We start from the raw sequence: 57671 nt of genomic DNA on the forward strand, positions 1-57671 counted from the left end.
GCTGCAAGAACAAAAGCTTCCTTTTATCACCCACGGTAGAACTCGATGCAATATCCAGCACGACTCTGTCGACTATGACCATCTGAAGTTTTTAAAACTGTGCTTTGCGCAGCTGAATACCAGTAGCAAGAATGTTGCTTTGGTTTGTCCTCCAACAGAGTTTACCTTTTCCTCAATCATGAATGAGGCGTTCCAATATATGTTATCTCAATATCCAGAGATTAACGGTAGCATTATTACTGAGATCAACGCTGAGTCGACGGTAGAGCAAATAAGTGATTGGGCGAGTCGTGAGTCTGGTAAGTATGACGCAATCATCAGTTACACCGACGCAATCATTAACGCATTGATCGCGGGAGCCGCGCCAAATAGTTCCATCCAATACATGACTCGTGTATTTGGGCGCAGCAAGTCGCACTTACCTGAAACTGTTTTTTTATTGCACCAAGACCTTTACCAAGATGGCTGGGAATTAGCAGATGCGTTAATTAATCAGCTAAAAGGCAGTCCGATAGCGTCTTATATTAGTTACCCGAAACGGTCCGACGAAATAACAATTTAATAACCTATTTGGTGGAGTGGTTTATGTCTCATAAAACGATTGAACAGCAGATTATCGAAGCTAAGCGAGACTTGCGCAGCCGTATTCCTGACTTGCCTGCTCGATTCGCTGCAGAGACTAAACGTTTAGAGGCGGAAATTGCGGCCGTTAAATCCGAGATGCAAACTGGCCATGCCATTGTTGATATTGAGTTCGCAGACATTCAAGCGGGCAAAATTAGTGATGAGGTAATTCAACGTATTCACCGTCGTGGTGTTGTGGTGGTGCGCAATGTGTTTGATAAAGAACGAGTATCCAATTGGAATGCAACGCTAAAAAGCTATGTAGCGGATAACGACTATTTAACCAAGCAGGCAAAAAAAGCGGGCTTGGATACCTACTTTGGTGAACTGGCGGCAAGTAAACCGCAGATCTACGGGGTTTATTGGTCGAAACCTCAAATGGAAGCACGTCAGTCAGAAGAGTTATCGACTTTACGTGGATGGTTAAATCGCCTTTGGTATCAGCCTAAAGATGGAAAACCAGAGTTTGACCCAAATCGCGAGTGCATGTACGCCGACCGAATTCGACAACGTGAGCCCCAAGACTCTTCTTTAGGTTTGAGTCCGCACATTGATGGTGGCTCTGTTGAACGTTGGCTCGACCCAAGTTTTCATAAGGTTTATCACGACGTTTTATTTGGCGATCCAGATTCTTATGAGCCGTTCAACGCGCAGTCACGCACCCAAACAAAAGAGATTCCGTCACCGGCGGTTTGTCAGATGTTTCGTACCTATCAAGGGTGGACTGCACTGACTCACCAAGGGCCAAATGATGGAACATTAAACCTTGTACCTATAGCTCGCGCCATGGCGTGGTTGTTATTACGAGCTTTGATGGACGACGTTGCAGACGACGATTTATGTAACCAAAAACCTGGCCGCGCTCTTGGTGTTTTTAAAGAGTTTCATGAATTGTTATTGCAAGCTTATGTGCCGATTCCAGAAGTTAACCCTGGCGATACAGTTTGGTGGCATCCTGACATTGTTCACGGTGTTGATAATGAACATCTCGGCAACGAAGATTCTAATGTTATGTATATCGGTGCTGCGCCCGATTGTGAAAAAAACCGTCGCTTTCTCGATATGCTTCGTCCAGCGTTTGAAGCAGGTAAGAGCAGCCCAGATTTTGCAGCTGAAGATTATGAAGTCGATTTCAAAAACCGATTTATGCCTGAAAATTTAAACGACATCGGTCGTAAACAACTGGGGTATGAATAACATGATTAGACACATCGTTCTGTTCAAAGTACGTCCTGAAGTGGCTGCTGAAGACTTCAATATTCTTATGCAGGAAATCGCAGAGTTAGAATCGTCTGTTTCAGGCTTTATTAGCTTCGAACACGGCCCTAACCAAACACCAGAAACTCGAGATCAAGGCTACACCTATGGTTTTATTGTAACGCTGGCTTCATGGGCCGATCTTGATGTTTACCAAAACAATCCAAGTCACCAAACAACTGGCGCTAAATTAGTCGCCGCTTGTCATTCAAATCACGATGGTCTTTTAGTGTTTGATATGGAGATTTGAAAAAAGAATCAAACGGTCAGCCGCGACCGATGATGCACTCCCTAGGCGGCTAAAATAATAAAAAGAGAGGAAAAAATGAAAATAAAAATAAATAAGAAAACTATATTAGCAAGCGCTCTATTAATGGCAACTGCAGCGGTACAAGCTGAAGATGTTGAAGTTCTTCATTGGTGGACTTCTGGTGGAGAAGCCGCAGCGTTAAGTGTACTTAAAAAAGATCTAGGTAATGACGGTGTGGGTTGGGTTGATATGCCTGTTGCTGGTGGTGGTGGTGGATCTGCTATGACAACGTTACGCGCGCGCGTCACTTCAGGCAATTCACCAACAGCTGTTCAGATGCTTGGTTATGACATTCAAGATTGGGCTGCAGAAGGTGAACTAGCGAACCTTAATGACATTGCCGCAGCTAATAATTGGGATGCGGTTATTCCTAAAGCGTTACAAAAATTCTCTAAATATGACGGTAATTGGATCGCTGCGCCAGTCAACATGCATTCAACTAACTGGGTCTGGGCAAACAAAAAAGTATTAGATGATTTGGGTCTTCCACAGCCTCATAGTTGGGATGACTTTGTTGCTGCTATGCAGGCCGCAAAAGACGCCGGCAAAATTGGTTTAGCCCATGGTGGTCAACCTTGGCAAGAAGCAACCATGTTTGATGGTGTTGTGCTTTCTGTTGGTGGTGCCGATTTCTATAACAAAGCGTTTGTAGAGCTTGATGAAGATGCTTTAACTGGCCCGCAAATGGTTGAAGCATTTAAACGCATGGAAACACTTCGTTCATTCGTTGATGATAACTTCTCTGGTCGTGATTGGAACCTTGCATCTTCAATGGTTATTAATGGTGATGCGGCGTTCCAAATTATGGGTGATTGGGCGAAAGGTGAGTTTATTAATGCAGGCAAGGTGCCAAACGAAGACTTCCTATGTTTCCGTGTTCCTGGCTCTCAAGGAACCATGGCGTTCAACGCTGACCAATTTGCTATGTTTAAAGTAGATTCGGCGAGTGCGCAAGAAGCACAAGGTAAAATGGCCGCAGCCATTGTTGCGCCTACATTCCAAATTGCTTTCAACCAAGTGAAGGGTTCTGTTCCTTCTCGTACCGATATTGACCCTATGCAGTTTGATGCTTGCGGTCAGAAAGGTATTGCTGATCTGCAATACGCCAACGCAACCGGTGGTCTAGTGGGTTCAATGGCGCATGGTCATGCTCAACCAGCAGCCATTAAAAATGCGGTATTTGATGTTGTTACCAACCACTTTAACGGCGAATTCGGTGCCGAAGAAGCAGTGGAAGAACTTCTAAATGCGATTGATGCTGCAAAATAAATTGTCATAAATACCTAAAAAGGGGCGTTATTCAACGCCCCTTTTGTCAGGTTCGTTTTCGGTATAACTACCGAACCTGCGACTAAATAAAACTTTTCTTTCAAGGAATAGGGGGATTTATGGCTAATAATGTCGGACAAGACGATTTTCAAACTAAGCTCCAGAATTGGTTACCGAAAATTGTGTTGTCTCCATCTATAGCAGCAATGGTCGTATTTGTTTACGGTTTTATTGCCTTTACGGTTTATATGAGTTTCTCAGATTCAAAGATGCTGCCGAGTTATGATTGGATCGGTCTAGCTAACTACACCAAGCTTTGGAAACTAAGTCATTGGTGGGTATCTATCACCAATCTGGCTGTATTTGCGCTGCTCTATATTGGTATTTGTACTTTTTTAGGCTTGTCTTTAGCCATCTTGTTAGATCAAAAAATTCGTGGCGAAGGCATGTTGCGTCCGATTTATCTTTATCCAATGGCGCTGAGTTTTATCGTCACTGGAACCGCCTGGAAGTGGATTCTTGATCCCGGTATCGGTCTTGAAAATACAATGCACCAGTGGGGTTGGGAGAGTTTTCACTTCGATTGGATTAAAGACCGTAATATGGCGATATACACGGTTGTTATTGCGGCGGTTTGGCAAACATCTGGCTTTGTTATGGCGATGTTTTTGGCAGGGCTTCGTGGTGTTGACAATGAAATATTGAAAGCAGCACAAATTGATGGGGCTTCAAACTGGCGTCTTTATCGTCGAATAGTCATCCCTATGTTACGGCCAGCGTTTCTTTCTGCGTTTGTCATATTGGCGCACTTGTCGGTTAAATCGTACGACTTAATTATCGCGCTAACAGGCGGTGGCCCAGGTCGAGCAACGGAAGTGCCGGCGACCTTTATGTATTCGTATACCTTCACCCGTAATTCGATGGGAATTGGTGCCGCGAGTGCTGTCATTATGTTGATGACAATCGCTGCCATTATTACTCCTTATCTTTATGCAGAATTGAAGGAGAAGAAATAATGTCTAACGTTACTCAAGACACAGCTGTTCGTACGAGTACGGTTACTCGTATATTTATATATGGCTTGCTGATTTTATTTGCCGCTTATTACCTTATGCCTCTGTTTGTCATGATTGTGAATTCATTGAAGCCGCTATCTGAAATTACCAGTGGCAACATGATGGCTTTGCCAGAGGTTTGGACTCTAGAACCTTGGCGTCAAGCTTGGTCAAAAGCACAGATTGGTATTGAGCCAACTGGTTTAAAACCTTACTTCTTAAACTCCATACTAATTGTGGTACCTGCGGTATTTATTTCTACTATTGTTGGTGCAATGAATGGTTATGTATTAACTAAGTGGCGCTTTCGAGGGGATACTCTGGTATTTGGCGCGTTGCTTTTTTCATGCTTTATACCCTTTCAAATTGTACTAATCCCTATGGCGGTGGTGCTTGGTAAAATGGGCATTGCGGGTTCAATTCCCGGTTTGGTGTTAGTGCATGTGGTGTACGGTATTGGTTTTACCACGCTTTATTATCGCAATTATTACGCTGTATTTCCGACCGAACTCGTTCGTGCGGCACAGATTGATGGCGCTGGTTTTTTCCGTATTTTTTGGCGAATTATGCTTCCCATTTCTGGTCCGATCACGGTTGTCTCTGTTATATGGCAGTTCACAAATATTTGGAATGACTTTTTATTCGGTGCTTCGTTTGCCGGACAGCAACAGCCAATGACAGTGGCGCTTAATAATCTCGTGCAGTCTTCAACAGGCGTTAAAGAATATAACGTGCATTTCGCAGGCGCTATTTTAGCGGCGCTTCCAACTTTATTAGTTTACATCGTTGCGGGTCGTTACTTCGTCCGTGGATTGATGGCAGGATCGGTAAAAGGATAACAAAATGGGCTTTTTAAATATAAAAAACGCGACAAAAGCGTATGGCGACGTTGAAGTACTTCACAATATAGATATTTCTGTTGAAGAAGGTGAATTTCTCGTCTTAGTCGGTCCATCAGGTTGTGGTAAATCGACGCTTTTAAATATGATCGCAGGTCTTGAAGAGATTTCATCGGGTGAAATATCCATTAAAGGTAAAACGATGAATGGTGTACACCCATCCAAGCGTAATATCGCCATGGTGTTTCAAAGCTATGCTTTGTATCCGAACATGAGTGTTGCAAAGAACATTACCTTTGGTCTGGAAATGCATAACGTTGAGAAGTCTGTCTGTAAAGCTGCATTGGCCGATGTTGCTAAGCTATTACAAATTGAACCTCTTTTAGATCGCAGGCCGGGGCAGTTATCAGGCGGGCAACGACAACGTGTTGCCATGGGGCGGGCGTTAGTGCGCAACCCAGATGTATTCCTCTTTGATGAACCTCTTTCTAACTTAGACGCTAAGTTGCGCGTGGATATGCGTACTGAAATTAAGCGACTTCATGAGAAACTGAAAACCACAATGGTGTATGTGACTCACGATCAAATTGAGGCAATGACACTTTCAACACGCATCGCAGTGATGTTTGAAGGCTATGTTCAGCAGTTAGGGACGCCTAAACAAATTTATGACACGCCAAGTAATCTCTATGTTGCGACCTTTATGGGGTCACCTTCAATGAACTTATTACCTGTTGATGTTATGGATGGTGCTGATGGAAGTCAATTTGAACTGAGAATAGGTGATCAGGTTACTAAAACAGTTCAGTTAAACGGGCAAAGGCTGCCAGCTGGGCGATACACATTAGGGTTACGCCCCGAACACATTACTGATCCAGAATCGGCTGACTTAGAGAGTGGCAAGTATTTGATGATTGAATCAGTGGTGGAAGTTGTTGAACCTGCTGGTGCCGACACATTTGTTACGACAAAACTACAAGACATTGCAGTGAATACTCGGATGCGTGGTGATATTGAAGTGGCAACAGGAGAGGTGACAGAGTTTGCTTTGGATCTTCGTCGCCTTCATTTCTTCGACCCTAAAACTGAGTTACGTGTTGAATTGGAAGCGGTTGGTAGTTAGGAACTACGATGAGCAATAAGACGATTGATTTCCAAAAAGGCAAAGTCTCAGGAAAAGTGTCTTTGTTAGGCGCAATGGTTGGACCGGTTGAGTTTCTTTTATCTAACAATAAAGTGGTTCAACCGTTTTCGACAGCGCCTTGGGCTAATGAAGAAAAAAGCGTAAACGAAGAAAAAAACTTAATAGATAATCTCCCCCCTATACTTAAAAATATTGGAGGGGAGTGGCCCTGTGTACCTTTTGGTATGCCAAACGCAAAACGAAACTTGCCGTTAGAGTGGTTGCACAAGATTGATTGTATCGAGCCAATTGATGAGTCATTTATGCATGGTTTTAGTGCTAATCACGAGTGGCAAGACATATCAAATTCGTTACAAGAAGCTGAACTTAAAATAGAGTATCCGCTTAATCACCCTGTTAAAAGGTTAAGTAGGAAAATTTCAGTTACGGATAATAACCAGCTTGAGTTTGAGTTATTAGTAGAGACTGAAAAGCCGGTTGAGCTGCCTATTGGTTTACACGGAACGTTTAAATTGCCAAATAAACCCGGTAAGGCAAAGCTGATCATCGACTCCTTTAAGAGTGCTTATACCTACCCTGTCATTGTTGAACCTAATATCTCCATATTAGAGCCGAATCAAAAAATAGATGACTTAGAGCAGGTTCTTAGATCGGATGGTTGTTTCGAAGATATGACGACCTTACCTTTAGAAAACTCTACAGAAGAGCTTATTTTATTGGATCTAAGCGTTGGCAGAATACAGCTGCAAAATCATGATGAGTGTTATGAAGTTGTTTTTGAGTGGGACATTGAGCAGTTTCCTAGTTGCTTGTTATGGTATTCAAACAAAGGAAGAGATTACTATCCTTGGAACAAACGATTTCAAGCAATCGGCATCGAACCTATTGCTTCGGCCTTTGATTTAGGGGTGATTCACAGTAGGAATACATTCTCACCACTTCAAAAAGCAGGTATAAAAACAGGCTTTACATTAGATGGTACAGATCGCTTTTCATATAAAATTTCTGTGAATACCATTTAGTCGTTACCATTAGATGAGCGTGGTAGATTTGTTAGTAGATTAAGTGGAGAGTGTTTTGAGTGATGGTGATGTAAAACGACTTTCGCGGTTAGCGGCGATTACGACGCAATTACAGGCGAAATCTTTGGTCACGGCGACGGAGTTAGCGGCTCGTTTTTCGGTCAGTGTCAGGACGATTTATCGAGACATTCGAGCACTGGAAAGCTCGGGTATTCCGATTTATACGGAAGAAGGGAAAGGCTATCGCTTGATGGAAGGTTATCGTTTGCCTCCGATTATGTTTACCGAAAGTGAGGCGAATGCCTTGGTGATGGTTGAGCAGTTGGTACTCAATAATAAAGATTCCTCGTTGGTAAAGGATTACTCAGATGCCATCGACAAAATTAAGTCGTCGCTCAATAGTGAACACAAGGCTAGAGTAAATCTTCTTTCCGACCGAACGCAATTCAGTAAAATGAAGGAGCAGGAAAAAAACAGCGATCATTTATCGACGCTACAATACGCGCTAACGAATTTTTTTCTCATCGATATTGGTTATACGGATGAAGCTAATCGATTAACGCAAAGACGCATTGAACCCTTCGCTTTATTTAGTACGAGAAACAGCTGGATATTGGTTGCTTGGTGCCGCTTACGAGAAGGTTTTAGAAACTTCCGTTTAGACAGAATACAAACCCTCGATCTACTCTTAGAAACATTTACTCCTCACGACATGACGTTAGAAGATTATTTTCGTCAGTACGGTTAATTATCACCGTTATTATGAATGATTAGTTTGTTTACTAGATTTAATAGTCACCCCTGACATAGGGCTGTCACTAGGTCGTCATAGAATGTATTGAAACATTCATTCAAAAGCCTTTATTAAGAGGAGTACATTCTAATGCTAAAAGCAAAAGCTCAGTGTTTATGTGGTGCGGTGGTCATAATGGCCAATCAGATTAATCCTAAGTTTACCGTTTGCCATTGCGATTCGTGTCGTGGGTGGGGTGGTGCACCTTTCTTTGCCGTGCGGTGTGGCTCTGATGTGGTGATTGAGGGGCAAGATAATATCAAAGAATATGATTCTTCAGCTTGGGCGACTCGGGGCTTTTGTTCAGAATGCGGCACACATTTGTTTTATAAGCTTAAGGGAACGGGTGCTTATAACATGCCTGTAGGGATTTTTTCAGACCTTGATGGCATTGAAATGGATATGCAGTATTTCAGTGATCAGCGACCGGATTATTATTGTTTCTCGAACCAAACCAAGGAAATGACTAGAGCCGAAATAATGGACTATTTTGCCTCTGCAGTGGAGACGGCTTCGTCTTCTTCTAATACAAACTCTACTTCTGAAGGTGCCTTAAAATGAAAATGAATTACTTCGTGCTTGGCACCAACAACATGCCTTCAGCGGTTCGATTTTACGATGCTCTTTTTGAGCAAACGGGGTTCATACAAACCTTTGCGACAGACAGAATGACTTATTGGCAAAATGACGAAATGGCTTTTGCGTTGGCTATTCCTTTTGATGAAGAAGAGGCTACGAATGGTAACGGCACCATGCTGGGTTTTGGTGTTGATTCAGTAGAAGAGGTAAAGCGCTTGCATAAAAAAGCGATTGAATTAGGCGGTCGCTGTGAAGGTGAACCCAACGCACGTGGGCCGTTTTTCTCGGCTTATGTAAGAGATTTGGACAACAACAAATTGTGTTTTGGTTGTGCCGTTTCTAGTTAATCTAAAGAGCTTCATTTCTGGAGTTCTTATCCACAAAATGATACCTACATGGAGGTAGGCTATTAGAGCAGGGTTTGAATTGACTTTAAAAATTGAATAAACCAGACGTGTTCTGGTTTTTTATCTTGTACACGGCTCCAATACATTCCCACTGAAAATTTAGGCATAACGATAGGACATGGAAGTGTCTGTATGTTGAATTTTTCGCTTAGGTCGCCGACTACTTTTTCGCTAACGGTACACAACAGATCTGTTTTTTCGACCATCAAGGCCGCGTTATAAAAATTACTCACTGTGTGTGCGATGACCCGATTTTTAGATTGGCTCTTTAGTGCGGCATCTACCAGTCCATGTCTGTCCCCGGAAAAAGACACAAGAATGTGTTTCTCTTTTAAAAACAATCTCTCAGAAAGTTCCTTATTAATCCTCGAATGATGACTGGACGCTATGGTGACAAATTGATCCTGAAAAAGATCAATGCTGTTAAAAGCTTTGGGTGTTTCTATCATTCGGGAGATTAAAAAATCGACTTCGTTATTTAGCAAAGCTTCGGATAGGGAAGCCAATGAATCTTTATCCCCCAATAAGCGAATATCCAATTCTATATTAGGTGCTGCTTTAGCCAGCGATTGTAAAAGTGTGGGAACGACGGTTTGCATTCCGTAATCGGTTAATGCAATGACAAAGCGATGGTTTGATGTTTCGGGAATAAAGGCGGTCGGAGGACTGAATAGCTGTTCGATTTTATCGATTAATAATTCGGCTTCTTTTGCTGCATGGATGGCACGTTCAGTAGGGATCATGGCATTACCTGAACGGATGAGGATAGGATCTTCCATTGCCGTTCGTAATCGAGCCAAGGCATTGCTGGCTGCGGGTTGACTCAGGTGCAATTTTTCGGCGGCACGTGTCACGTTGGATGTAGAGACTAAAGCGGTTAAGGCCTTTAAGAGGTTGTAGTCCATAGCGTTACCTTGATGTCACCTTGATGAATCACTCATAAGTCAGGTTATTAGTTTAGCTAATTATTGAAATAAAGGTAATCCATTTCATTAATAGTTATTTGGTCGTTAATTTAGATGTCTCAACAGTTTAATGACATGAATAAGAGAGACTAATATGGTTCGTAAAAACATCGAATATCGACTCAATGCCTTTGGTGATTCGTCGCAAATTTTCCCCATCAAAACAGAACTTGCTGAACCTGCCAAAGGAGAAGTTCAATTACGCATGGTGGCTATGGGATTGTCTATGGCGGATGTTTTGATTCGGCGTGGGTTTTATCCCGATGTGAAAAATCCCAATGTTGTTATGGGCTACGAAGGTATTGGCGTTATCGAAGCGTTGGGGAGTGACGTGTCTGAGACGTTTCCAGCATTAACCAAAGGCTTACAGGTTGCGGTTATGTCTATCACCGGAAATAACACGCACTTTAGGAATATTGACGCAAAGGACGTGGTGCCGCTTCCTAACTCAGTATCCGACGCTGACATTCCAAGTGTTGCCGCCTTGATGCTGAACTATGTGACGGCGTATCAAATGATTCACCGTCAATCGCTTTGTTTTGATGACAATACACCCACCAAACGAGTGCTTGTCCACAGTGCCTCTGGTGGGGTTGGTATGGCGATTGTTCAGTTGTTGGCGTCCCTCAATGTTGATGTGTACGGTACCGCGTCTGCAAAAAACCATCAGCGGTTACGTCATTATGGTGTGACGCCGATTGATTACACTCATGACGATGTTGCCAGTGTTTGTCAAAAAGCAGGAGGAATGGACATTGTTTTTGATGGTATAGGAGGCAGTCACTTAAACCTTTCCAACAAGTGTCTCGCTAAAAAAGGAAGCCTTGTTTGCTATGGCATGACGGAGCTAGTTAAAGGTAAGCCAGAGTCTCGTCTTACTTTCGTGAAATTTTTAGCGACCAGCGTTCGCTATTTAATAAAAACAAAAATATCGTCTCGATATTCCTTTTACTCGGTAACAAATATGAGATCTAAACAACCTAAATGGTTTATAGAAGATTTTCATCATGTCTTTAAACTGTTTAAAGCAGGGGAGTTACAACCTGATCTCGCTCCCGTGTTACCGCTTTCGCAGTTAGTGAAAGCGCACAGTAATTTAGAGCAAGGTATAACAGTAGGGAAACAAGTGTTGGTTGTGGAGACTTATTCGCACCTTCCCTAGTTGTAACGACTCTTTTTTAACATTGTTCAGATGGATGGTAGAAACCATTATATGGTGAGGCTAACGGAGTATATTATTGTTTTCTTTTCTTACACGAGCTAACGCATTGCGGACGATAAGTATGTGGAATGGAAGAATAACTTTAAGATAAAGCTGACCTACCATGTTATTTGTATGAACCCATGTTGCTAAAAATACCTTTCCATTCTGCGATATGACAGACACTCTAAAATCTAAATGTTTGTCGTTAAATCCAGCAATGATTTCATCGTCACTTTCAGACTCAACTGGGAAAAAACCGACTTTATCTCCTGTTGTTGGCGCTTCTTTTAAAAGTCCCAAAGGGGCTGTGATTACATTTCTTATTCGAACCAAAAATTGTGCCCATGCAGGGAAATTCGTAATGATTTCTGCTGCATTACGGGTAGGTAGGTCGGATTCAATACAATAGCAGTCAATAAAGTCCATAGGCTTTATTCGATCATGAAGAGCGCTTTGTAATGGGAGTTTAGATGAAGTGACTCGTTGCATATTGTGTATCCTATCCATATGTTGCGGTTGATAAACCTTAATATCTGAGACGATTAAGGTTTATCAATTTTTTATGTCAAAAATAGGTTTTAAACCAAATGGAATTGGCTCTCCATACCTGAATCTCGTAATGGAATTATTGCTTGGTATGCGTCACTATTATACCAATTTTTCGCACTTTCTTTGTCTGGAAATTCGATAACGGCTTTCATTGGGTGAGTCGCTTCGCCGTGTAGTGTTTCGATTGCACCTTTAGCAATGAAATGTCCGTTAAAGGGTTTTAATGTTTCAGCTGCTAGAGCGCTGTATTCAGTTAATTTTGTTTTGTCTACTGGGGTTAGGTTAACGATGACTAAGGTTTTCATGGTGTCTCTCCGTGTTTGTTAGCGTTGACACAGCTTAATTTTGTGAAGGATAATAAACAATACTCATAAAATTAACGCGTTGTTTAAAAATATGAACGCTGTGAAATTGGCTCCTTTATTATTGATTTTTGTCGAAGTGGCAAATAAACGTTCTTTTACCGCGGCGGCTAAAAAATTAGGCATGAGTAAATCGGCCATTAGTCAGCAGATAAAACGCTTAGAAGAATCAACGGGTCATCAGTTGTTAATACGTAACACTCGAGGCGTTGTGCTGACTTCAGTTGGAGAGGCTTTGTTGGCTCGCAGCGAGTTATTAAGTGAGCAGCTAAGTATGACGTTAATGGAGCTTGATAGTGAAAAAGAGCAGCCCAGCGGTCACTTTAAAGTGTCGGTGCCGCCCTTTGTTGAAAAAGGAATCGTCGTCCCTGCATTGAAACAGCTGTGTTTAGAGTTTCCTAAGCTGACACCTGAGATTATGGTGACTGAGAAATGGCAAGATTTGATCGAGCATAATTTAGATGCCGCGATTTTTGGTGGCGATATAAAAGACTGTGATTATCGTGCGTTGTCTGTCGGTAAGGTTTCTGAAGTGTTTTGCGCCTCACCGCGTTATCTCAAACAATATGGCAATGTTGATAGTATTGAGCACTTGTCCAAGCACAAGTTTATTGCCACTGCTTGGCATCGCGAAAAATTGCAACTATTTGATAATGCTCATGCGAATGAACAATTAGTATCAATAACACACTGTGCAAAAGTAAGCACACTGAGTTCTGCGTTAGAGGTGGTTTTAAGTGATATGGGAATCGCGCTTCTGCCAGAATTCTTAGCGCAAACTCACCTTAATAAAAAAAGGTTGGTAAGGGTGCTGCCTGAGATAAGAGGAAGAGAATGGCACTTTTATTTTCTACACCAATATAAAGGTGAAAAGCCCATTCACGTTACTCGTTTTTATCAGTTGTATTGTCATTATTTCGCTAAATCTTGTGTATCAGTCGCTCACTGATTAAACGCTCAGCAGGATGAAAGTGATACCAAGGCTTTGCCTTTATTATTAAATGTTGCAGCGGATGCTTGTTGACCTTGAACATTCACATCTATTGAAGCGTTTTTAATTTCAGAACCAGACACGCGAATGTTACCGAGTTCACTTTGAGTCAACGTATCATCCACATCAATGGTAAAACTGACAGAATCGTTTGCGGCGATGCTTTCAATGACTAATGACAGTGTTGAATCTCCGTCTTTCACCTTTTCTGAAGAAGCTAGTTTCAAATTGCCTTTTCTGACTTCAAACGGTTGAAAAACCTCAACACCTGCACCTGTCGATGTCGTATCAAAAATAAGTTTTCCTACACTGCTGGATAAGTCGAGATTGACGGTTAAGTTTTTTAAGAGGCATTGGCTTGTATTAGTTAATACGAACCTGTCTTTGGGTGCGCTTTCGACAAAGATGACTTCAACATTCGCATAGGCAAACTGCCCTGCAAAGATAAGAGCAGAGGCTACGATAGGTAAACGAACATTGAACATAAGATTTTTTCCTTCGAAAGTATTTAATAGTGGTTAAATAACTAACGCAGGAAAAGGCAATCCAGATCACTTTTACATTTAGCCTAGATCAAAACGAGTTCCAAATAAATTCAGCTACTTTACCTTTCATTCTATTTTTCTTTTTTGCGATGTAAATAGTGATGAGGTCACCGTCTTCTAACCAATCTAGTTCAATCAGTTTTCCTGTTTCTAAGTCTTTCTGAACGAGCGGCATAGGCAGTCTTCCCCAGCCTAAACCATGTAATATGATGTCGTATTTAGAATGAGTATCAGATACTTTCCATTGTAATGAATCATTGTAAACACCGACTGAGTGATCATCTTCAGGAATAGTGCTTCGTTGTATTATTTGAGGGTATTTGTATAAGGCTTCAAAGGATTGTTCTGATTTAGGCAGTTCTAGGAATGGATGATTCGCTGCAATGCTTAATACGGCTTGAACTTCATCGATTTTTTTATAATCGAGGTCTTTTGTGTTTCTAATATTTTCAAAAATAGCCAAATCGACCATATCTGCATTGAGCATTCGCTCGCCACTTAGAATCTCTCGTTCTAATTGAATTTCTGTTTGTGGAAAGGTTTTCATCGCGTTGGCGATGACAGGACTCACCATGTCTATGCCATAGATGCCGGAAACGCTTAATCGAAAAAAAGATTCGATGTGAGATTCAATCTGGGAGCATTTTACTAATAGATTATCGTATTCCGTCAGTAATTTTTTTGAGCTTTCTAGAAAGTCTCGCCCTTTAGATGTCAATTTACTTTTATAGCCGCTTCGTTCAATCACGCTAAAACCAAGCTGCTCTTCCAACCGTTTGATCGAATAGATTATCGCGGACTTGGCTTTGCCTTGTTTTTCAGCAGCCATCGAAAAGCTGCCTGCATCAATAAGGGCTTTTAGACATTGTATTTGTTCAATCGTAATATGAATCATGGTCTAAATTTAGCACAAAAAAACAAAAAATAAGGACTTTTTTTATTTTTGGTGAGCTCTATTATTAAGTGATTAATTCAAACAGAAACAATTAAAACCAAGGAAAATAAAATGAGCACATTATTAAACAACAAAATCACAGTGATCACCGGAGGTAATAGCGGAATAGGTTTTGCTACTGCGAAGAAATTTAAAGAAGAGGGCGCAACCGTTGTCATTACAGGTCGCTCTACAGAGAGAGTAAAACAAGCTGCTGCCGAACTTGGCGTCGAAGGCATTGTTGCTGACGTACAAGATTTGTTATCTATTGACCGTCTGGTTGAGCAAGTAAAAAATACATATGGCGCAATAGATACTTTATTTGTTAACGCTGGTGTTTTTGTACCTTCGCCACTTGGCCATATTGAAGAAGAGTCTTATGACTATCAAATGAGTATTAACTTAAAAGGCGCTATATTTACTCTTGAGAAATTTTTACCTGTATTAAAAGACGGAGCAAGTGTCATTAACTTATCTTCTATTAATGCATACACAGGCATGCCAAATACGTCGATTTATGCGGCGTCTAAAGCGGCATTAAATGCATTTAGCAGAACGGCTGCAACTGAATTAGCACCAAGAAAAATCCGAGTTAATGTGGTAAATCCAGGTCCTATAGAAACGCCTATTTTCGGTAAAGCAGGATTATCGGAAGAGCAACTTCAAGGCATGGCTGGTGCTATGCAAGACCGTATTCCATTAAAACGCTATGGGAAACCTTCAGAGATAGCCAATATGGTTTGCTTCTTGGCTTCTGATCAAGCTTCTTTTATGACAGGAAGTGAAATAAATGTCGATGGTGGCACGAACATCAACCCTCTTTTAGGTTAATAGAAAATAGGTGAAAGGATATAAATCATGGGTAAGTTAGTTGACGGAAAGTGGCTAGAAGGCAGTGTGATTTCCAGTGATGATAAAGGCGCATTCGATCGAAAACCACGTACCTTTCGAGATGTTATTTCAAACGATCATGCGGTTTATACACCGGAGTCTGGCCGATACCATTTGTATGTCAGCTATGCTTGCCCATGGGCTCATCGAGCTTTGATTTATAGAGAGCTTAAAAACCTGACGGATCATATTTCAGTCAGTGTTGTTCATCCTGATATGTTGGAAAAAGGTTGGAGCTTTGCTAGGCATTTTGAAACAGCGATTGAAGGCACAACAAAAGACCACCTATTTGATAGCACACACCTTTATGAGGTTTACCAGAAAGCGCAGCCTGATATCTCAACCAGTGTTACTGTGCCAATTTTATGGGATAAAAAAACCAATACAATAGTGAATAATGAGTCGTCTGAAATTATCAGAATATTAAATATCGCTTTTAATGAACTCACTGGAAACCATGACGATTACTACCCAGAAGAACATCAGGCTGACATTGATACTTGGAACGAGGCAATATATGAGAGCTTAAATAATGGCGTATATCGTAGTGGATTCGCGAAGACACAAGCGGCCTATAATAGTGCAGTTGTACCACTTTTCGAGACGTTGGATGCGATAGAAGCTCATTTAGAAAATCGTGAGTTTTTGGTGGGGAATACTCTGACGGAAGCAGATATTAGGTTGATTCCAACCTTGTTGCGATTTGATTTGGTGTACTACATTCATTTCAAATGCAGTCAAAAAAGAATCGCCGATTATCCTAGGTTAAGTCGTTATACAAAAAAATTTTATAAGCTTGATGCTATCAAGAATACAACGAACTTTGAGCAGATAAAGCGTCACTATTACTTCTCTCATGAAGACATTAATCCTCATCGTATTATTCCGCTGATACCTTCTTTGAATGAAGAATATTAAGCAAACACTAATAAACGACATTATTAAAAAACCGGAAAAGGAAATTGAAATGAAAGTATGGCACATTGATTCCAGTTCTCGAGATGAGCAATCTCATAGCAGAAGAATAACGCAGCAATTTATTGAGAATTTATCGAAAAAAACGACAGTAGAAAGTAACCCGTTGAATGTAGCTGCTGGTTTGCCGTTTTTAACAGATATTATGATCGGGAGTTATTTTACGCCGGATGAACAAAGAACCACTGAGCAAAAGTCTGCCATAAGCGTATCGAATGACATTGTGAAGTCTGCAAAAAACGCAGACGTTTGGGTGATTGGCGTGCCTATTTATAACTTTTCTATGCCAGCGTCGTTTAAAGCATTTATCGACTTATTATGTCGTTCTAAAGAAACTTTTACGTATACTGAAACTGGCCCAATTGGCTTATTAGAAAATAAAAAGGTGTTTGTTGTTGTGACTTCTGGCGGAACAGAAATAGGCTCTGACATCGATTTTTTAACACCTTGGCTAAAGCATTGTTTAAGCTTTATTGGCGTACAGAATGTTCACTTCATACATGCCGATAAATACAGCCCAGAAAAAGATAATGTAATTACCCAGCAGATCGAAGAAATGACGTCCAATTTGGCTAAATAAGGAAACTCATTTATATGAGTCTATCGTGCTAAATAAACTTGAAGCGAGAACAGGTTAATAAAGAACTCTGATCTTAGATTGGAGTTTTTTATTGAAAAATATTTGTCATAGTCGTTTCAAACTCAGTATTATTTTTGCTCTAAAAACTGAAAGAATTATTTCTATGACAAGGAAAAGTTCATTGATAAAAATAGAAAAAATGGCGTCTCAGCATTTGGGTGAACTAATAACGCTTGGTTTGGATGAGAGCCAAGTTAAATTTGTTGGGACCATTGACGATATTTTAACCATGATCAATGCGCAAATTCGACCTTATGTTATCACTGTAGAAAACCAAGTCGTTGGCTTCTTCTTAATCGATACCGTCTATGAAAAAAACAATGATTTCGTTACTTCGAAAAGCCTTGGTCTACGAAAATTTTTTATAGACAATAAGCATCAAGGTAATGGTTATGCCAAACAAACGCTTAATCTCTTACCTGATTATCTAGCGGTTACTTATCCAAACCATACAGATGTTTATCTAACAGTAAACGTTAAAAATAATGTGGCTAAAAATCTTTATTTGAAAAACGGTTTTCAAGATACGGAGGAATTGTATCTTGGAGGGCCTTCAGGCCCGCAGCATGTTATGAAGCTGGCATATAAGGTCGCTTAAAGTATTATAGATAACAGCTGTTTATAGCGTATATAGTCGCCAACGAATTACTGAGAGCTATGTTATGTTTGAAAAAATTGTATTGCAGGGAAAGTACGTTCGTTTAGAGCCTTTATCTGAAAATCATAGGGAAGGCTTATGTCAGGCAGCATCAGATGGAAAACTGTGGGAACTATTTTTCACCTTCGTTCCACATCCAGATGACATAGATGAGTTTTTCAATAAAGCCTATGAAATACATAAAAATGGGGCAGGATTAACCTTTGTTACCATCGATGAAGCGACAGATAAGGTGATTGGATCTACTCGGTTTATGAACGCGAATTTAGCAAATAAAGCCGTTGAAATAGGGTCTACTTTTCTCGCTAAATCACATCAACAAACTAAAGCCAACACAGAAGCTAAGTTACTCATGTTAAATCATGCTTTTGAGGTGCTAAATTTAAACCGTGTTGAGTTCTTAACCGATTACTTAAATCATCGTTCACGTAATGCCATATTACGACTGGGTGCTAAGCAAGAAGGTGTGTTGCGTAGCCATAGAGTTATGCCAAATGGCAGAATTAGAGACACAGTAATTTTTAGCATTCTTTCCCATGAATGGGCAGGTGTGAAACAGCACTTGGAATATAAGCTTTGTTGAGATCATTAATTTTGGGCAACTGAACTTCCAGATATTGAACTTACGACGCGATTTCGACCTTGATGCTTCCCTTTATAAAGGGCAGCATCTGCTTCTCTGATGAGCTGTTCAGTGCCACTTATGGTTTGACCGTAAGCACTTGTTACACCTAAGGTTAGAGTTACTGGATCAGTGTTATTTGGCCCATAAGGGATATGTTGATTTAGAATGATTTTTCGTAGATTTTCTGCGATTTCTGTCGCCTTATCCATATTAGTATCAGGCAATATTAGAACGAACTCTTCTCCACCAAATCTTCCTACACTATCGGCTGCCCGTAAGCTGTAATCGCTTATTAACTTGGCTATCTCTTTAAGGCAAGTGTCTCCAGCTAAGTGCCCGTTACTATCATTGTATAATTTGAAAAAATCGACATCAGCCATTATGAGTGACAGCCAAGTGTTGGAACGCTTTGCTCTATCTATTTCTTGTAAAAGTTCAGTTTCAATTGCTCGACGGTTTAGTACACCCGTTAGATAATCTATATTTGATTGCTGTTCAAGTTGTACTAATAAAGTTCGTGAGATTGAAGAGAAACGTGATACTACCCAAGTTGATATTAGGCAAAGGCAGATGAGTACAATGTAACGACTCATCAAAAGCAGATCAGGGTCTACTGTGTTTTCAGGTATATGACCATTGAAGTCAAGAATAAAGATACCGATTAGAATTAAGCATACTAGCCCAAAGGTAATCCATGCAGCGCGCGTATTGATAAGTAACACGGTCATAATTGGAATGATTGGGGCGAATAAAACAACTGACGCGTCAACCCCTCCTGTATAAAAGCTGGAAAAGGCTAGGCCGAAGAGAGCTGTGATTATTAGTATTTTAGCGGCGACGTCTATTGAACCATTACGCCTAATATAAATTGCGTTAATTACTCCTGCAACTATGACAAAAAACGCCGGAATTGGTAGGGAGTTTAATCCCAAAATAACTATTTTTATGATGGCTAAACTAGCGACAAGAGATGTCACGACAAGGTTCGTCGCTTGAACCAAACCGCGTCGCCCTAGGGGCATTAAAGTGAAAGCACTCAAATTTTGTCCTTTACTACAAATTGCCTCTTATGGAAGTTGCTAATCATAAAGCTGTTATGGCTTACAAAAAGGCGTCGTTTTCTATACGAAACTCATTCCAAGTGTTTGGTGTAGATAATCCTGTTGTTTTAATAAACGAAACTGATCAAATTCTGAAGCAGTATTGATGATAGATGCTATTAAAAAACTAAACTCAAATAGTACTGAATTTCTAACTGATTATTCTATATAGCTTATCACGCCAAATGACCAGATGATATTTTCCTTATGTATACGTTAAATGACGTATCCGACTAGGGTGTTTCGCGCATACCTTTCTTACTGTGGTTTCTTGATACTGAACTTACTGATATGAGGCTGTAGATATTTCTACACGCGGTTTCTTATCTCGATTCATTATTATAAATCACAATAGGACGGCTCCAATTATGAAAATCAAAATGCTTACTTCTGCGATTCTGCTCTCTGGAGCAACGCTAATGACCTTGCCTTCATGGGCTGCTGACACAATCAAAGTCGGTGTATTGCATTCTTTGTCTGGCACTATGGCAATTTCTGAAACGACATTAAAAGACACTGTCTTGATGATGGTTGAAGAGCAAAACAAAAAAGGTGGTTTGCTTGGCAAACAACTAGAAGCCATTGTTGTTGATCCAGCCTCAAACTGGCCTTTGTTTGCAGAAAAAGGTCGTGAGTTATTAACTCAAGAAAAAGTAGATGTGATTTTTGGTAGCTGGACGTCGGTTTCTCGTAAATCTGTTTTGCCTGTATTAGAAGAGCTGAACGGCTTGATGTTTTACCCAGTACAGTATGAAGGCGAAGAGTCATCTAAAAATGTATTTTACACAGGCGCTGCGCCAAACCAGCAAGCCATTCCAGCTGTTGATTACTTAATGAATGATTTGGATGTAGAGCGTTTCGTTCTTGCTGGAACGGATTACGTTTACCCACGTACCACGAACAAGATTCTTGAGGCGTACCTAAAAGCAAAAGGTGTTGCAGCAAAAGACATCATGATCAACTACACACCTTTTGGCCATTCTGATTGGCAGTCTATTGTTTCTGACATCAAGAAGTTTGGTGGCGAAGGTAAGAAAACCGCAGTGGTTTCTACCATTAATGGTGATGCCAACATTCCTTTCTACAAAGAATTGGGTAACCAAGGTATCTCTTCAGAAGATATTCCAGTGGTAGCCTTCTCTGTTGGTGAAGAAGAATTGTCTGGCTTAGACACTAAACCATTAGTTGGTCATCTAGCGGCTTGGAACTATTTCCAAAGTGTGGAAAGCGATGCGAATGACGAGTTCATTGCAAAGTGGAAAGCCTTCACAAAAGATTCTAACCGCGTAACAAATGACCCAATGGAAGCGACTTACATCGGCTTCAAAATGTGGGCAAATGCAGTGACAGATGCCGGTACAACAGACGTAGATGCCGTTGAACAAGCGATGATAGGTCAAGAAACACCTAACCTAACAGGCGGTATTGCCGTGATGAACAAGAATCACCATTTAAGCAAGCCAGTACTGATTGGCGAAATCCAAGACGATGGTCAATTTGAAGTGGTTTGGGAAACTGACGGTGTGGTTGCTGGTGATGCATGGTCTGACTTTCTTCCAGGTTCAAAAGATTTGATTTCTGATTGGACTGCGCCTATCAAGTGCGGTAACTACAACACGAAAACGAAAACCTGTTCTGGTCAAGTTTACTAGGTCGTATGTTTCGGCTTTATGATCTTAGTTTAAAGAAATTCCTGTGTTGATAAATGCTCTCTGTCTCGTTGGAGATGGGGAGTATTTTTTAGTTATTTTTTAAGATTTTTTTGTAATTCCTCATCCGCTATTTGGAGTATCACCTTGAGACACTTAATTGCACTTTGTTGCTGTCTTTTTGGGCTCTTATCTTTTTCAGTATATGCCGCTGAATCCAGTCCACAAGACTCATTATTAACAGAGCTTGTTGGCGCAAAATTAAAAAACATGACACCGATTTTAGAGAAACTTGCCAATACACAAGGTGAAGCAATCTTGCCGCTTTTTCGCATTTTATTGGGTGGCGACCTTTATTATATTAAGGCAGATAAATCTCTAGTAGGGCAATTCGATGAACAAGGTAATACGGTTTATAAAGATGTATTTAGCCAAGTTGTTGTGCCAAACCTAAGTAAAAAAGACGTCAAAAAAATCCGTGTTAATAATACTCTGCGCGGTTATCTACGTAACGCTATTGCGCAGATTCAACTAACTGCAAAATCTCCTGAATTACGTCAATCAGCGGTTCGTGAACTGCTCTCAAAACTAGACAAGGACACGATTAATTTAATTGAAGCTTTATATCCGAATGAAGCAAACAAAAAAGTGAAAGAAGCGATGGGTTTGGCTTTATCCATGTATGCCGCGACTTCCATAGACTTGGTTCCTTCCAATCGTCTTGTTGCAATTGAGCGTCTTTCTACTAGTTTAGAAGGAGATGTACGAAATACCTTAACCAAGCTAATGAAAGACGAAAATCCAGCCATTGTGAAAGCAGCTTCTGAGGCTTTAGAAAACATCGCTCAGAGAGCAAATCGTTTTGCTTTTATTGATCAGCTATTCTTTGGTCTGAGTTTGGGTTCTGTGCTTTTATTAGCGTCAATAGGTTTGGCAATCACCTTTGGTGTAATGGGCGTCATTAATATGGCCCATGGCGAAATGATTATGTTGGGTGCTTACACCACCTATGTGGTTCAGTTGATCATGCCAAATTACATTGATTATTCCATTTGGGTCGCGATTCCAGCGGCTTTTCTGGTGTCGGGTTTGATGGGGGTTTTGATTGAACGTTTGGTCATTCGTCATTTGCATGGCCGTCCATTGGAAACCTTGCTGGCCACTTTCGGTATCAGCTTAATCCTTCAGCAATTGGTACGAACTATTTTCTCTCCATTGAACCGTCAAGTATCTACGCCAAGTTGGATGAGTGGCTCATGGGAAATTAATCCAGTGTTGTCTCTTACGTTAAACCGTTTGTACATCTTGGCGTTTGCCTTGTTAGTGTTTATTGCTTTAGTCATTATTTTGAAAAAAACCTCACTTGGTTTAAACGTTCGCGCGGTTTCACAAAATCGTAGTATGGCGAAGGCTATGGGCGTAAAAACCAACTGGGTAGATGCGATGACCTTTGGATTGGGTTCAGGCATAGCAGGCATAGCAGGCGTGGCATTGAGCCAATTAACCAATGTTGGGCCAAACTTAGGTCAAGCTTACATTATCGACTCTTTCATGGTCGTGGTGTTTGGTGGCGTTGGTAATTTATTAGGCACCTTGGTTGCTGCATTTTCTTTAGGGATTGCGACTAAGTTTTTGGAACCGACTACAGGAGCCGTACTCGCGGCTATTATCGTACTGGTGTTTATTATTCTCTTTATTCAAAAACGTCCTAAAGGACTCTTTCCACAAAAAGGGAGGGCGGCAGAATGACACGTCTTACAGAATGGTTTTCCGCTGGGCGTTCTTCTGGCAAACATACCTTGCCATTTGTGGTGATCCTTTTAACCATGACGCTATTGGCTTCCGCTGCAAATTTGTTTTTACCCGCTGATTCCGCACTGTATGTCAGCACCTATACGATTACCTTGTTAGGCAAGTATTTGTGCTACGCCATGCTGGCGTTGGCGGTGGATATTATTTGGGGTTATTGCGGAATTTTAAGTTTAGGGCATGGTGCTTTTTTCGCTTTGGGCGGTTACGCCATGGGTATGTATTTAATGCGTCAAATAGGTGACCGTGGTGTATATGGAAATCCACTATTACCAGACTTTATGGTGTTCTTGGATTGGAAAGAGTTGCCTTGGTTTTGGCTCGGTATGGATCACTTCTGGTTCGCTATGCTAATGGCGGTTGTTGTGCCTGGAATACTCGCATTCGTGTTTGGTTGGCTGGCGTTCCGTTCTCGCGTAACGGGTGTATATCTGTCGATTATGACCCAAGCATTAACTTACGCTTTGTTATTAGCTTTTTTCCGCAACGAAATGGGCTTCGGTGGTAACAATGGCTTAACCGATTTTAAAGAAATTCTAGGTTTTGACTTACAAGCAGACTCTACTCGCGTCAGTTTGTTTATGATCACGGCGTTGTTGTTGGCTGTGTTGTTTGTTGTCAGCCAACGTATTTTGTCTTCTCGTTTCGGAAAAGTGGTGTTGGCGATTCGTGATGCAGAATCTCGTTCTCGTTTTATTGGCTATCGTACTGATCGTTATAAAGTGTGGTTGTTCGTTTATTCGGCCGTTATTGCAGGCATTGCAGGCGCTTTATATGTTCCACAAGTAGGCATTATTAACCCTGGTGAGTTCTCACCGATTAATTCAATTGAAATGGTGATCTGGGTTGCTGTAGGTGGTCGTGGCACGTTAATTGGCGCGATTATTGGCGCGATTTTGGTGAATTATGCAAAAACTCGATTCACCGCGATTATGCCTGACGCTTGGCTGTTTGCTCTTGGTGCTATGTTTGTTTTAGTCACCTTGTATTTACCAAAAGGCTTGATGGGGTTATATGCGCAAATGATGGCTAAACGTCGTCCAGCTAAAACTCAGGAGTCTGAAGCATGAGTGCTAATGAAAATACGGTAGAAAGCTTTCGCGAGACTTTTCGTCGAGATCAGGTTTGGCCATTTCTTACGCCCGCTCAGACTAAGGTAAATGTCGATAATCAGATGATTCTATATGTGGAAGATTTGAATCTGAGTTTTGATGGCTTTAAGGCTTTAAATAATTTAAACCTGTATGTGAATGATGGCGAGTTACGTTGTTTGATCGGTGCTAATGGCGCAGGAAAAACTACTTTGATGGATGTGATCACAGGCAAAACACAATGTGATTCAGGGACGGTTTTTTTTGGTCAAACTCATAACTTATTAAACAAAGACGAAGCGGCAATTGCGCAATTAGGGATAGGGCGAAAGTTTCAAAAACCGACAGTTTTTGAAGAACAATCCGTGTTTGATAATTTGGAATTGTCGCTAAAAACCGACAAAGGCGTTTTACCAACTTTATTTTCACGTTTAACACCAACTCAAATTGATCGTATTGATGAAGTGTTGAAGATTGTTGGTTTGGCCAAGCACCGTTTTATGTTAGCAGGAGCTTTGTCTCATGGGCAAAAACAATGGTTAGAAATTGGTATGTTATTGGCTGCTGATCCAAGGTTGTTATTAATTGATGAACCTGTCGCGGGTATGACGCCACAAGAAACGGAAAAAACAGCAGAGTTACTTACATCGTTAGCGGGTGAACGTACCGTTATTGTAGTGGAACACGACATGGAGTTTGTTCGTAGCATCGCGCGTACCGTGACGGTATTGCATCAAGGTTCAGTCTTGGCGGAAGGTACAATGGATCAGATTCAAAGTAATCGAGATGTTATTGAAGTCTATCTAGGAGAAAGTGAAATAGCCGAAGGGGAAGAGGTATGATTTCAATTAATAAAGTCGATCAACTCTATGGCGGCACGCAAATTCTATGGGGCTTGGATCTGGAGATCGAACCAGGTTCTATCACCTGTATTATGGGGCGTAATGGCGTAGGGAAAACCACACTACTGAAAGCTATTATGGGATTGTTACCCATCAAAAGTGGTGAAATTACCATGCATGGTCAAGCGCTAAATAAACAAAGCGCCGAGAAACGTGCTTACTCTGGTATCGGTTATGTGCCACAAGGTCGAGATATTTTCCCTATGCTAACGGTAGAGGAAAATCTGCGTATTGGTTTACCTGTTCGTAGTAAACGAACCAAAGATTCACCGAAAGACATTCCAGAAAAAATATTTGAATTGTTTCCAGTCTTAAAAGATATGTTACATCGTCGCGGTGGTGATTTATCTGGTGGTCAGCAGCAGCAACTTGCTATTGGCCGAGCATTAGTTTTAGAACCTACGGTCTTGATTCTAGATGAGCCAAACGAAGGTATTCAGCCAAATATTGTTAAGCAAATAGGCGATGTTATTTTGAAGCTTAATGCGGAAGATGGTCTAACGGTTATCTTGGTCGAGCAAAAATTGGGCTTTGCTAGACGGGTCGGTAAAGAGTTCCGATTGATAGAAAAAGGCCGTGTTGTAGCATCAGATAAAATGGAAAATCTTGATGACAGCTTGATTAAACAGTACTTAGCAGTATAGCGTTAAGATTCAGCGGAACGTTTTTAGGAAATAAATGAAAACACATAACCTTGCCCTAAAAGAAGAGATAGGGGCAGAAAAATCGTCTCATTGGCATGCTTTTCTCACACTAGGTTTTAGCAAAACTGCTCGCGGTACTGTGTTAAAAACGTGCGACCATAAAGGGCCTTTGTATGTACAAAAGCCTTTTTATCCTGAAGGAAAAGATACTGCACACGTCTATTTATTGCACCCACCGGGTGGTTTAGTGTCTGGTGATCGCTTAACCATAACAGCCAATCTGGCTGAAAACACCCACGTGTTAATTACTACCCCAGGAGCAGGTCGAGTTTATCGTGCACGAGAAGACAAAAGCCTCCAGCATCAAATTACTCAATTAAACGTCGCTAAAAATAGTCTGATGGAATGGCTTCCTCAAGAAACGATTCTTTACCCTAATGCAAATACACGGCTCGAAAACTGCATAGAATTAGACGATAACGCTCAGTTTATCGGTTGGGAAATTACCTGTTTTGGGTTACCTGCTAATAAACAAGATTTTGGTGATGGTCATGCAGAGCAAGGCTTTCAAATTCGTCAGAATGGTCGATTAAAAGTTCGCGAACGTTTGGTTATAGACAATGCCAGCCGAAATATTTTCCACGGTAAGGCCGGATTGGATAGCAAACCTATTAATGGCTTAATGATTGCGGGACCGTTCCCGTCCAATGCTGACAGTGAAAAAGGCATTGATGAAAGCTGCCATGAGGAATTAATCAGCAAGCTTCGCTTGCACTGCCGTGACCACACGTCTTTAAGTGGAGCCAGTTTAGTCGGTGATTATATTATGGTGCGTAGTGTTCACAATGACTCAGAGCAGATGAAACAATTATTTATTCAATGCTGGACTGACATTCGACCTGCATTGATGAAAAAAACAGCCTGCGCGCCTAGAATTTGGGCGACCTAGCCCTGTTTTGAAGGTGATCAGTTAAAGGCGATCTGTTTAGAAAAATTATTTAAAGATGACTTTTTAAAGGTGACTATATGGAATTGCTTCCAAGAGAAAAAGACAAGTTATTGGTTTTCACTGCTGCGTTATTAGCTGAACGTCGCTTAAATCGTGGCCTTAAATTGAATTACCCAGAAGCAATGGCTTATATCACAATGGAAATCATCGAAGGTGCCCGTGACGGTAAAACGGTAGCGGAATTGATGAGCTATGGAAAAACCTTATTAAGTGCAGAGCAGGTGATGGACGGCGTTATTGATTTGATTCATGAAGTTCAAGTTGAAGCGACGTTTCCGGACGGAACTAAGTTGGTTACGGTTCATAATCCGATTAATTAACCTATTAACACATTGTAAGAGGAGAAACTTATGACTCCAGGTGAAATACAGGTTGCTGATGGCGATATTGAACTTAATGTAGGTCGTAAGACGGCAAGAATTCGTGTTGAAAATACCGGTGACCGACCAGTACAAATTGGCTCTCATTATCATTTTTATGAAGCGAATCCTGCCTTATCTTTTGATCGTGAATTGACCAAAGGTTTTCGCCTGAATATTGCTTCCGGTACAGCGGTTCGTTTTGAACCCGGTCAAGGTCGTGAGGTTGAGTTGGTTGAATATGCAGGCACCAAAACCATCTATGGTTTTCGTGGAGATGTTATGGGAACGCTTGGCAAATCGGAGAATGTATAATGAGTGCAAACGATAAGGCTAAAGCAGGCTCGATTAAAATGGATCGTACCAGCTACGCTCAAATGTTTGGTCCAACAACTGGTGACCGAGTTCGCTTAGGTGATACAGACATTTGGATTCAGGTAGAAAAAGATTTCACAACCTATGGCGATGAAGTGAAATTTGGTGGCGGTAAAGTGATTCGGGATGGCATGGGACAAAGCCAAGTTACCAATGAATTTGCCGTTGACTTGGTGATTACCAATGCGTTGGTTTTGGATCATTGGGGAATTGTGAAAGGCGATGTGGGTGTTAAAAATGGTCGCATTACGAAAGTAGGCAAGGCTGGTAATCCTGATGTGCAAGATAACGTCGACATCATCATTGGCCCAGGCACGGAAGTTATTGCAGGTGAGGGCTCGATTCTTACCGCTGGCGGCATAGATGCTCATATTCACTTTATCTGTCCTCAACAAGTTGAAGAAGCGCTCACATCTGGTGTGACAACTATGATTGGTGGTGGAACAGGGCCAGCAACAGGGACTAAGGCGACTACTTGTACGCCAGGGCCTTGGTATCTGGGAAAAATGTTGCAAGCGACTGACAACATGCCGATGAATTTAGGTTTCTTGGGGAAAGGGAATGCAAGTTTACCTGAAGCGTTAGAAGAGCAGCTTGAAGCAGGCGCTTGTGGTTTAAAATTGCATGAAGATTGGGGTACCACACCAGCCAGCATTGATTGCTGTTTGTCGGTTGCTGAAAAGTACGATGTTCAAGTGGCAATCCATACCGACACTCTCAACGAATCTGGTTTTGTGGACAGCACTTTAGCGGCATTTAAAAATCGTGTTATTCATACTTATCACACCGAAGGCGCTGGTGGCGGACATGCTCCAGATATTATTCGCGCCGCTGGCTTTTCGAATGTTTTGCCTTCTTCTACGAACCCAACGCGACCTTATACTCACAACACAGTGGATGAGCATTTAGACATGCTCATGGTGTGTCATCACCTTGATAGCAATATTGCTGAAGATGTGGCGTTTGCTGATTCTCGTATTCGTAAAGAAACCATTGCAGCGGAAGATATTTTCCATGATCGCGGTGCGTTTTCGATGATTTCGTCTGATTCTCAAGCTATGGGTCGAGTGGGTGAAGTCGTTACTCGCACGTGGCAAACCGCACATAAAATGAAGCAACAATTTGGTTTGTTACCAGAAGACAAAGAGCTCGGTGCGGATAACTTCCGAGCGAAGCGTTATATCGCTAAATACACGATTAATCCAGCAATTACACATGGCGTTAGTCATGAAGTAGGCTCTATTGAACCGGGGAAATTAGCAGATTTAGTATTGTGGCGACCTGCATTTTTCGCGGTGAAACCTTCTTTGATTATTAAAGGTGGCATGATCGCCAGTGCGCCAATGGGTGACCCAAATGCATCGATCCCTACACCACAGCCAGTGCATTATCGTCCAATGTTTGGCTCTTTTGGGAAGGCATCCGCAGCGACTTCTGTGACATTTGTTTCTAAAGCCGCATTGAATAACGGCCTTAAAGAAAGTTTAGGGTTAGATCGAATTTTGGTGGCGTGTAAAAATACGAGAAACTTAACCAAGCAAGACATGATTCATAATGATTGGATGCCAGAGATTACCGTTGATCCACAAACGTACGAAGTACGAGCAGATGGTGAAACATTAACCTGTGAACCAGCGGAATCTTTGCCGTTGGCACAGCTTTATAATTTGTTTTAAAACGTGTTGAACAACACGGGTAAGGAAAATTATGTTAGATATTTATACTCGCCTCGGAACCCATTGTCATGATGAAGTTTACACCACAGTAACCTTGAGTCATGAACAGCGTGAACGTGGACGTTTAAAGCTAGAAGGTGCTAATGGAGAAGAAGTACGTGTTTTTTTAGAACGTGGTAAGCCTTTGCTAGTAGGAGAATTCTTACGTTCCGAGTGCAATAAAATCATTCAGATCCTAGGAGCTGTCGAAACTGTCGCTCATGCAAGCTGTGAAGATTGGTTAGCCTTTTCTAAAGCATGTTATCACCTTGGGAACCGACATACTAAAGTTGAAGTTGGCGACCGTTGGTTACGCATCAAAGCCGATCATGTCCTTGAAGATATGTTGCACCTTCTCGGTCTTATTGTGACATACGAAGAAGCTGTTTTTAATCCAGAATCAGGGGCTTATAGCGGTCATCATGGAAACGGCCATCACAACCATGAATAGCACGGAAACGGTCATCATAACTACGGATAGTAGTCTTCTACGGTTATTGCAGTTGAGTAGCGTAAGTTTACCCGTTGGCGGCTATGCTTTTTCACAAGGTATGGAATACGCTATTGACGAAGGTTGGTTAAAAAACAAAATCGATGTTGCTCAATGGGTCGGGTTGCAAATACAACAATCTGTCGCGCGTGTAGATCTACCTGTGTTACGCCTTTGTATGGCTGCGGCTGAACAGCAGGATAATGAGCGTTTGTTTGAACTAAATGATTTGGCGTTAGCCTGCCGTGAAACTAAAGAGTTGCGGCTCAATGATACTGCGATGGGTGAAGCTTTATCTCGACTAATGGGTAGCTTAGAAATCGAAACGCCGTTTGAACGGTTTGAAGACATTAGCTTTGTCGTTTTGTTTGCCATTGCTGCAAGTCATTGGAAGATAGGTTTCGATTTGGCAGCATTAGGCTTTAGTTGGTCTTGGTTAGAAAACCAAATAGCAGCGGCGACAAAATTAGTGCCACTAGGTCAAACACAATCACAAGAATTATTGGGCGAGCTCCAAGGAGATATCAATCAAGCAATTTCCTTGTCACTGACTATTGAAGAAGATCGTATCGGTGCCGGTTTACCGACGATTGCTATTGCTAGCGCTCAACATGAAACACAATATTCGAGATTATTTCGCTCGTAACAGCACGAAAGACCTCTGAAACATTATTTAAAAATATAAGACTAAAGGAAAATATAATGAGTAAAAAACAAACCTTACGAATTGGTGTTGGCGGCCCTGTTGGATCAGGTAAAACGGCTTTGTTGCGCTCTTTATGTTCTGCTATGCGTGATTATTATAATATTGCAGTAGTAACAAACGATATTTATACCAAAGAAGATGCGAAGTTTTTAACCGATCATCAGGCCTTGGATGCTGATCGTATTGTGGGCGTGGAAACAGGTGGCTGTCCGCATACGGCGATCCGTGAAGACGCGTCGATGAATTTGGCTGCGATTGACCAGTTGTTAGCGCGTCATGGTGCATTAGATGTGATATTCGTTGAGTCAGGTGGTGATAATTTGAGCGCAACCTTCAGCCCAGAATTATCAGATTTTACGATTTATGTCATCGATGTTTCAGCAGGCGATAAGATTCCTCGTAAAGGCGGTCCTGGTATTACCAAATCGGATCTATTAATCATCAATAAAACGGATTTAGCACCTCTGGTTGGCGCTTCTTTAGAGGTAATGGATCGTGATGCCAAAATGATGCGTGGTGATCGACCTTTTGTTTTTTCTAACCTTAAAAAGGCAGAAGGTTTGAATGACATTATTAAGCTTATTGTGTCGGAAGGCATGCTAGAAGCCAAAGAATTACCTTCTGCAAAAGCGGTAGTTTAATGTAATTTAAACCTAAGTAACGGGATAGAATGAAGGCCACACAAAAGATCTTTAAAGTGCGACGCCATTATAATAAGTGGGTTGTTGACCAAACGATGGAGGATTACGCCTTACGCTATACCTCTAAACAAGGTCATACCATGAGTATCGACCGTGTTGGCCATACAGCACTTGGTGCAGCGGCGTTCTTGGCACTAGAAGGTTTGGCTGCAGTTATCACGCTCAGTTATGGTTTTACCAACGCAATCGCTGCGATTTTGACTGTATTAGCGGTGTTTTTTGTGACAGGTTTCCCCATTGCTTATTATTCTGCGAAACATGGTTTAGACATAGATTTACTCACTCGTGGTGCGGGTTTTGGCTATCTCGGATCGACTATTACGTCACTTATTTATGCTACTTTTACTTTTATCTTCTTTGCTATCGAGGCTGCCATACTAGCCTCGGCCATGGAGGTTTTACTCGGTATTCCTCTACAGATTGGTTATGCATTGTCGGCTTTTTTTGTAATTCCGATCGTGACGCATGGCATTCGGGCGATCAGTCGATTTCAGAATTCGACACAATGGATTTGGCTGGTGTTACAATTTGCGGCCGTTGGGGTTGTACTCTCTCAAGTTATTCAAGAATATCAAGCGTTTGAAGGCTGGACAGAATACACACCAGCTCATTTGACAGCGGGTATTGGCTTTGACTGGGTACTGTTTGGCTCAGCCGCTTCTGTGTTATTTGCTCTGATGGCGCAAATTGGCGAGCAAGTCGATTATCTCCGATTTTTACCTGAGAAAACCAAAAAAAACCGCAAGCGTTGGTGGTTCTGGCTTATTTTAGCAGGTCCCGGTTGGGTTTTTATTGGCGCAATTAAGATGTTACTCGGATCATTCTTAGCGTATTTGGCCATTTCTGATGGTGCCACAGTGATACAAGCGACGGATCCTACTTACTTATATCAACGAGTCTTTTTCTTTTTAACGAGTTCTCCTACTGCTGCTTTAATACTGGCAGCGGTGTTTGTTTTTATCTGTCAAATGAAGATAAATCTAACCAATGCTTACGCTGGGTCTATTGCTTGGTCAAACTTTTTTTCTCGATTGACCCATTCTCACCCCGGAAGGGTCGTGTGGTTGGTCTTTAATGTGACTATTGCTTTATTGCTCATGGAGCTGGGAATTTACCAAGCGCTTGGGGCTGTATTAAGCGTGTTTGCGATCAGTGCGGTGAGCTGGTTAGGAAGTCTTTCTGCTGATTTATTGATTAATAAGCCTCTAGGCTTGAGTCCGAATTATGTAGAGTTTAAACGAGCACACCTTTACGACATTAATCCTGTGGGAACAGGTTCTATGTTGATAGCGACCATTCTTGGTTTAGTGAGTTATTTGGGGGTGTTTGGCGAAGTGGCAAAAAGTATGTGCCACTTTATTTCTTTAGGAAGTTGTTTTGTATTTGTCCCTTTGATTGCTTGGTTGACTAAAGGCAAGTATTACATTGCTCGTCAAAGTCCTGAACTAGTCCCGATGATAGAACTGGCACAGGAAGGTAATCCTGTTTATGTCACGTTGACGTGCGGTATTTGTGAGAACGAATTCGAAACGGAAGACATGAGTTTTTGTTCGGCGTATATGCAGCCGATTTGTTCGCTCTGTTGCTCGTTAGATGTACGGTGTTTGGACAGTTGTAAGCCGCAGGCGAGTATTAACCAGCAGAGCGATTACTTCTTTAAATTATTCTTACCCATGCGTTTTGTTAAAGCTCTGAAATCTCGATTTGGACGGTTCTTGTCTCTTTTAATTGGCATTAATGTGATTAATGCTGCCTTGATGATGTTGATTTATAAGCAGATGGCACCCAACTCGATTGATGCGGGAACCTTGTTACAAGATGCTATGTTTGCTTTGTTTTTCACTCTATTAATCGTGTCTGGAGTATTGTCTTGGTTGTTTTTACTTGCACATGAAAGTCGTGTTGTTGCTCAGAAAGAGTCTAACCGACAAACTCGAAAATTGATTAGTGAAGTCGACGCTCATCAAGAAACCGACCTCGCATTGCAAGTTGCAAAGGAACAAGCTGAACGTGCAAATGAAGCCAAGAGCCGTTACTTAACAGGTATTAGTCATGAGTTACGTACACCTCTGCAGTCTATTATTGGCTATGCACAATTATTATCTGAAAAAGAAAATACGCCCTCAGGTCACCAAAACGGTTTAGATATTATTCAGCGTAGTGGTCTGTATTTGGCGGATTTAATAGAAGGCTTACTAGATATCTCAAAAATAGAAGCGGGCCGATTTGATTTGTATCGTAATACAGTCGATTTGCCTAAGCTGATTGATCAGTTGAATAGTATGTTTGCCATGCAAGCTAGGGCGAAAGGCATTCAATTCCAAGCAAAAATAATCGCGCCTCTACCGCAACATGTAGTGACAGATGAAAAGCGCTTACGGCAGATATTGATTAATCTATTGTCAAATGCAGTGAAATATACGCCTCAAGGTTCGATTTTGTTCGAAGTGAATTATCGTAATCAGGTAGCGGAATTTGTGATTCGTGATACGGGCCTTGGCATCAAGGAAGAGCATTTACAGCGTATTTTTGATCCTTTTGAACGAGTTCGAGACATCAGTACAGGCAATTTGCCCGGAACGGGTTTAGGGCTGACAATAGTTAAGTTGCTCACCGATATTATGGGAGGAGATTTACAAGCTAAGTCAGTTGTTGGCCAAGGTAGTGAGTTTCGAGTCAGTTTGATGTTACCGTGGATTAGCCAAGGCGATGTTTCAAAAAATGAGTATAAGCGAATTGTAAGTTATCGAGGCTACCAACGTACTTTAATGGTGGTGGATGATGATCCTGTAGTGCGTGGCTTATTGTCAGATATTTTAGCACCGCTCGGGTTCAATGTAGTAGAGGCTAATGATGCTCAAGTTTGTTTTGATCAGCTAGAATCTTGCTCTCCGGATCTGTTCGTTCTAGATGTTTCTATGCCTGGCATGGATGGATTAACGCTTGCCAAAACACTTCGTGATCGTGGTTTAAATACACCTATTGTTATGTTGTCGGCGGATGCTCAAGAGAGTCAGCGTAAGCCTGATGAGCAAGCTGCATTTAATCAATATTTAGTAAAACCTGTGAATAACAGTATTTTATTGGAAACAGTGCAGCATTTACTTAACCTTGAGTGGGACTATCAAGAAATAGGTTCGAGCGTACTTCCTTTGAACGTGCAGTCGTTTATTGTCGAAGAGCGTGACGGGAATAAAATACCCAATGAAGACTCTGTTAACAAAGATATTAGTTGTGAGATTCCAGATATTCCTGATCACGAAAGTGTCCGAGAACTTATAGCCTTTGCTGAAATGGGTTATAAAAAAGGCGTGCGTGGTGTACTAGATCAGTTAATTAAAACAGAGGTTGTTGCTTTGCCTCATAGGGAGCAATTAGAAATTTTGTACCAAAGTTTTCAGTTCGATGGTATTGCCCAATATTTAAAACAACACTCTTCGTAATGTACTTTATAAATTGGAAAGCGTCATGATGAAGCCCAGTAATAAAAGTGACATTGTATTGGTCGTTGATGATTCGCCAGATGCGCTGAGCCTGATTCACGACACTTTGGAAGCGGCCAATATGGACGTACTCGTTGCCCTAGAAGGAAGGCAGGCCTTAACTATTGCGAAACGAATTCGTCCTGACATTATCTTGCTAGATGCTCTTATGCCAAACATGGACGGTTTCGAGACTTGTCAAAAATTGAAGGCAGACCCTGATTTGGCGTCTATCCCTGTTATTTTCATGACAGGTTTGAGTGAAACAGATGACATAGTTCGAGGATTAGAAGCGGGTGGTGTGGATTATCTTACTAAGCCAATTCAACCAAATGAATTGATTGCCCGAATGCGCGTCCATTTATCTAATGCGCGCTTGAGTAATAATGCTCAGTCAGCTCTCGATAGTATGGGCCAGCATTTAATGACAACCACCTATGCAGGTGCAATTGCTTGGGCAACGCCGCAAACTTATGCTTTGCTCGCTAAAGCGCGAGTGAGTCCTGAGTGGCAAAGTGTTGAGTTAGCGTTACAGATTCGTCTTTGGTTAGTTCATGAACCAGAAGCTGGAAATGTACTGAAATTAAAAGGATTAGATTATCCTTTATCACTCAAAATGATAGGACTGACAGAGCAAAAAGAAATTTTACTGAAGCTTGAAGATGGGGAAAAACCTACTGGATCTGCACGATTAAAAATTGAACTGGATTTAACAGATCGAGAGTCTGAAGTATTACACTGGATTGCAAATGGCAAAACGAATCGAGAAGTGGCTGAAATTCTAGAAATGAGTCCTCGTACTGTTAATAAGCATCTAGAACAGATTTTCCCGAAACTTGGTGTGGAAAATCGTACGTCCGCTGCTGGCGTTGCGTTGAGAATACTTGCAGTTACTTTGTAGGAATTTCTGTTGTCACAAAAAAGATAAATTAGATACAAGAAAGCCTGACAGCTTATAAACTATCAGGCTTTTTATTAAGCTTTTATAAACTGTATTAGTTTATCCGTTTATCATCAAAAAGGTGTGATAAGCCAATGGGATTATTATCACGAAGTGCTTCTGGTAAAAGTGCTTGAGGTAGGTTTTGGTAACACACTGTACGTAAGAAGCGGTGTATTGCCGAACTACCAACAGAGGTGCTACGAGAATCAGACGTCGCTGGAAATTGACCACCATGAACCATGGTATGACACACTTCAGTTGTCCATCCATTCACAATGACACACTTCAGTTGTCCATCCATTCACCATGACACGCCCAGCCTTTTCTTCTAGTGTGGGTAATAGATTTTTTGCAACGTTAATATCTGCATCATCCATTTGTAATGTCACGGTTAACTGACCTTCAAGTTGTTTAACTACTTGATGCATTTTTATAGTACGGTATTAAGCTTATTAAGAAAGAGCATCAAGGAAGGTGTTACTATTACTCGTAATTTATCGCTATTACATACTGAATCAAGATTAGAGTTAGTACAAAGAGAGCATAATGAAATTATGATGGCTATTAAAGAAAGTAATTCTCAGGCGGATCGAGAAGCTATGAAAAAACATTTGGTTAGTGCGCGTAACTGAATGTTTGAAGGTGCGCCAAACTAATTACATGTAATATGTTGGCTGATTTATTTATGAGCATTTTTAAGTCATTTAGGAAGTAAGAATATGAAATATCCGATTGAAGGTTCTTGCCAGTGCGGACAGGTCACTTATCAGCTGCATAAAGCGCCTAAAAAAGTGTTGGCGTGTCATTGCACTGAGTGTCAAAAATTAGCAACAGGGCCTTTTAGTGTTACTGCCATCGTATCGGCCAGAGATATTGAATTTCAAGGAGAGCTAAAAGAATGGAGTCGAGTTGCAGAAAGTGGAAATAAGAACAGTGCTAAATTTTGCCCAACCTGTGGGAATAGGATTTACCATTATAATCCGAATGATGCTGACACGATAAAACTCAAGTTAAAGCCAGTCAATATGGAAGACGATAACATTTTTGCACCAACCGAACATGTTTGGATTGAAGACAAACTGAGCTGGTACAAAACCTCTTAAGTTAAGGCTTTTGGTAATGTATAAATCATAGTTAGAGTCGCGTTTGGCCTCTTCTGAAATACGATCAAATAAGCAGTGATTCATAAAAACTAATAGGCTCTTATGAATCACTGCTTAGTTACTTCTATCGCTACTAGGCGGAGTATCAAAGAAGCTGCGGTAGCTTTTACTAAATAAAGACGTACTAGAAAAACCACAAGAAATTCCTACATTGGTAATCGACATGTTGGTCTGGGTTAATAAGCGACGAGCTTTATTAAGTCGAATTTTCAGATAATAACGAGATGGAGAATCTTGGAGGTGTTTGTTGAATAGGCGCTCTAGCTGACGGCGTGAAGTATTAATGTATTCAGCAATTGAGTCTAGGTCGATCAATTCTTCTGTATTCGCTTCCATGATACTAATGGCATTAATTAAGGACTCATGGCTGTTGCCCAAAGATGCTTTTAAAGGGATTTTCTGTCTTTCATCTTCACCGCGCATACGCTCTGTTAAAAACACTTCACAGATTTGATTACTTATATCTCTACTAAAGTCTTTATAAACAATGTTCATTATTAGGTCGAGTGCCGCTGTCCCACCTGCGCAAGTCAGGCGTTGGTTGTCAGCAACAAAAAGTGAGCTTTCGACTTCTAATGATGGGAAGGCTTCGCAGAACATTTCCATATGATCCCATGAAATTGTACAGCGCGTATTCTTCAGCAAATCTGCTTGAGCTAATAGGTAGGAGCCAGTACATAATGATCCAAGAGTAAGCTCTGGCTGCTTGCTTAGTCGCGTTAAGAACTGCAAAAGTTTTGTATTGCTTTGCTTATCAACATTGATGCCAGCACAGACAAAAATCGTATCAAATTGACTGAAGTCAGCATTGAAATCTAAATCTGCATGGATACGTAAACCATCACTGGCTTTTATAGGTTGTCCATCATGAGTAATGATTGACCAAGAGTAGGCCGTAAGTCCCAATAGTTGGTTCGCCATTCGCATAGCTTCAATAGCAGACGTCATAGGAAGCAAAGAAAAATCTTCTACTAAAACAAAACCATAGTTATGTGTTTTCGTTAGATGATTGGTTGTCATGATGAACTTGCCTGCATGAATGGTGTGTTTAAAAGCGGATAGGCTGAATATAAAATTTTATATCAAATAAGATTTCTATTCACGAATAAAGCAAATAAGAGTCTTAAATATTTGATTAGCTCAATGTATAGGTGAAGACATTATGAGTGAAGTAATACCATATATTCGGTTTTTATCGATGTCTTTTAAGTCTTGGGCGAAGTATACAAATGAAAGCAATGTATTGGAAAATAGCAAGTCTCTTTTGATCGCTTGGTAGCATATTAGGTGAAAACTTTAGAAACTCTGTTCTTGTCCTTATTTTTTGAATATTTAATTAATAAAAGATTAAAAGAGATAATAATGTCAATAGATGTTTGTATCTATTGTTTTATAGATGTTTTGTTTTTAAAGTTACTCAGCATTTTTAGCGACGTAAAAATAATATTTAGTTTTTATTTTTAAGTTTTATAATTAAGGTTTTTATGATTTAAGGTTTTATAATGGATACAGTTTCTTTGCCGCGAGAAAGGCTCGAGTGGAGCTTGTTTGGGTTGCGTTTAGGTGTGTTTATAGTTCTAGTTATGTGGACATTAGATAAGTTTTTTAATCCAGGGCATACCGCTGCTGTCTTTAAGGTTTTCTATTCTGTAGAGGGTTTAAGCTCAACAATTGCATACGTTTTAGGTGCTCTTCAACTCACTTTGGTTCTTAGCTTCTTAATTGGTTTTAAAAAGAGATGGGTTACTTTGGTTATATTAATCATGCATTTAGCTTCTACTCTTGTTTCGTTTGGGCGATATGTAGATCCTTGGTCAGGCTCTAATTTGTTGTTCTTTGCTGCATGGCCAATGCTAGCTGCTGTTGTTGCTTTGTACCTTTTTCGTGAATATGATAATAAATTTTCAATCGGAAATTAATATTATTAGAATATTTTAAATTTAGAATTAAAAAGGGTGTGTCAATATATAGACACACCCTTTTTTATAATCTTTATATCAGTCATTATGTTATATTTTGAAAGATATTCATAATATATTTAAGGCACGAGAAAGAGTAAAGCTTAAAATTAAGCTTTACTCTTTCGGGTTTTGTTTTTTTGTGCGAATTAAATTAATTCGCCACGAGCTGGGTAGTTCTTATTAACTACAAACTCAATTGCTCCAAGTACTTCTTTAAAGTGCGGGCGAGCAAACGGCATTGTACTGATATTACTCCAATACAAGGTACCATCAGCACGAATTAGGAATAACCCTGGTTCAGTAAACTCAGTTGGTTCTTCAATCCCTATACTGGTTAAACCATTGCCTGCGCTACGGTGCAATCCCCATGCTTGAGATTGCTCAACGGTAAGGCCGTAGCCCATAGTCAAATTTTCAATTTCCCACTCAGTAGAAGCTTGCTGTGCTCTTTCTTGTGTATCTGTGCTCAATGTAATAACACTCACGCCTTTCGCTGTGAAATCATCAGCTAAACGACTTAATTCTTTCAAGTAATTTTTACATATAGGGCAATGTAATCCGCGATAAACTACAACCATAGTAAAGTTATTTGGTACTTGTTTTGCCAAAGACCAAGTACCTTTTAATGTATTAAGAGATAATTCAGGTGTTTTAGCTCTAGGTTTTAATACGACCATTTTTATGTCCTTTTGTTTCATTGGTTTCTACGATAAAAGCATAATAGTGATTTTTTTGATACGATTGGTGTTTATTAATGTTTAATATGTTGCAGATCGTATTTTTTGAGGCTGAATAAATAATGGATCGACTGTCTTCTGTGCTGAGTGCGTTTCGTCCCAAGGCCACTTCAGTGAGCAACTGCCTTTTTTTAGAGTTTACGTCACACTTGTCCCTTTCTTCTGATTCTAGTTATTGGCTGTATATGATTGAAGGGGAATTGATATTAAACCCTAAAGGGAGCACAAAAACTGATTTAACGAGAGGTGACGGTGTTTGGCTTGCATCTGGATTGAATTTAGAAGTGTTACTACCTAAGCCGTCTTCACACAATAAAAAGAAGGTAGAAGCAAAGCTATTTATTTGTGAATTTGATTTTGGCTCCAAAGCATTAAACCCATTGTTGGATCTAGCATGGCAGTGTGTAAAAGTAGAGCAGGGTGATGAGATTTCACAGGCCTTGGCACCTCTGAATGCATTACTGCTTTCAGAAAGTCTACATCCTCGTTGTGGTTCTCAAGTAGTCGTTGAACGATTAGCAGAAGCATATCTGGTGCAATTACTTAGATTATTTATGCAAACTAAAAAAATACAATTTGGTTTACTTGCGGGGTTGAGTAACGCCAAATTGGCGCGTGCCATTGTTGCTATTCATGAACACCCGAATCAAGCTTGGCAAGTGGCTAGTCTTGCAGAGCAGGCAGGCATGTCACGTTCTGCTTTTAGTGGGTTGTTTAAAATTACTATGGGGATGACGCCAATGGCGTATTTAGCTTCATGGAGAATGCGCATTGCAGCACAACGCATTAAACAAGGTGATAAAAGCCTTGCAATTATAAGTGATGAGCTAGGTTATCAAAGTGAAGCTGCGTTCCGACGAACTTTTAAAAAAATAATGGGTGTTGCCCCGGGAGCAATAAATCGTCAGACATAAAGCATGAGTTGCCTGTATAAATGATCGAGTAAAACCGAATAAATGGTGTTTTTTATCTTTAGATTGAATTTAAGCAACAAAATTGTCATCTCTGCCTTGGCATAGAGAGATCATATAGCTATAATGCGAATCGTTTTTAGGGCCTGTAGCTCAGTTGGTTAGAGCATCCGACTCATAATCGGCAGGTCGAGTGTTCAAGTCACTCCAGGCCCACCATATAAGATAAGCCTCTAGATAGTTAGTTAACGCTAACTTCTAGGGGTTTTTTTATTTCTGCTGTATTTACTCTAAACCATTACTTTTTAGTCTTTCAAATTACTTACTTAATTTCCACTTAATTTTTTATTGGTTTCATGATGTGAGTGTTTTTTATGATATTAATATCGTAGTTCATCTTTCTGTAAAGGCTAATAGCCGCTATTTATAGGTATTCGATAGTAAAGATGAAATTATTTGTTCGGCGTCTACTGCAATCTATGCGCCTTTATTGAAGTGAAGAGTCTACAGGTAAAATTTTGACATGTTTTTGAAAAATAATTTCAAACTGTTTTTGTTCTTAATCGTTTTTACTTTTTCAGCCGTTTTTTTGTATCGTTTTGGCTATTTTGATACTTCCCTTTCTATTCCTGTTAATGACCCGAATACCGTATTTTCTATTACCTCTGAGGACGTCACTGATTCGTTAGTAGATGAAAATTCTGATTTTAAAATTCAATGTAGTCTTGATGCTGTAGAAAAATTTAATTTTTGTGGTGTTGGTATCAAGCTAAGTAATTCCATGGAAACGGGTATTGATATTACTCGTTTTGATAGATTGGAACTGGAGTTATCCTATAGTGCACCAGTGGATCGACCTAGAGTCAAAGTGTCTTTTAGGAATTATAATCCTGTTTACTCCACACCGACTGATTTCACCTCTCTTAAGTTCAATACTATTACATTTGATGCGTCAAAATATGATCACTCCTTTATAGTTTCATTGGATTTTTTTCAGGTAGAGAGTTGGTGGATTGATCAATACAATATTGATTTTAAAGACAGTCAAACTGATTTTTCAAATATCTCTCGTTTGGATTTTTTGACATATAACATGCCTGTCACAGGTGTATATGAATTAAATGTCAAAAAAGTCATATTAAGAGGAGAGAGAATTTCTGAGTACGATTTATTTAAACTGATTTTTACCGCCTGGCTTGTTATTGGTTTTGTTGTATTACTTAGGCAGCATAATGCGTTGAAAAAAAGATCCATTACAGATTTGTTAACAGGACTTTATAACCGACGGGGGATTCAGCAAAAATTGCAAAAAATTTCTTCTGACAATGAAGTCTTTATGTTTTATATAAATATTAATGAATTTAAAAAAATAAACGATACTTATGGACATAATGTTGGTGATAAATTTCTCATTTATTTTAGTCGCTTGATTGAAGATAAAGTAAAAGGTTTTAAAGGTATCAGCCATATTTCTCGCTATTCTGGTGATGAATTCTTGATTGTCTTTGATAATATCAGCGAAACTGATATGAGGATGCTCGCTTACTCTATTACTGCGGCATTGAAAGAATCTGTTGTTATTGATCCATACAAGATATCCGTTTCTATCAGTATGGGTGTTTCAAAAACTCAGGCAGTGAAAAAGAATTTTGATACTTTATTGGCTCGTGCCGGTGCTGCTATGTATCACGTGAAAAGCAACAATCTTCTGTCATTTCAAGAGTTTGATGAGCCTTTTTCAAAAAATATTTACTTCAAGAAAAAAGTATCAGAATTTATTAAAGAGGCGCTTTCTAATGATGAATTTTATCTAAATTATATGCCTATCTATGATACGAAAAACCTCGAGATTAAAGCATTTGAGGTGTTGTTGAGGTGTAGCTCAGAAAGTATGAAGGGTACTGGTCCAGATGTGTTTATTCCCATTGCAGAAGAGTACAACCTTATTCGAGTAATCGATTTATGGGTGATTGAAAGTACGTTTAAAAACATAAAAAACAACTATGATTTTCTAATGAAAACCCCAGTCGTTTTTTGTATAAATATTTCTTCTGAAGAGTTAAAAAACCCTTTATTTAAAAAGAATCTAGTTCGGCTTCTGGATGAATACGAGATACCACCCGAGTGGATTGAATTGGAATTGACTGAAACTAGTTTTGTTGAAATAGATCAAAAAAGCATTGATGTATTGAGCGAAATTCGAACGCTTGGGGTAAACCTTTCTTTAGATGACTTTGGTACTGGCTATATCTCTTTCAATCAATTGATTAACTATCCAGTGAATAACCTAAAAATAGATAAGTCATTTGTTGATTTATTAGAAACTGAAAATGAGTCTGGTGAAATGATTGTCCGAGCTATTTTGTCCATGGCAGACTCTTATGAATTGCATACGATTGCTGAAGGTGTTGAGACTGCTGAGCAATATGCTTATTTACTAGAGCTTGGCTGCCATTATGTACAGGGCTATTTGTTGAGTAAGCCTTTGTCTTGGCCGTTAGCTAAGGCTTTATTGATAGAGCCAAATACAGAGAATCTAAAAAATTTAGTTAAGTTCTCATAATTCTGTTTATCCTGTATTTCTTTCATATTATTACAAACTAATTTCGAATCTAAAAATCAGATATAAAAAAACCAGTGACGAATCATCATCACTGGTTTTTATTTAACGCGTTACCAGTATAAAGCCGTGTTGTTAAATGCGGCGCTTATGCTTGGTTAGTTGGCTTACGATTGCGACGAGCAGGCGCAAGAGGCTTGCTGCGTATGCCTTGTCCTGGTGTTACGTCGGCTTTCGCTGGGGCGTTGCCTCTGTCTGCTGGACGACGGTTGCCTGAGTTAGGTCCGTTTCCTTGACGAGCTTGACTATTGCCCTGTTTAGGGCTGTTACCTGGTCTAGGGCTATTGCCCTGCCGAGGTGCGCCTGAACTGTTTGATCTTTTTGGGTTATTCTTTTTGATTGGGCGGTTATCTAGAGTTGTGTCTGGCAACATGTGTGTTGGGATAAAATCATCTTCGTAGCGACGCTCGATTAATTTTTGCGTTAATCGTTCGATTGCTCGTAATAGATCTAACTCGTCCGCTGCAACCAATGAAATCGCTTGACCAGTTGCGCCAGCGCGACCAGTACGTCCAATGCGGTGAACATAATCTTCTGCTACGTCAGGCAGGTCAAAGTTGACTACATGCGGCAACTGTTCAATGTCTAACCCACGAGCGGCGATATCAGTTGCTACTAAGATACGAATACGGCCACCTTTAAAGTCTGACAATGCACGAGTACGTGCGCCTTGGCTTTTGTTACCGTGAATCGCGCTAGCACGAATGCCTGCAGCTTCGAGTAATTGAGTGATTTTGTTCGCGCCGTGTTTGGTGCGAGAAAAGACCAATGCTTGTTCCCAACGTCCATCAGAAATCAGTTTTATTAATAACTCTGTTTTACGTTTTTTGTCGACAGGGTGTAACCATTGTTCAACAGAAACGGCTGTAGCATTACGAGGTGTCACAGAAATTTCGACAGGGTTATTCACTAAACCTTTTGCTAGCTGGCGAATGTCTGGAGAAAAAGTTGCAGAGAACAATAAGTTTTGACGTTTCTTAGGCAAAATAGCTAAGATTTTTTTGATATCATGGATAAAACCCATATCCAACATGCGGTCAGCTTCGTCTAAAACAAGAATTTCTAGCTTATCGAAGCGTACGGCTTTTTGATTGTACAAATCCATCATACGGCCAGGTGTGGCAATTAAAACGTCTGCGCCACGGCGAAGGGCCATCATTTGTGGATTGATTTTAACGCCACCAAATACAACAGTGGATTTAAGGCCTAAATGCTGGCCATAGTTTTTTACGCTTTCAGCGACTTGAGCGGCAAGTTCACGTGTTGGTGTTAATACCAATGCACGGACTTGATTGTTTTGAGCATGTTCACCTTTACTGAGAAGTTCTAGTAAAGGTAGAGTGAAACCGGCTGTTTTACCTGTCCCTGTTTGGGCTGCGGCCATCACATCTTGTCCATCAAGAATAGCGGGTATTGCTTGAGCTTGTATTGCGGATGGCTCAGTATAGCCTTGATCTTCAATGGCTTTTAAGATGGGGGCAGAAAGCCCAAGGTTGTTGAAACTCATAGATGTTCTCGTGTTATATCAAAGGCAGGTGCATAGCTTAATAATTAAGCTATGCAATAATTGTGCGAATCTTACCTTATATCGGTTGTACATGCTATGTGCTATCGGCTTAGAGCCTTTTTACATCTACGGAAACATCAAGTTGCTGTGAACCACCACCTTCAAAAATAACACCCTGTAAAGGCGTTACGTCAGAGTAATCTCTACCCCAAGCTGTAACTATGTGTTGCTCGTTAGGCACTATATCATTGGTTGGGTCAAACTCTATCCAGCCCAAGTCAGGTATGAAAATCGAAAACCAAGCATGAGACGCATCAGCGCCGACCAGTTTTTCTTGTCCTGGTGGCGGTAAAGTTTCCAAATAACCGCTCATGTATCGTGCAGGTATACCTACTGAACGTAAGCAGCCAATGGCTAAATGGGCAAAGTCCTGACACACACCACTGCGTTGTTCGAGTACTTGTTCAAGTGGTGTCGCAACTGTTGTGGTATTTGGGTCAAAAGTAAATTCAGTGAATATTTTATGAGTAAAGGCCAGAGCGGCCTGAAAAACCGATTTATCATCTGAAAAAGTACTGTCTGCGTAGTCTTTTAATTCCGCTGAATTGCTTATTTGCGGAGAATCTAATAGATACTCTTTTGCCATGCGCAGTTCAGGTGTGGTTGGAACATCCAATAAACTGCGCAATTGACCGCAGGTCATAGCATGGTATTTTTGTTCTTCAAGTATATTTAATGGCACAATTTCGAAGTCTGTGGAGACATCGATGACCAATTTTTTATGGGCTTCTTGAATAGAAAAATAAAAAGTCTGATTACCAAAGTAGTCTTCACCTTCCTTTTGATATACTGGTGGTGGATTAATTTGGACTTTTTGGTGAATACAACGCTGGTTGCGAGTGTCTCTCGGTAATAAATGAGCCATGTTATAGCATAGGCTAACTGGCGCTCCGTAGGTGTATTCTGTGATGTGGCGAACACGATATCTCATAAATTAGTCTTCCCAATGACTTTCATCAAAGACTGAGGGCCATCAGTGTGGTCAAAATACTTATCGCTTATTAGAACCGTAAAGTGTTCGAGTTGTTCTAATAGCTCTGTCATTAATAATGTTAGTGATTCACGACTTTGAGTTTTTTCATTTACTTTGGCCAGCTCTTCTAAATCAGCAAGTTGAATGTCGTTTAACGATTTAATGATAATCTTGTTTTCAGGACTTAGCCCTGCTGTTGCCATTTGATTTCTTGGTAGCTTTTTAATGCATTTACGCAACTGTTCAACTTGATAAAGCAATGAGCGCGGATTGGTTCCGTCGATCATTAATAAATCTAATCCGTATGCCACGCGCGCGCGATTTCGATAACGGCGACGGAAAGAAATTAAAGCTTCCACGCTTAATAAAACCGATTCTAATATTTGCTGTTGTGGCACAGGTGATAATTGTTTAGTTAGAGCTGAGCGGAGTAATTTTGCTGTTTGCAGCGCTCGCTCGGTGCGGCGACCTATCTCTTGGAAAGTCCAATCAAGTCCGCGTAGCATACTCTCATGATTTAGACCCGATAGAGCCAACAAAGAGGTAACTAAACTATCTAGCGACTCTTCTGGTGCGGATGGTAATCCATTTGTATAGGAGCGATCTAGATCATGAATATGATCTCGAAGTTCATTAATGATGATGCGTGTATCAGCAGAAAGCATTTCTTTTACTTGTTCACCACAACTTAGCATCGCTTGTAGATTGGCTTTAATTGATCCTGCTCGGCTGTTATCGGTGATTATTGAAACTAATTCATCCTCAGGGTTAGCTAATAGTTCTTCATTAGCATCGACAAAACCTGGTAAACAACCCGTTTGTATAGAAGCCATTTCCAATAATGTTCGTAAACTTTCTTCGGGAAGAGGGTCTACGCCGTTCATCTGTTTGAAAATAGTACGAAGTAAGCGCAGACTGATTTCAGCTCTTTCTGCATAGCGCCCCATCCAAAATAAATTCTCGACTACTCGACTTGGCAAGTTAGCTTGTAAAGCCTCATCTTGGAGTAAAATATGTTCTGTAATTGTGTTTGTTTGCTGTTCTGGCTCGGCGGCCAATATCCAAGTGTCTTTGCTTTTCGACGTAGAGATATTAGATACGATGGTTTCTTTTTCAGATTCTCCTGCGCGTGATAAGCCGCCAGGCATAACTGTATAGCCTGTCGGGTTAGCAACAGTAAAAGCGCGTAATAAACTAGGTCTAGCTTGCATTCTATCGTCTAGCCAAATTGGTGCCATAGATCCTGGAATATAGCTCTGGGCAACATAAAGGTGAGGGCGCTTTTTGATGCTCTCTATAGTGCTGGCTTTTTGTTCCTTAGTTAATGTGTGGCCATAGACACTATTACTGTCGTGACGACGGATAGCTGGTTTGATGATGAGATTATTAATGTTAGCAATAACATAAGCTAAGTCTTCTTTATCACCACACCACCAAGATGCTACGGAGGGAAGAGTTAGCTGTTCGCCTATTAAAAAATCGCTCATAGCAGGTAAAAATTTCATTAAAGCTGGTGCTTCTAAAATACCGCTGCCTAATGGGTTTGCTAATACGACATTGCCTGCGCGAACCACTTCTAATAACCCTGGCACTCCAAGAAAGGAATCTGCTTTTAACTCTGCTTGGTCACAGTAAGCGTCTTCTACGCGGCGTAAAATCACATCTACTCGTGCCAAACCGTTTAACGATTTCATCCAGACGGCGCCGTTTCGTACGGTTAAATCGCTACCTTGCACTAATGGAAAACCTAGATAGTTTGATAGGTAGGCTTGTTCAAAATAAGTGCTACTAAAGGCACCTGGTGTGAGCATGACAATACGAGGTGTATCGGTCCATTCACAAGAAAGGTTAGACAGCATATTTTTGAATGATTGGAAAAAACTAGCGAGTCTACGAACTTGGCTCTCTCTAAAGCTATTAGGAATAACACGAGAAACAACAGTACGATTTTCTAATGCATAGCCTGCGCCATTTGGCGCTTGTGTCCTATCTCCAATAGCTTGAAATTGCCCTGATGAATCACGAACCAAATCCACCGCATGTAATAACAGCTGATGAGCTCCGGGAACAGTGACCCCATGACATTGACGTAAAAAACCTGGATGACTAAAAATAATTTCAGAAGGGATAATGCCGCTTTTTAGCAATTTTTGAGGGCCATAAAGATCCTTCAAAATGAGATCGAATAAAGTAGAGCGTTGGGCTAAGCCTTGCTCTATGCCAAGCCATTCATCGGTAGGAATAATATTGGGAATAAGGTCCAGCGACCAAACACTTGGTGTGAGTGGGTCGCTGGTTAGGTTATATGTGGCTCCATCCTCTCGAAGAATGCGTTGTGCGCGACGTTGCCTGTCTTGCATTTCTTCGTTGGTCAGATCCCCCATAGTACGCAATAAAGGTTCCCAATGAGTACGGGGTTGGCGATCTGGAGTGAAGGCTTCATCATAAGCATTCATAGGTGTTTCATAGTCGGAAGGTGACGTCGATTTTTCATCCATAATCGACGTCACAAAATTACCTGATTGAAATTGCATAAATGTGCCTGAGCCTAAAAAATCAAATATCAGAGAACATTATACTGCTTCCTTAAGTCTAATGTATGCGGATATTCATTTAATGGCTCTTCTGCTGGTGGCGACATAGGGTGAGACTCTTTTTCATTTTGGTAAAAAGGAGTCAATACACTGAATGCGGATGCAGATGATAAAGGCCCTTGGGTAAAACCATGATCCCAAAAACGGTTTACACGACGAGCTTCTGCTTCGTTACTGTTAACCGGCACATTGTCATAGGTTCGACCGCCAGGGTGCGTTACATGATAAGTGCAGCCGCCCACAGATAGCCCATTCCAAGAGTCAATTAGGTCAAACACTAATGGCGCATCTATACCTAAGGTTGGATGCAAAGCAGATGGTGGTGCCCATGCTTTGTAGCGAACAGCACCAACATATTCGCCTTTACGGCCTGTTGAACGAATTGGTACTCTGCGGCCATTACAGCTTAGTACATAACGGCCATCGGTTAAGCCAGATAATTTAACTTGCAGGCGTTCAACGGATGAGTCTACATAACGAGCTGTGCCTGAACCTGTAATTTCTTCACCAAGAACATGCCAAGGCTCAATTGCCCAGCGTAATTCAATTTCCATATCATCAATTTTTTTACGACCGTAATGAGGGAAGCGGAACTCCTCAAAAGGTGCGAGCCATTCAAGTTTGAATGGGAAGCCGTGACGTTGTAAATCTTCGACGACTTCTTTTATGTCTTGCCAGACAAAGTGCGGCAACATGAACTTATCATGTAGGCTGGTTCCCCAGCGAACCAATGGTTGTTTGTATGGTTCTTTCCAAAAACGAGCGACCAAACAACGTAGTAATAGCATTTGTACCAATGACATATGGGGATGTGGTGGCATTTCAAAACCACGGAACTCTAATAATCCCTGACGCCCACTAGCACTACCTGCGGCATAAAGTTTATCGATGCAGAATTCCGAGCGATGTGTGTTACCGGTAATGTCGACCAATAGATTACGCATTAAGCGGTCGACTAACCAAGGCTCTTCAACAAAACCTTCAGGCATGTTTTGGAAAGCAATTTCCATTTCATACAGGGCTTCATCTCGACCTTCATCTGGTCGTGGTGCTTGGCTGGTTGGGCCAATAAACATACCTGAAAATAAATAAGACAATCCCGGGTGATGCTGCCAAAAAGTAACCAGACTTTGCAGTAATTCTGGACGGCGTAATAGTGGGCTGTCAGCAGGTGTTTTACCACCAAGGGTCACGTGATTGCCACCACCAGTTCCTGTATGGCGACCATCAAGCATGAACTTTTCTGCGCCAAGACGAGATAAGTAGGCTTGGTGATAAAGCGTTTCTGTATTATGAACCAGTTCTTTCCAGCTTGATGCTGGATGAATGTTTACTTCAATCACACCCGGATCTGGTGTGATTAAGAACTTCTGTAAACGTGGATCTTTTGGTGGTTCATAGCCTTCAATAACAATCGGTAGATCTAAGCTTTTGGCAACCTGCTCCATGTGCTCTAACAGGGAAACAAAATGCTCAAGATGCGTCATTGGTGGCATGAAAACATGCAAACGACCATCGCGAGGTTCAATACACAAAGATGTTCGAATAATATTTTTTAGCGTTTTCTCAGGAGCTAATACAGGCTCTGTCTTTTTTGTGGCTGTTTGTTTAACTGTGCTGGCCAAAGACCCTAAACTGGCATTGCTTGTTTTATTCGCTAAAGGTTGGCGAGGATCAAACGGATCTCGTTCAGGAATACGATCCTCTTCTGCCTCTGCTGGCAAAGAATTTAATGGCAGACGATAGCCCATAGGGCTGTCGCCTGGAATTAAGGTAATCACGTCACTGCGCATAGGCCAAAGTGAGCTATTCCAAGTGCTGTTGTCGACATTAAATTCTAATGGCAAGACATAACCCGTTGTCGTGCTTAGCCCGCGATTAAGTAATTTTGCAAGACGACGTCGTTCTAAATCATCTTTCAAATCAGCTTTGGTTGGATCTACATCCGCCGGTAGTGACTGTTCTAACCATAAATAATGTAGGGTGTCTTCATAAGTGCTCTGAAGATACTTTTTGTCTAAGTTAAGGCGTTCACATAACAACGCCCCAAATTCAGCGGCATTTTCAATAGTATGTTTGTAGTTTTTATCAACACGCGCTAAGTATTTAGGGTCATCCCACAAGGCTTCTCCATCAGTACGCCAGAAACAACCTAATGCCCAACGAGGTACTTCTTCGCCTGGGTACCATTTACCTTGGCCATAATGAAGTAGTCCATTGGCGCCAAATTCTTGTTTCATTTTTAATAACAAGTCTTTTGCTAACTTAAGCTTTTCGGCTCCAAGTGCGCCAGTATTCCATTGTTCGGAATCCATATCATCAATGGAGACAAAAGTAGGTTCCCCACCCATTGTTAAACGGACATCACCTTCTTCGAGTTGTTTGTCTACAGCAAAACCAAGCGCTTTGATTGTTTCCCACTCGCCTTCTGCGTAGGGCTTAGTAACGCGTGGGTCTTCGTGAATACGAGTTACTATATTTGTGTAACTAAACTCGCATTCGCACTCATCGATTAAACCTGTAATTGGTGCAGCAGAAGCTGGCTCAGGTGTACAGGCAAGAGGAATATGGCCTTCACCTGCAAATAAACCAGACGTAGGGTCTAACCCTACCCAACCAGCTCCCGGTAAAAACACTTCACACCAAGCGTGTAAGTCAGTGAAGTCTTCCTCAGGGCCAGAAGGACCATCGAGCGCTTTTACATCTGATGTTAATTGAACTAGATAACCGGATGCAAAACGAGCTGCAAGGCCAAGGCTGCGGAAAATTTGTACTAACAACCATGACGTATCACGACATGAGCCTTTTTTAAGTGTCAGCGTCTCTTCGCAGGTTTGTACACCTGGCTCTAGTCGAATACCGTAACCAATGTCTCCTGCAAGGCGGCTATTAATAGCGACAAGAAAGTCATTCGTTGGTGTGCTTTTACGGTCAACAGTAGATAGCCATTTATCTAATAAAGGACAGGACTCAGTGACTTTTAAATAAGGGTCAAGTTCTTCTTTAAGTGCTTTGTCATAGGCAAAGGGAAACTCTTCTGCATAGCTTTCGACAAAAAAATCAAATGGATTCAGTACTGTCATATCCGCAATGACTTCTACCATAAACTCTAATTTTTTGGTTTTTTCTGGAAAGACTAAACGTGTCTGAAAGTTACCAAATGGATCTTGTTGAACATTAATGAAGTGCTTTTCCGGCAAGACAGTTAATGAGTAGTCATGGATTTTGGTACGAGAATGTGCCGCAGGTTGTAGCCTTAAAACGTGCGGTGCTACGTTTACAAAGCGGTCGAACTCGTAGGTTGTTTTGTGCTGTATTGCGACTCTAATAGTCATGCAGCGTCTCCTTGCCTAAATTGAAACCAGTTTTCGGTGATTTTATGGTTGATTTCGATAATGGCAATTTGTAGTTCGTTAAGGTGATTGTGGAAGTCTTCGTTTAAATCTTCAGAACTTGAAAGAGGGTATTTAAACTCAAAAATTTTATTGGCTTGGGTAACTATAAGGCCAGAACGTGGCAGTTTTTGCGCTGCTTCACTGATTTGGCCAAAACAATAATCTAAGCTTCTTGGGAAACAAGGGTCGTTCATTAAAAATGTCGTGGCCTTGGCACCATTGATCGACGTTCTTACCGTGCGGCGGTAATCTAAATAAGCGCTTTGAGATTTAAGTACTTTTGACCAAGTGACTTGTCCAAGTTGAATTCTAGCTTCTGGTTCTGACTGCAGCATTAAGGATACTGCCGCGTCTAGAATACGAGTTCCCATGTCAGCACGTTCAAGATATCGTCCCATAATCAAGAAATGCCAGCCAGAATCACGACTCATAGCACCTGCAAAGAGCCCAATTATTTTTTGGCAACCTTCAATAATGGTATTTAAGAAAAGGTGCCGCTCAGAGCGATTAATGCCTTGCTTAATGTTTTTCTGTGCATATAAGTCCAACTCATTCACCAGTTCCCATGTTTCTTTTGGAACCACGTCACGAGTTGTACGAATGTTTTCTCGTACCATTTTTAATGATGATAAAATGGAGCTTGAATTTGTGTCGTCAGCTAAAAGAAATTTTACGACATTGCGTTCGTCTTTTACTTTATAGCGTTGTTCGAAAGCTTCTTCACCACTGAGTATTTCAATTAGGTTGTACCAAGATACTTCGATTTCATTAGGGAGATCGAATAACAAATCATCGTATACACTAACCAAACGAGCGGTGTTCTCAACGCGCTCTAAATATCGAGCGCTCCAATATAGACGTTCTGCGACTCTAGATAACATGATTATTGCCCCTTTGTATCAACGATCCAAGTATCTTTACTACCACCACCTTGTGACGAATTAACGACCAAGGAACCTTTTTTCATTGCTACTCGAGTTAGGCCACCAGTGGTGACATAGGTATCTTTTGCTTGGAGTATGAAAGGACGAAGATCTAAATGGCGAGGTTCTAACGTGCCTTTTGAGATCAAGGTTGGTGCTGTCGATAACTTTAAGGTCGGTTGAGCGATATAGTTACGAGGATGTTTGGTGATCAATTCAGCAAATAAAGCTTGTTCTTTTTTCGTAGAATGCGGTCCAACCAGCATACCATAACCACCAGACTCATTGGCAGGTTTAACAACCAGTTTATCTAAGTTATCTAATACATACGCACGTTGTTCTGGGTCATCACATAGGAAGGTTTCTACGTTTTTAAGAATAGGTTCTTCGTTTAAAAAATAGCGAATAATTTCTGGAACATAGGCATAAACTACTTTGTCATCGGCAACGCCTGCACCTGGCGCATTTGCCAGAGCTACATTACCGTTACGCCATGCGCGCATTAAACCAGCGACACCAAGAACCGATTCTGCATCAAATGCTTCAGGGTCAATAAAAAGGTCATCAATGCGACGATAAATAACATCCACACGCTCTGGTCCATCAATGGTTTTCATGTAGACACAGTCGTCGGTATCAACATATAAGTCGCTACCCTCTACTAGCTCAGTGCCCATTTGCTGCGCTAGGAAGGCATGTTCGAAATACGCTGAGTTATAAATACCAGGTGTTAAGACTACTATTTCAGGGTTCTCTATGTCTCTAGGGGAGAGCGCGGCCAAGGTATCAAATAATTGAGATGTATAATTATTGATAGGTAATATTGATTCGTTTTCAAATAGCTCAGGTAAAACACGCTTTGTAATGGCACGGTTTTCTAGCATATAAGAAACGCCAGATGGTACGCGTAAATTGTCTTCTAAAACAAAAAAATCACCATTTTCGTCACGTACTAAATCAGTGCCGCAGATATGTGCCCAGACGCCGTATGCTGGAGTGATACCGACACATTCTGGTCTAAAGTTTTTGGATTCTTTAATAATGTGTTCAGGAATAATGCCGTCTTTAATGACGTTTTGATCGTGGTAAAGGTCGTTGATGAATAGGTTGAGTGCTTTTAGGCGTTGCTTTAAACCCGCTTCAGCGATTTTCCAGTCTGATGCTTCTATAGTGCGAGGGACAATATCAAAGGGCCAAGCTCTGTCTATATTGCCTTCTTCCGTATAAACGGTAAAGCTAATACCCATTTCTTGTATGGTTGCTTCTGCCGTTGTACGGCGCTTTTCTAACTCGTCTTCTGATAGGCTATCTAAGTAACCTAGTAATTGTTTTGCAGGTGCTCTAAAGCCACCTTTTTCATCTATTAGTTCATCAAAAAAATCAGATGAATTGTATTGGTTTGTTAGCGTTTCCATGTATACCTCGTTCTCTTTGTTAAACCGGAGACGGGTGCTTTAAATTCGCACATTTCTGTGTTTTTTGTGCATCCGCTCCGCATCGGGGAGACTTCTATGCTTTACAAGGTTAGACCAAGCATGGTCGTTGTATTGTTTTTCAACTCTGTTGGTCAATAGTTACAGTGCACTATTGCAGATAGGTAAAGCAAGTATCGAGCCATAGTATTTTGATATATAGCGGCTATCTTTAATTATTAATGGGGTGATTCAGGTCTGTTTTATTCGGCGAGGAATCCGTTACTATATTGCTTTTGCTTTCTTATAATCCGTATGAATAAAAGGAATAGTGCGTGACTCAAGTGAACCAAGTAATTATCGCAGGCGCAGGCCTTGGTGGATTAAGTACTGCCTTGGCGCTGGCTCAACTTGGTGTGCATGTTGTAGTTTGTGAGCAAGCAGAATCCTTTGGTGAAGTTGGCGCTGGTTTGCAAATGAGCCCTAATGCGATGAAGGTATTACATGAATTAGGTTTGCAAGAAGAATTGAGGCACTTTGCTTTTGTTCCTCAATACGCTGCTATGCGTGACTATAAAACAGGCGATTATTATCTAAAATCTCCATTGGCAGAGACTGCTGTGTCTCAATATGGTGCGCCTTATTGGCATTTGCATCGTGTTGATTTGCATAAAGTCTTGGTTCTAGGGTGTCAAAACGCTGGAGTTGAGCTTGTATTAAATGCGAAAGTTACTCACTACGATGAAACCATTAAGCAGAATCAAGTTGGTGTATTTTTAAAGGATGGTCGTGAGTTCTTTGCTGATTTATTAGTTGGAGCAGATGGAATTCGTTCTCTTATTCGGGAGCAAATGTTTGGTCCTGAAACTCCAACTTTTATGGGGCAAGTGGCTTGGCGAGGTATTATTCCTGTCAGCGAACTATCGGTTGATATAAAACCTGACGCTTGTGTTTGGGTTGGACCAAATCGCCATTTTGTGACTTATTACTTGCGCGGTGGTGATTATGTGAACTTTGTTGCGGTAGAAGAGCGTAACGATTGGAGATCTGAGTCATGGCGTGAAGAAGGTAATATTGAAGAATTGAAACGTACCTTTGCTGATTGGCACCCAGAAGTGAGCGAGTTACTTAACTCAGCCAAAAGTACTTTTTTATGGGCATTAAATGGCCGTGATGAATTACCTGCTTGGCATCAAGGTCGCGTCGTTTTATTAGGTGATGCTTGCCATCCTATGTTGCCTTTTATGGCGCAAGGAGCAGCTATGGCAATAGAAGATGCTTATGTATTGTCTAAGTACATAACGCAACGACCATTAAGCGACGCGTTAATAAAGTATGAAGAAGTGCGTAAGCCCCGTGCGACTCGTATTCAAAAAATGTCGAAAGCTAATGCCGGCCTGTATCATATGCATGGCGGTGTGCTAGGTAAAATGAAGCTCAAAGCATTGCAAGCCGCATCTCGGTTTGCTCCTGATATTATCCAATCTAAGTTGGATTCAGTGTATGGGCACGATGTGACCAAGTCATAGGTTGGTTCTTATTGCTTTCTAGTCTATTTTTTATTTTTGTTGTTTGTTTTAGTTATATTAAAATTGATGATCCTCATGATGATTAATTATTAGTATCTGAATGAACATTTCATTATTATCCCGCCCTCATTCTAAAATGCAGCGTCACAAGTGCTGCAGTTTTCTTTTAATATAATCTGGAAACCTCAGACGTTATGACTTCTCGATCTTCTTTGGCGCTTTTGCCGTTATTACTTTTTCTTGTACTTTTTGTAGGTAGTGGTCTTTGGTATCAATCTGAAGGTGTTGATTTTGCTTTCTATCAAATTTCTGCGCCTGTCGCTATTTTGCCAGCGATCTCTTTGGCAATTTTATTGGGGAAAGGAAGCTTTAATCAGCGCGTTGACACTTTTATTAATGGGGTTGGCGATAACACTATTATTACCATGATTCTGATTTACTTATTGGCAGGAGCGTTTGCTAGTGTAGCTAAAAGTATTGGCGGCGTAGATGCGACAGTTAATTTTGGTTTAAGCGTAGTGCCTGCCTCTTTGTTATTACCTGGCCTGTTTATTATTACGGCTTTTGTTGCGACCTCAATGGGTACTTCCATGGGGACAATCGCTGCGATTGCACCTATTGCAATTGGCGTTGCAGAAGCTGCAGATTTACCTTTACTGTTGACAGTAGGTACCATTATTGGTGGAGCAATGTTTGGCGATAACTTGTCTATTATTTCAGATACGACAATAGCGGCCACGCGTACTCAAGGTTGTGAAATGCGAGATAAGTTCCGTATGAATTTCAAGATTGCTTTACCTGCGGCTTTAATTACTCTCGTGTGGTTATTCTTTCAAAGCTCAAGTGCTCAAATTAGTGATATCCAAGAGTATGAATTAATTCGTGTTTTACCTTATGTCGCGGTATTAGGTTTGGCGATTGCAGGAGTAAATGTGATTTTAGTTCTGTTTAGCGGCATAGTATTGGCAGGTGTCATTGGCTTGTTTATGCAAGTCGATTACACCTTAGCTTCTTGGTCTTCTGATATATATTCGGGCTACACCAGTATGCAAGAAATTCTGATACTGTCTTTGTTAATTGGTGGTCTTGCTGCTCTTATGAAGTCTCAAGGTGGTTTGGCTTGGTTGGTTGGTGCAATTGAACGAATTAGCATCGCTCTAGGGGCTAAAGCTGGTTCTACACGGGCAGGTGAGTTGAGTATTGGTGCTTCCGTGGCGTTAACTAATTTATGTACTGCGAATAATACTGTGTCTATTTTGATTAATGGTTCTGTCGCGAAAGATATTGCAGAACGATATAAGGTTGATCCCAAGCGCAGTGCCAGTCTATTAGATATTTTCTCATGCGTAGTGCAAGGCGTATTGCCTTATGGCGCTCAGATACTGTTGGCTTCATCGTTAGCAGAAGTATCGCCACTTGCTTTGGTTGGTTATGTTCAATACAGCTGGTTGCTAGGTCTCGCCGCTTTATTTTCTATAATATTTTCTTGGCCTAAAACTGCGGAATAAAAACAGTGTGTTCATACCGTTTTTAATATGTAAATAAAGCTCATGCTTTTTTATATTTAATACTTTGAGTACCAAAAATACTTTGTAGTGAGAATATAAATTATCATGAGTTTTTTGTTCTATATTTTTTCTATTTCATCCTATTACTTTCTCTTTTTTCCTGCTTGTTGTTTCAACTTCTTGGTACACTGCCGGAATTTTACTGAACAGTTTTTTGTACTTCACACCTAAGGAAATATTTTGAAGAAGACAGCAGGTTTTAAGGCTGAATTGATTTTGGTTATGGCTGGGGGGCTATTTTTTGATTTTTTTTGCGATGCTAGTGAGTCATTGGTCTTAAATACGATTAATGTTTAAACCTAATTAAATGGCATCAATAATGCTTAATAAATACTAAAGGTTGATTGAGGTTTTAGTAGCTTCTCATTTATTTACACCTTTGGCGCTGTATTGATCCTATTACTATCGATTATAGTGATTTGTAATGACTGTCTTATTATTGAAAAGGAAATCTGCTAAATGTTCATGAAATTCAAGTATGCGTCAAGTGCGTTGTTGTTAGTGCTTCTTGCAGGTTGCCAAGAGGAATCTAAACCAACTTCTACTGCGAAAGCTGCCGCTCCTAAAGTTGAAGTGGGTGTTGTGGTGATAGAACCACAACGAGTAGAACTAAAAACAGAATTACCTGGTCGTACTGCTGCAAGCCTTGTTGCAGGGATTCGTCCGCAAGTTGGCGGCCTAGTTAATAAACGTTTATTTGAAGAA

Annotated in this window: 53 protein-coding genes, 1 tRNA gene and 1 pseudogene (2 of these 55 cut by a window edge); 40 read left to right on the forward strand and 15 right to left on the reverse strand. The window is 40.8% G+C overall.

What is annotated here, in order from left to right; all coding sequences use genetic code 11:
* The 11 genes from IF202_RS00995 to IF202_RS01045 form a co-directional block, all read left to right on the forward strand.
* On the forward strand, nucleotides 1–562 hold the 3' portion of the coding sequence (locus IF202_RS00995) for a LacI family DNA-binding transcriptional regulator (protein ID WP_191593008.1). 410 nt of this gene lie to the left of the window's left edge; the window shows 562 of its 972 coding nt (coding positions 411–972); its start codon lies off the left edge, out of view; its stop codon occupies nucleotides 560–562.
* A 23-nt stretch (nucleotides 563–585) separates the two neighbouring features.
* Complete coding sequence (locus tag IF202_RS01000) at nucleotides 586–1821, forward strand: YbiU family protein (RefSeq protein ID WP_191593009.1); 1236 nt, start codon at nucleotides 586–588, stop codon at nucleotides 1819–1821.
* A gap of 1 nt (nucleotide 1822) precedes the next feature.
* Nucleotides 1823–2131 carry a Dabb family protein gene (locus tag IF202_RS01005; RefSeq protein ID WP_191593010.1) on the forward strand — a complete coding sequence of 103 codons (309 nt, stop codon included), beginning with the start codon at nucleotides 1823–1825 and terminating at the stop codon, nucleotides 2129–2131.
* 75 nt (nucleotides 2132–2206) lie between these two features.
* The gene (locus tag IF202_RS01010; RefSeq protein WP_191593011.1) at nucleotides 2207–3460 is read left to right on the forward strand and encodes an ABC transporter substrate-binding protein; all 1254 of its coding nucleotides are present in this window, start codon (nucleotides 2207–2209) and stop codon (nucleotides 3458–3460) included.
* 119 nt (nucleotides 3461–3579) lie between these two features.
* On the forward strand, nucleotides 3580–4476 hold the full coding sequence (locus tag IF202_RS01015; protein ID WP_191593012.1) for a carbohydrate ABC transporter permease: 897 nt from the start codon (nucleotides 3580–3582) through the stop codon (nucleotides 4474–4476).
* Nucleotides 4476–5354, forward strand: a complete 879-nt coding sequence (locus IF202_RS01020) for a carbohydrate ABC transporter permease (RefSeq protein ID WP_191593013.1) — start codon at nucleotides 4476–4478, stop codon at nucleotides 5352–5354. The genes IF202_RS01015 and IF202_RS01020 overlap by 1 nt, the downstream gene beginning before the upstream one ends.
* Nucleotides 5355–5358: 4 nt before the next feature.
* A complete protein-coding gene (locus IF202_RS01025) occupies nucleotides 5359–6477 on the forward strand; it encodes an ABC transporter ATP-binding protein (protein ID WP_191593014.1) in 1119 nt (372 codons plus the stop codon).
* 8 nt (nucleotides 6478–6485) lie between these two features.
* Complete coding sequence (locus IF202_RS01030; protein WP_191593015.1) at nucleotides 6486–7520, forward strand: hypothetical protein; 1035 nt, start codon at nucleotides 6486–6488, stop codon at nucleotides 7518–7520.
* A 55-nt stretch (nucleotides 7521–7575) separates the two neighbouring features.
* Nucleotides 7576–8268 carry a helix-turn-helix transcriptional regulator gene (locus tag IF202_RS01035; RefSeq protein WP_191593016.1) on the forward strand — a complete coding sequence of 231 codons (693 nt, stop codon included), beginning with the start codon at nucleotides 7576–7578 and terminating at the stop codon, nucleotides 8266–8268.
* A 135-nt stretch (nucleotides 8269–8403) separates the two neighbouring features.
* Nucleotides 8404–8874, forward strand: a complete 471-nt coding sequence (locus tag IF202_RS01040) for a GFA family protein (RefSeq protein WP_191593017.1) — start codon at nucleotides 8404–8406, stop codon at nucleotides 8872–8874.
* The gene (locus IF202_RS01045; RefSeq protein ID WP_191593018.1) at nucleotides 8871–9239 is read left to right on the forward strand and encodes a VOC family protein; all 369 of its coding nucleotides are present in this window, start codon (nucleotides 8871–8873) and stop codon (nucleotides 9237–9239) included. Before IF202_RS01040 ends, IF202_RS01045 begins: the two co-directional genes overlap by 4 nt.
* Nucleotides 9240–9301: 62 nt before the next feature.
* On the opposite strand, the gene IF202_RS01050 is transcribed toward IF202_RS01045, so the two are convergent.
* The gene (locus IF202_RS01050; RefSeq protein ID WP_191593019.1) at nucleotides 9302–10204 is read right to left on the reverse strand and encodes a LysR family transcriptional regulator; all 903 of its coding nucleotides are present in this window, start codon (nucleotides 10202–10204) and stop codon (nucleotides 9302–9304) included.
* A gap of 154 nt (nucleotides 10205–10358) precedes the next feature.
* Here IF202_RS01050 and IF202_RS01055 point away from each other — a divergent pair, with 154 nt between their 5' ends.
* Nucleotides 10359–11426: a zinc-binding dehydrogenase gene (locus tag IF202_RS01055; protein ID WP_191593020.1), complete on the forward strand. Its 1068-nt coding sequence runs from the start codon at nucleotides 10359–10361 to the stop codon at nucleotides 11424–11426.
* Between the two features lie 60 nt (nucleotides 11427–11486).
* Here the strand turns inward: IF202_RS01055 and IF202_RS01060 are convergent, their stop codons facing one another.
* Complete coding sequence (locus tag IF202_RS01060) at nucleotides 11487–11957, reverse strand: DUF2867 domain-containing protein (protein WP_191593021.1); 471 nt, start codon at nucleotides 11955–11957, stop codon at nucleotides 11487–11489.
* Between the two features lie 89 nt (nucleotides 11958–12046).
* Nucleotides 12047–12322, reverse strand: a complete 276-nt coding sequence (locus IF202_RS01065; protein ID WP_191593022.1) for a DUF1330 domain-containing protein — start codon at nucleotides 12320–12322, stop codon at nucleotides 12047–12049.
* 91 nt (nucleotides 12323–12413) lie between these two features.
* Here IF202_RS01065 and IF202_RS01070 point away from each other — a divergent pair, with 91 nt between their 5' ends.
* On the forward strand, nucleotides 12414–13328 hold the full coding sequence (locus IF202_RS01070; protein WP_191593023.1) for a LysR family transcriptional regulator: 915 nt from the start codon (nucleotides 12414–12416) through the stop codon (nucleotides 13326–13328).
* Between the two features lie 8 nt (nucleotides 13329–13336).
* On the opposite strand, the gene IF202_RS01075 is transcribed toward IF202_RS01070, so the two are convergent.
* Together IF202_RS01075 and IF202_RS01080 are read right to left on the reverse strand one after the other, a co-directional pair.
* A complete protein-coding gene (locus tag IF202_RS01075) occupies nucleotides 13337–13855 on the reverse strand; it encodes an aggregation factor core (RefSeq protein ID WP_191593024.1) in 519 nt (172 codons plus the stop codon).
* An 88-nt stretch (nucleotides 13856–13943) separates the two neighbouring features.
* On the reverse strand, nucleotides 13944–14810 hold the full coding sequence (locus IF202_RS01080; RefSeq protein WP_191593025.1) for a LysR family transcriptional regulator: 867 nt from the start codon (nucleotides 14808–14810) through the stop codon (nucleotides 13944–13946).
* A 111-nt stretch (nucleotides 14811–14921) separates the two neighbouring features.
* Here IF202_RS01080 and IF202_RS01085 point away from each other — a divergent pair, with 111 nt between their 5' ends.
* From IF202_RS01085 to IF202_RS01105, 5 genes are all read left to right on the forward strand, one after another.
* Nucleotides 14922–15680, forward strand: coding sequence for an SDR family oxidoreductase (locus IF202_RS01085; RefSeq protein ID WP_191593026.1), 759 nt, complete (start codon nucleotides 14922–14924; stop codon nucleotides 15678–15680).
* A gap of 27 nt (nucleotides 15681–15707) precedes the next feature.
* Nucleotides 15708–16658 (forward strand): glutathione S-transferase family protein, encoded by a 951-nt coding sequence (locus tag IF202_RS01090; protein WP_191593027.1) that lies wholly within the window; start codon nucleotides 15708–15710, stop codon nucleotides 16656–16658.
* 49 nt (nucleotides 16659–16707) lie between these two features.
* Complete coding sequence (locus tag IF202_RS01095) at nucleotides 16708–17295, forward strand: FMN-dependent NADH-azoreductase (protein ID WP_191593028.1); 588 nt, start codon at nucleotides 16708–16710, stop codon at nucleotides 17293–17295.
* Nucleotides 17296–17458: 163 nt separating this feature from the next.
* Nucleotides 17459–17953 carry a GNAT family N-acetyltransferase gene (locus tag IF202_RS01100; RefSeq protein WP_235963153.1) on the forward strand — a complete coding sequence of 165 codons (495 nt, stop codon included), beginning with the start codon at nucleotides 17459–17461 and terminating at the stop codon, nucleotides 17951–17953.
* Between the two features lie 64 nt (nucleotides 17954–18017).
* Nucleotides 18018–18596 (forward strand): GNAT family N-acetyltransferase, encoded by a 579-nt coding sequence (locus tag IF202_RS01105; protein ID WP_191593029.1) that lies wholly within the window; start codon nucleotides 18018–18020, stop codon nucleotides 18594–18596.
* A 5-nt stretch (nucleotides 18597–18601) separates the two neighbouring features.
* On the opposite strand, the gene IF202_RS01110 is transcribed toward IF202_RS01105, so the two are convergent.
* Complete coding sequence (locus IF202_RS01110; RefSeq protein WP_191593030.1) at nucleotides 18602–19678, reverse strand: GGDEF domain-containing protein; 1077 nt, start codon at nucleotides 19676–19678, stop codon at nucleotides 18602–18604.
* Nucleotides 19679–20106: 428 nt separating this feature from the next.
* Between IF202_RS01110 and urtA the strand changes: the two genes are divergently transcribed.
* The 14 genes from urtA (at nucleotide 20107) to IF202_RS01180 (ending at nucleotide 35571) form a co-directional block, all read left to right on the forward strand.
* Nucleotides 20107–21390 (forward strand): urea ABC transporter substrate-binding protein, encoded by a 1284-nt coding sequence (gene urtA, locus IF202_RS01115; protein WP_191593031.1) that lies wholly within the window; start codon nucleotides 20107–20109, stop codon nucleotides 21388–21390.
* A gap of 144 nt (nucleotides 21391–21534) precedes the next feature.
* Entirely contained in the window at nucleotides 21535–23136 is a 1602-nt protein-coding gene (gene urtB, locus IF202_RS01120; protein WP_191593032.1) for an urea ABC transporter permease subunit UrtB, read from the forward strand.
* Nucleotides 23133–24266, forward strand: a complete 1134-nt coding sequence (gene urtC, locus IF202_RS01125) for an urea ABC transporter permease subunit UrtC (protein ID WP_191593033.1) — start codon at nucleotides 23133–23135, stop codon at nucleotides 24264–24266. Before urtB ends, urtC begins: the two co-directional genes overlap by 4 nt.
* Complete coding sequence (urtD, locus tag IF202_RS01130; protein ID WP_191593034.1) at nucleotides 24263–25129, forward strand: urea ABC transporter ATP-binding protein UrtD; 867 nt, start codon at nucleotides 24263–24265, stop codon at nucleotides 25127–25129. The genes urtC and urtD overlap by 4 nt, the downstream gene beginning before the upstream one ends.
* A complete protein-coding gene (urtE, locus tag IF202_RS01135) occupies nucleotides 25126–25833 on the forward strand; it encodes an urea ABC transporter ATP-binding subunit UrtE (RefSeq protein WP_191593035.1) in 708 nt (235 codons plus the stop codon). The genes urtD and urtE overlap by 4 nt, the downstream gene beginning before the upstream one ends.
* A 34-nt stretch (nucleotides 25834–25867) precedes the next feature.
* A complete protein-coding gene (locus IF202_RS01140; protein ID WP_191593036.1) occupies nucleotides 25868–26782 on the forward strand; it encodes an urease accessory protein UreD in 915 nt (304 codons plus the stop codon).
* 77 nt (nucleotides 26783–26859) lie between these two features.
* Complete coding sequence (locus IF202_RS01145; RefSeq protein WP_191593037.1) at nucleotides 26860–27162, forward strand: urease subunit gamma; 303 nt, start codon at nucleotides 26860–26862, stop codon at nucleotides 27160–27162.
* Nucleotides 27163–27192: 30 nt separating this feature from the next.
* Nucleotides 27193–27516 carry an urease subunit beta gene (locus tag IF202_RS01150; RefSeq protein ID WP_191593038.1) on the forward strand — a complete coding sequence of 108 codons (324 nt, stop codon included), beginning with the start codon at nucleotides 27193–27195 and terminating at the stop codon, nucleotides 27514–27516.
* Entirely contained in the window at nucleotides 27516–29252 is a 1737-nt protein-coding gene (gene ureC, locus IF202_RS01155; protein ID WP_328797179.1) for an urease subunit alpha, read from the forward strand. Before IF202_RS01150 ends, ureC begins: the two co-directional genes overlap by 1 nt.
* Nucleotides 29253–29283: 31 nt before the next feature.
* Nucleotides 29284–29742, forward strand: coding sequence for an urease accessory protein UreE (gene ureE / locus IF202_RS01160; RefSeq protein WP_191593039.1), 459 nt, complete (start codon nucleotides 29284–29286; stop codon nucleotides 29740–29742).
* Nucleotides 29714–30427 (forward strand): urease accessory protein UreF, encoded by a 714-nt coding sequence (locus tag IF202_RS01165; RefSeq protein WP_235963154.1) that lies wholly within the window; start codon nucleotides 29714–29716, stop codon nucleotides 30425–30427. Before ureE ends, IF202_RS01165 begins: the two co-directional genes overlap by 29 nt.
* Before the next feature lie 56 nt (nucleotides 30428–30483).
* Entirely contained in the window at nucleotides 30484–31128 is a 645-nt protein-coding gene (gene ureG, locus IF202_RS01170) for an urease accessory protein UreG (protein ID WP_191593040.1), read from the forward strand.
* 29 nt (nucleotides 31129–31157) lie between these two features.
* A complete protein-coding gene (locus tag IF202_RS01175) occupies nucleotides 31158–34631 on the forward strand; it encodes a hybrid sensor histidine kinase/response regulator (RefSeq protein ID WP_191593041.1) in 3474 nt (1157 codons plus the stop codon).
* A gap of 25 nt (nucleotides 34632–34656) precedes the next feature.
* Nucleotides 34657–35571 carry a response regulator transcription factor gene (locus IF202_RS01180; RefSeq protein ID WP_191593042.1) on the forward strand — a complete coding sequence of 305 codons (915 nt, stop codon included), beginning with the start codon at nucleotides 34657–34659 and terminating at the stop codon, nucleotides 35569–35571.
* Between the two features lie 94 nt (nucleotides 35572–35665).
* Here the strand turns inward: IF202_RS01180 and IF202_RS01185 are convergent.
* Nucleotides 35666–36035 (reverse strand): annotated as a pseudogene (locus IF202_RS01185) (aldehyde dehydrogenase (NADP(+))); the annotation flags it as partial.
* Nucleotides 36036–36332: 297 nt separating this feature from the next.
* Here IF202_RS01185 and IF202_RS01190 point away from each other — a divergent pair.
* Nucleotides 36333–36716 (forward strand): GFA family protein, encoded by a 384-nt coding sequence (locus tag IF202_RS01190; RefSeq protein ID WP_191593043.1) that lies wholly within the window; start codon nucleotides 36333–36335, stop codon nucleotides 36714–36716.
* A 114-nt stretch (nucleotides 36717–36830) separates the two neighbouring features.
* On the opposite strand, the gene IF202_RS01195 is transcribed toward IF202_RS01190, so the two are convergent.
* The gene (locus IF202_RS01195; RefSeq protein ID WP_191593044.1) at nucleotides 36831–37796 is read right to left on the reverse strand and encodes a GlxA family transcriptional regulator; all 966 of its coding nucleotides are present in this window, start codon (nucleotides 37794–37796) and stop codon (nucleotides 36831–36833) included.
* A gap of 482 nt (nucleotides 37797–38278) precedes the next feature.
* Here IF202_RS01195 and IF202_RS01200 point away from each other — a divergent pair, with 482 nt between their 5' ends.
* Nucleotides 38279–38695 carry a hypothetical protein gene (locus IF202_RS01200; protein WP_191593045.1) on the forward strand — a complete coding sequence of 139 codons (417 nt, stop codon included), beginning with the start codon at nucleotides 38279–38281 and terminating at the stop codon, nucleotides 38693–38695.
* 188 nt (nucleotides 38696–38883) lie between these two features.
* Here IF202_RS01200 and IF202_RS01205 read toward each other — a convergent pair whose 3' ends face one another.
* Nucleotides 38884–39414, reverse strand: a complete 531-nt coding sequence (locus IF202_RS01205; protein WP_191593046.1) for a peroxiredoxin-like family protein — start codon at nucleotides 39412–39414, stop codon at nucleotides 38884–38886.
* A 122-nt stretch (nucleotides 39415–39536) separates the two neighbouring features.
* Between IF202_RS01205 and IF202_RS01210 the strand changes: the two genes are divergently transcribed.
* From IF202_RS01210 to IF202_RS01220, 3 genes are all read left to right on the forward strand, one after another.
* The gene (locus IF202_RS01210; protein ID WP_191593047.1) at nucleotides 39537–40388 is read left to right on the forward strand and encodes an AraC family transcriptional regulator; all 852 of its coding nucleotides are present in this window, start codon (nucleotides 39537–39539) and stop codon (nucleotides 40386–40388) included.
* Between the two features lie 139 nt (nucleotides 40389–40527).
* Nucleotides 40528–40604 (forward strand) — tRNA-Ile (locus IF202_RS01215).
* Between the two features lie 304 nt (nucleotides 40605–40908).
* Nucleotides 40909–42948 carry a putative bifunctional diguanylate cyclase/phosphodiesterase gene (locus IF202_RS01220; protein ID WP_191593048.1) on the forward strand — a complete coding sequence of 680 codons (2040 nt, stop codon included), beginning with the start codon at nucleotides 40909–40911 and terminating at the stop codon, nucleotides 42946–42948.
* A gap of 145 nt (nucleotides 42949–43093) precedes the next feature.
* Here IF202_RS01220 and IF202_RS01225 read toward each other — a convergent pair whose 3' ends face one another.
* The 6 genes from IF202_RS01225 to IF202_RS01250 form a co-directional block, all read right to left on the reverse strand.
* Nucleotides 43094–44512 carry a DEAD/DEAH box helicase gene (locus IF202_RS01225; RefSeq protein WP_191593049.1) on the reverse strand — a complete coding sequence of 473 codons (1419 nt, stop codon included), beginning with the start codon at nucleotides 44510–44512 and terminating at the stop codon, nucleotides 43094–43096.
* Between the two features lie 109 nt (nucleotides 44513–44621).
* Nucleotides 44622–45503 carry a transglutaminase family protein gene (locus tag IF202_RS01230; RefSeq protein WP_191593050.1) on the reverse strand — a complete coding sequence of 294 codons (882 nt, stop codon included), beginning with the start codon at nucleotides 45501–45503 and terminating at the stop codon, nucleotides 44622–44624.
* A complete protein-coding gene (locus IF202_RS01235) occupies nucleotides 45500–48079 on the reverse strand; it encodes a circularly permuted type 2 ATP-grasp protein (protein ID WP_191593051.1) in 2580 nt (859 codons plus the stop codon). The genes IF202_RS01230 and IF202_RS01235 overlap by 4 nt, the downstream gene beginning before the upstream one ends.
* Nucleotides 48080–48108: 29 nt before the next feature.
* Nucleotides 48109–51474: a transglutaminase family protein gene (locus IF202_RS01240; RefSeq protein WP_191593052.1), complete on the reverse strand. Its 3366-nt coding sequence runs from the start codon at nucleotides 51472–51474 to the stop codon at nucleotides 48109–48111.
* Nucleotides 51471–52415, reverse strand: coding sequence for an alpha-E domain-containing protein (locus IF202_RS01245; protein ID WP_191593053.1), 945 nt, complete (start codon nucleotides 52413–52415; stop codon nucleotides 51471–51473). Before IF202_RS01245 ends, IF202_RS01240 begins: the two co-directional genes overlap by 4 nt.
* Nucleotides 52416–52417: 2 nt before the next feature.
* Entirely contained in the window at nucleotides 52418–53872 is a 1455-nt protein-coding gene (locus tag IF202_RS01250; protein WP_191593054.1) for a circularly permuted type 2 ATP-grasp protein, read from the reverse strand.
* A 332-nt stretch (nucleotides 53873–54204) separates the two neighbouring features.
* Between IF202_RS01250 and IF202_RS01255 the strand changes: the two genes are divergently transcribed.
* The 3 genes from IF202_RS01255 to IF202_RS01265 form a co-directional block, all read left to right on the forward strand.
* Nucleotides 54205–55398: an FAD-dependent monooxygenase gene (locus tag IF202_RS01255; protein ID WP_191593055.1), complete on the forward strand. Its 1194-nt coding sequence runs from the start codon at nucleotides 54205–54207 to the stop codon at nucleotides 55396–55398.
* A gap of 194 nt (nucleotides 55399–55592) precedes the next feature.
* Complete coding sequence (locus IF202_RS01260; RefSeq protein WP_191593056.1) at nucleotides 55593–56906, forward strand: Na+/H+ antiporter NhaC family protein; 1314 nt, start codon at nucleotides 55593–55595, stop codon at nucleotides 56904–56906.
* Between the two features lie 525 nt (nucleotides 56907–57431).
* On the forward strand, nucleotides 57432–57671 hold the start of the coding sequence (locus IF202_RS01265; RefSeq protein WP_235963155.1) for an efflux RND transporter periplasmic adaptor subunit. Its footprint extends 945 nt past the window's final position; 240 of the gene's 1185 nt are visible here — the first part of the coding sequence; its start codon is at nucleotides 57432–57434; its stop codon lies off the right edge, out of view.

Origin of the sequence: Marinomonas colpomeniae (assembly GCF_014803385.1) — a bacterium.
GTDB lineage: Bacteria > Pseudomonadota > Gammaproteobacteria > Pseudomonadales > Marinomonadaceae > Marinomonas > Marinomonas colpomeniae.

Excerpts from the sequence above, each read along its gene's own strand:
- IF202_RS01200 (WP_191593045.1), top strand. The coding sequence starts at position 38,279 with ATGGATACAGTTTCTTTGCCGCGAGAAAGGCTCGAGTGGAGCTTGTTT.
- IF202_RS01195 (WP_191593044.1), bottom strand. The coding sequence starts at position 37,796 with ATGACAACCAATCATCTAACGAAAACACATAACTATGGTTTTGTTTTA.
- IF202_RS01250 (WP_191593054.1), bottom strand. The coding sequence starts at position 53,872 with ATGGAAACGCTAACAAACCAATACAATTCATCTGATTTTTTTGATGAA.
- IF202_RS01030 (WP_191593015.1), top strand. The coding sequence starts at position 6,486 with ATGAGCAATAAGACGATTGATTTCCAAAAAGGCAAAGTCTCAGGAAAA.
- IF202_RS01075 (WP_191593024.1), bottom strand. The coding sequence starts at position 13,855 with ATGTTCAATGTTCGTTTACCTATCGTAGCCTCTGCTCTTATCTTTGCA.
- IF202_RS01070 (WP_191593023.1), top strand. The coding sequence starts at position 12,414 with ATGAACGCTGTGAAATTGGCTCCTTTATTATTGATTTTTGTCGAAGTG.
- IF202_RS01225 (WP_191593049.1), bottom strand. The coding sequence starts at position 44,512 with ATGAGTTTCAACAACCTTGGGCTTTCTGCCCCCATCTTAAAAGCCATT.
- IF202_RS01095 (WP_191593028.1), top strand. The coding sequence starts at position 16,708 with ATGAAAGTATGGCACATTGATTCCAGTTCTCGAGATGAGCAATCTCAT.
- IF202_RS01050 (WP_191593019.1), bottom strand. The coding sequence starts at position 10,204 with ATGGACTACAACCTCTTAAAGGCCTTAACCGCTTTAGTCTCTACATCC.
- IF202_RS01205 (WP_191593046.1), bottom strand. The coding sequence starts at position 39,414 with ATGGTCGTATTAAAACCTAGAGCTAAAACACCTGAATTATCTCTTAAT.
- IF202_RS01245 (WP_191593053.1), bottom strand. The coding sequence starts at position 52,415 with ATGTTATCTAGAGTCGCAGAACGTCTATATTGGAGCGCTCGATATTTA.
- ureG (WP_191593040.1), top strand. The coding sequence starts at position 30,484 with ATGAGTAAAAAACAAACCTTACGAATTGGTGTTGGCGGCCCTGTTGGA.
- IF202_RS01090 (WP_191593027.1), top strand. The coding sequence starts at position 15,708 with ATGGGTAAGTTAGTTGACGGAAAGTGGCTAGAAGGCAGTGTGATTTCC.
- IF202_RS01240 (WP_191593052.1), bottom strand. The coding sequence starts at position 51,474 with ATGACTATTAGAGTCGCAATACAGCACAAAACAACCTACGAGTTCGAC.
- IF202_RS01260 (WP_191593056.1), top strand. The coding sequence starts at position 55,593 with ATGACTTCTCGATCTTCTTTGGCGCTTTTGCCGTTATTACTTTTTCTT.
- urtA (WP_191593031.1), top strand. The coding sequence starts at position 20,107 with ATGAAAATCAAAATGCTTACTTCTGCGATTCTGCTCTCTGGAGCAACG.
- IF202_RS01060 (WP_191593021.1), bottom strand. The coding sequence starts at position 11,957 with ATGCAACGAGTCACTTCATCTAAACTCCCATTACAAAGCGCTCTTCAT.
- IF202_RS01010 (WP_191593011.1), top strand. The coding sequence starts at position 2,207 with ATGAAAATAAAAATAAATAAGAAAACTATATTAGCAAGCGCTCTATTA.
- IF202_RS01235 (WP_191593051.1), bottom strand. The coding sequence starts at position 48,079 with ATGCAATTTCAATCAGGTAATTTTGTGACGTCGATTATGGATGAAAAA.
- IF202_RS01220 (WP_191593048.1), top strand. The coding sequence starts at position 40,909 with ATGTTTTTGAAAAATAATTTCAAACTGTTTTTGTTCTTAATCGTTTTT.
- IF202_RS01190 (WP_191593043.1), top strand. The coding sequence starts at position 36,333 with ATGAAATATCCGATTGAAGGTTCTTGCCAGTGCGGACAGGTCACTTAT.
- IF202_RS01175 (WP_191593041.1), top strand. The coding sequence starts at position 31,158 with ATGAAGGCCACACAAAAGATCTTTAAAGTGCGACGCCATTATAATAAG.
- ureE (WP_191593039.1), top strand. The coding sequence starts at position 29,284 with ATGTTAGATATTTATACTCGCCTCGGAACCCATTGTCATGATGAAGTT.
- urtC (WP_191593033.1), top strand. The coding sequence starts at position 23,133 with ATGACACGTCTTACAGAATGGTTTTCCGCTGGGCGTTCTTCTGGCAAA.
- urtD (WP_191593034.1), top strand. The coding sequence starts at position 24,263 with ATGAGTGCTAATGAAAATACGGTAGAAAGCTTTCGCGAGACTTTTCGT.
- IF202_RS01040 (WP_191593017.1), top strand. The coding sequence starts at position 8,404 with ATGCTAAAAGCAAAAGCTCAGTGTTTATGTGGTGCGGTGGTCATAATG.
- IF202_RS01005 (WP_191593010.1), top strand. The coding sequence starts at position 1,823 with ATGATTAGACACATCGTTCTGTTCAAAGTACGTCCTGAAGTGGCTGCT.
- IF202_RS01025 (WP_191593014.1), top strand. The coding sequence starts at position 5,359 with ATGGGCTTTTTAAATATAAAAAACGCGACAAAAGCGTATGGCGACGTT.
- IF202_RS01140 (WP_191593036.1), top strand. The coding sequence starts at position 25,868 with ATGAAAACACATAACCTTGCCCTAAAAGAAGAGATAGGGGCAGAAAAA.
- IF202_RS01150 (WP_191593038.1), top strand. The coding sequence starts at position 27,193 with ATGACTCCAGGTGAAATACAGGTTGCTGATGGCGATATTGAACTTAAT.
- IF202_RS01015 (WP_191593012.1), top strand. The coding sequence starts at position 3,580 with ATGGCTAATAATGTCGGACAAGACGATTTTCAAACTAAGCTCCAGAAT.
- IF202_RS01020 (WP_191593013.1), top strand. The coding sequence starts at position 4,476 with ATGTCTAACGTTACTCAAGACACAGCTGTTCGTACGAGTACGGTTACT.
- ureC (WP_328797179.1), top strand. The coding sequence starts at position 27,516 with ATGAGTGCAAACGATAAGGCTAAAGCAGGCTCGATTAAAATGGATCGT.
- urtE (WP_191593035.1), top strand. The coding sequence starts at position 25,126 with ATGATTTCAATTAATAAAGTCGATCAACTCTATGGCGGCACGCAAATT.
- IF202_RS01085 (WP_191593026.1), top strand. The coding sequence starts at position 14,922 with ATGAGCACATTATTAAACAACAAAATCACAGTGATCACCGGAGGTAAT.
- IF202_RS01180 (WP_191593042.1), top strand. The coding sequence starts at position 34,657 with ATGATGAAGCCCAGTAATAAAAGTGACATTGTATTGGTCGTTGATGAT.
- IF202_RS01080 (WP_191593025.1), bottom strand. The coding sequence starts at position 14,810 with ATGATTCATATTACGATTGAACAAATACAATGTCTAAAAGCCCTTATT.
- IF202_RS01065 (WP_191593022.1), bottom strand. The coding sequence starts at position 12,322 with ATGAAAACCTTAGTCATCGTTAACCTAACCCCAGTAGACAAAACAAAA.
- IF202_RS01210 (WP_191593047.1), top strand. The coding sequence starts at position 39,537 with ATGGATCGACTGTCTTCTGTGCTGAGTGCGTTTCGTCCCAAGGCCACT.
- IF202_RS01045 (WP_191593018.1), top strand. The coding sequence starts at position 8,871 with ATGAAAATGAATTACTTCGTGCTTGGCACCAACAACATGCCTTCAGCG.
- IF202_RS01145 (WP_191593037.1), top strand. The coding sequence starts at position 26,860 with ATGGAATTGCTTCCAAGAGAAAAAGACAAGTTATTGGTTTTCACTGCT.
- IF202_RS01165 (WP_235963154.1), top strand. The coding sequence starts at position 29,714 with ATGGAAACGGCCATCACAACCATGAATAGCACGGAAACGGTCATCATA.
- IF202_RS01105 (WP_191593029.1), top strand. The coding sequence starts at position 18,018 with ATGTTTGAAAAAATTGTATTGCAGGGAAAGTACGTTCGTTTAGAGCCT.
- IF202_RS01230 (WP_191593050.1), bottom strand. The coding sequence starts at position 45,503 with ATGAGATATCGTGTTCGCCACATCACAGAATACACCTACGGAGCGCCA.
- IF202_RS01000 (WP_191593009.1), top strand. The coding sequence starts at position 586 with ATGTCTCATAAAACGATTGAACAGCAGATTATCGAAGCTAAGCGAGAC.
- IF202_RS01055 (WP_191593020.1), top strand. The coding sequence starts at position 10,359 with ATGGTTCGTAAAAACATCGAATATCGACTCAATGCCTTTGGTGATTCG.
- IF202_RS01100 (WP_235963153.1), top strand. The coding sequence starts at position 17,459 with ATGACAAGGAAAAGTTCATTGATAAAAATAGAAAAAATGGCGTCTCAG.